The sequence below is a fragment of the Sphingobacteriaceae bacterium GW460-11-11-14-LB5 genome (genome assembly GCA_002151545.1).
Taxonomy (GTDB): Bacteria; Bacteroidota; Bacteroidia; order Sphingobacteriales; family Sphingobacteriaceae; genus Pedobacter.
Map to the genome: position 1 here is coordinate 4,729,064 of CP021237.1, position 57,671 is coordinate 4,786,734.

The 57,671-nt window shown below is 38.5% G+C and carries 49 protein-coding genes, 3 tRNA genes and 4 rRNA genes (2 of these 56 running past the window's edge); 13 read left to right on the forward strand and 43 right to left on the reverse strand.

Annotated features, from left to right (window positions below; all coding sequences use genetic code 11):
• The 14 genes from CA265_19000 to CA265_19065 all read right to left on the reverse strand — a co-directional run.
• On the reverse strand, positions 1–219 hold the beginning of the coding sequence (locus tag CA265_19000) for an NADP-dependent malic enzyme (GenBank protein ID ARS41631.1). The gene continues 2,097 nt to the left of window position 1, outside the view; the window shows 219 of its 2,316 coding nt (coding positions 1–219); it begins with the start codon at positions 217–219; the stop codon falls past the left edge of the window.
• 188 nt (positions 220–407) lie between these two features.
• Positions 408–1,811, reverse strand: a complete 1,404-nt coding sequence (locus CA265_19005) for a lytic transglycosylase (protein ARS41632.1) — start codon at positions 1,809–1,811, stop codon at positions 408–410.
• 208 nt (positions 1,812–2,019) lie between these two features.
• A complete protein-coding gene (gatA, locus tag CA265_19010; protein ID ARS41633.1) occupies positions 2,020–3,438 on the reverse strand; it encodes an aspartyl/glutamyl-tRNA amidotransferase subunit A in 1,419 nt (472 codons plus the stop codon).
• Between the two features lie 18 nt (positions 3,439–3,456).
• Entirely contained in the window at positions 3,457–3,633 is a 177-nt protein-coding gene (locus CA265_19015; protein ARS43058.1) for a twin-arginine translocase TatA/TatE family subunit, read from the reverse strand.
• Positions 3,634–3,667: 34 nt separating this feature from the next.
• The gene (locus CA265_19020; GenBank protein ID ARS41634.1) at positions 3,668–4,027 is read right to left on the reverse strand and encodes a twin-arginine translocase TatA/TatE family subunit; all 360 of its coding nucleotides are present in this window, start codon (positions 4,025–4,027) and stop codon (positions 3,668–3,670) included.
• 47 nt (positions 4,028–4,074) lie between these two features.
• Entirely contained in the window at positions 4,075–5,370 is a 1,296-nt protein-coding gene (locus CA265_19025; protein ARS41635.1) for a peptidase M23, read from the reverse strand.
• Positions 5,371–5,555: 185 nt separating this feature from the next.
• Positions 5,556–6,347 (reverse strand): hypothetical protein, encoded by a 792-nt coding sequence (locus CA265_19030; GenBank protein ID ARS41636.1) that lies wholly within the window; start codon positions 6,345–6,347, stop codon positions 5,556–5,558.
• Complete coding sequence (locus tag CA265_19035; protein ARS41637.1) at positions 6,325–8,022, reverse strand: hypothetical protein; 1,698 nt, start codon at positions 8,020–8,022, stop codon at positions 6,325–6,327. The genes CA265_19030 and CA265_19035 overlap by 23 nt, the downstream gene beginning before the upstream one ends.
• Before the next feature lie 60 nt (positions 8,023–8,082).
• On the reverse strand, positions 8,083–8,514 hold the full coding sequence (locus tag CA265_19040; protein ID ARS41638.1) for a deoxyuridine 5'-triphosphate nucleotidohydrolase: 432 nt from the start codon (positions 8,512–8,514) through the stop codon (positions 8,083–8,085).
• Between the two features lie 69 nt (positions 8,515–8,583).
• Entirely contained in the window at positions 8,584–10,071 is a 1,488-nt protein-coding gene (locus CA265_19045; GenBank protein ARS41639.1) for a polysaccharide biosynthesis protein, read from the reverse strand.
• 78 nt (positions 10,072–10,149) lie between these two features.
• Positions 10,150–10,422, reverse strand: a complete 273-nt coding sequence (locus CA265_19050; GenBank protein ARS43059.1) for an acylphosphatase — start codon at positions 10,420–10,422, stop codon at positions 10,150–10,152.
• Positions 10,423–10,515: 93 nt separating this feature from the next.
• Positions 10,516–11,472 (reverse strand): nitronate monooxygenase, encoded by a 957-nt coding sequence (locus tag CA265_19055; GenBank protein ARS41640.1) that lies wholly within the window; start codon positions 11,470–11,472, stop codon positions 10,516–10,518.
• A gap of 5 nt (positions 11,473–11,477) precedes the next feature.
• Positions 11,478–12,644 (reverse strand): amidohydrolase, encoded by a 1,167-nt coding sequence (locus tag CA265_19060; GenBank protein ARS41641.1) that lies wholly within the window; start codon positions 12,642–12,644, stop codon positions 11,478–11,480.
• A 121-nt stretch (positions 12,645–12,765) separates the two neighbouring features.
• Positions 12,766–12,838 (reverse strand) — tRNA-Thr (locus CA265_19065).
• 431 nt (positions 12,839–13,269) lie between these two features.
• On the opposite strand from CA265_19065, the gene CA265_19070 reads away from it, so the two are divergent.
• From CA265_19070 to CA265_19085, 4 genes are all read left to right on the forward strand, one after another.
• Positions 13,270–13,584 carry a hypothetical protein gene (locus CA265_19070; protein ID ARS41642.1) on the forward strand — a complete coding sequence of 105 codons (315 nt, stop codon included), beginning with the start codon at positions 13,270–13,272 and terminating at the stop codon, positions 13,582–13,584.
• 80 nt (positions 13,585–13,664) lie between these two features.
• On the forward strand, positions 13,665–13,976 hold the full coding sequence (locus CA265_19075; protein ARS41643.1) for a hypothetical protein: 312 nt from the start codon (positions 13,665–13,667) through the stop codon (positions 13,974–13,976).
• A 79-nt stretch (positions 13,977–14,055) separates the two neighbouring features.
• Positions 14,056–14,370, forward strand: a complete 315-nt coding sequence (locus CA265_19080; protein ARS41644.1) for a hypothetical protein — start codon at positions 14,056–14,058, stop codon at positions 14,368–14,370.
• Between the two features lie 70 nt (positions 14,371–14,440).
• Entirely contained in the window at positions 14,441–15,772 is a 1,332-nt protein-coding gene (locus CA265_19085; GenBank protein ARS41645.1) for a sigma-54-dependent Fis family transcriptional regulator, read from the forward strand.
• On the opposite strand, the gene CA265_19090 is transcribed toward CA265_19085, so the two are convergent.
• Positions 15,773–18,250, reverse strand: a complete 2,478-nt coding sequence (locus CA265_19090; protein ARS41646.1) for a hybrid sensor histidine kinase/response regulator — start codon at positions 18,248–18,250, stop codon at positions 15,773–15,775.
• A gap of 140 nt (positions 18,251–18,390) precedes the next feature.
• On the opposite strand from CA265_19090, the gene CA265_19095 reads away from it, so the two are divergent.
• The 5 genes from CA265_19095 to CA265_19115 all read left to right on the forward strand — a co-directional run bounded on the left by CA265_19095 (position 18,391) and on the right by CA265_19115 (position 22,507).
• The gene (locus CA265_19095) at positions 18,391–19,080 is read left to right on the forward strand and encodes a DNA-binding transcriptional regulator (GenBank protein ARS41647.1); all 690 of its coding nucleotides are present in this window, start codon (positions 18,391–18,393) and stop codon (positions 19,078–19,080) included.
• A gap of 73 nt (positions 19,081–19,153) precedes the next feature.
• Positions 19,154–19,714: a damage-inducible protein DinB gene (locus CA265_19100; protein ARS41648.1), complete on the forward strand. Its 561-nt coding sequence runs from the start codon at positions 19,154–19,156 to the stop codon at positions 19,712–19,714.
• A gap of 121 nt (positions 19,715–19,835) precedes the next feature.
• On the forward strand, positions 19,836–20,357 hold the full coding sequence (locus CA265_19105; GenBank protein ARS41649.1) for a hypothetical protein: 522 nt from the start codon (positions 19,836–19,838) through the stop codon (positions 20,355–20,357).
• Positions 20,358–20,384: 27 nt separating this feature from the next.
• On the forward strand, positions 20,385–21,359 hold the full coding sequence (locus CA265_19110; protein ARS41650.1) for a 23S rRNA pseudouridine synthase F: 975 nt from the start codon (positions 20,385–20,387) through the stop codon (positions 21,357–21,359).
• Between the two features lie 89 nt (positions 21,360–21,448).
• The gene (locus CA265_19115; GenBank protein ID ARS41651.1) at positions 21,449–22,507 is read left to right on the forward strand and encodes a 23S rRNA (adenine(2503)-C(2))-methyltransferase; all 1,059 of its coding nucleotides are present in this window, start codon (positions 21,449–21,451) and stop codon (positions 22,505–22,507) included.
• 374 nt (positions 22,508–22,881) lie between these two features.
• Here CA265_19115 and rrf (CA265_19120) read toward each other — a convergent pair.
• The 6 genes from rrf (CA265_19120) to CA265_19145 form a co-directional block, all read right to left on the reverse strand.
• A 5S ribosomal RNA gene (gene rrf / locus CA265_19120) occupies positions 22,882–22,993 on the reverse strand.
• A gap of 109 nt (positions 22,994–23,102) precedes the next feature.
• A 5S ribosomal RNA gene (rrf, locus tag CA265_19125) occupies positions 23,103–23,214 on the reverse strand.
• Between the two features lie 131 nt (positions 23,215–23,345).
• Positions 23,346–26,225, reverse strand: a 23S ribosomal RNA gene (locus CA265_19130).
• A gap of 357 nt (positions 26,226–26,582) precedes the next feature.
• Positions 26,583–26,659, reverse strand: a tRNA-Ala gene (locus CA265_19135).
• An 83-nt stretch (positions 26,660–26,742) separates the two neighbouring features.
• Positions 26,743–26,817, reverse strand: a tRNA-Ile gene (locus CA265_19140).
• Between the two features lie 255 nt (positions 26,818–27,072).
• Positions 27,073–28,593, reverse strand: a 16S ribosomal RNA gene (locus CA265_19145).
• The 16S, 23S and 5S rRNA genes sit together here with 2 tRNA genes alongside, the layout of an rRNA operon.
• A 927-nt stretch (positions 28,594–29,520) precedes the next feature.
• Between CA265_19145 and CA265_19150 the strand changes: the two genes are divergently transcribed.
• Together CA265_19150 and CA265_19155 are read left to right on the forward strand one after the other, a co-directional pair.
• Complete coding sequence (locus CA265_19150) at positions 29,521–30,219, forward strand: amidophosphoribosyltransferase (GenBank protein ID ARS41652.1); 699 nt, start codon at positions 29,521–29,523, stop codon at positions 30,217–30,219.
• A gap of 59 nt (positions 30,220–30,278) precedes the next feature.
• Positions 30,279–31,649, forward strand: coding sequence for a hypothetical protein (locus CA265_19155; GenBank protein ID ARS41653.1), 1,371 nt, complete (start codon positions 30,279–30,281; stop codon positions 31,647–31,649).
• A 392-nt stretch (positions 31,650–32,041) separates the two neighbouring features.
• Here the strand turns inward: CA265_19155 and CA265_19160 are convergent, their stop codons facing one another.
• The 3 genes from CA265_19160 to CA265_19170 form a co-directional block, all read right to left on the reverse strand.
• Positions 32,042–33,880, reverse strand: coding sequence for a glutamine--fructose-6-phosphate transaminase (isomerizing) (locus CA265_19160; protein ARS41654.1), 1,839 nt, complete (start codon positions 33,878–33,880; stop codon positions 32,042–32,044).
• Between the two features lie 149 nt (positions 33,881–34,029).
• Positions 34,030–35,301 carry a serine hydroxymethyltransferase gene (gene glyA, locus CA265_19165; protein ARS41655.1) on the reverse strand — a complete coding sequence of 424 codons (1,272 nt, stop codon included), beginning with the start codon at positions 35,299–35,301 and terminating at the stop codon, positions 34,030–34,032.
• Positions 35,302–35,363: 62 nt separating this feature from the next.
• Complete coding sequence (locus tag CA265_19170) at positions 35,364–36,107, reverse strand: chromosome segregation protein ScpA (GenBank protein ARS41656.1); 744 nt, start codon at positions 36,105–36,107, stop codon at positions 35,364–35,366.
• A gap of 202 nt (positions 36,108–36,309) precedes the next feature.
• Here CA265_19170 and CA265_19175 point away from each other — a divergent pair, with 202 nt between their 5' ends.
• On the forward strand, positions 36,310–38,238 hold the full coding sequence (locus tag CA265_19175; GenBank protein ARS41657.1) for a 1-deoxy-D-xylulose-5-phosphate synthase: 1,929 nt from the start codon (positions 36,310–36,312) through the stop codon (positions 38,236–38,238).
• A 402-nt stretch (positions 38,239–38,640) separates the two neighbouring features.
• On the opposite strand, the gene CA265_19180 is transcribed toward CA265_19175, so the two are convergent.
• The 12 genes from CA265_19180 to CA265_19235 all read right to left on the reverse strand — a co-directional run bounded on the left by CA265_19180 (position 38,641) and on the right by CA265_19235 (position 51,777).
• Positions 38,641–40,257 carry a gliding motility protein RemB gene (locus CA265_19180; protein ID ARS41658.1) on the reverse strand — a complete coding sequence of 539 codons (1,617 nt, stop codon included), beginning with the start codon at positions 40,255–40,257 and terminating at the stop codon, positions 38,641–38,643.
• Positions 40,258–40,260: 3 nt separating this feature from the next.
• On the reverse strand, positions 40,261–42,201 hold the full coding sequence (locus tag CA265_19185; protein ID ARS41659.1) for a polysaccharide biosynthesis protein: 1,941 nt from the start codon (positions 42,199–42,201) through the stop codon (positions 40,261–40,263).
• Positions 42,202–42,246: 45 nt separating this feature from the next.
• The gene (locus CA265_19190; GenBank protein ARS41660.1) at positions 42,247–42,795 is read right to left on the reverse strand and encodes a transferase; all 549 of its coding nucleotides are present in this window, start codon (positions 42,793–42,795) and stop codon (positions 42,247–42,249) included.
• The gene (locus CA265_19195; GenBank protein ARS41661.1) at positions 42,788–43,768 is read right to left on the reverse strand and encodes a UDP-GlcNAc--UDP-phosphate GlcNAc-1-phosphate transferase; all 981 of its coding nucleotides are present in this window, start codon (positions 43,766–43,768) and stop codon (positions 42,788–42,790) included. The genes CA265_19190 and CA265_19195 overlap by 8 nt, the downstream gene beginning before the upstream one ends.
• 103 nt (positions 43,769–43,871) lie before the next feature.
• A complete protein-coding gene (locus CA265_19200; GenBank protein ID ARS43060.1) occupies positions 43,872–44,921 on the reverse strand; it encodes a mannose-1-phosphate guanylyltransferase in 1,050 nt (349 codons plus the stop codon).
• 22 nt (positions 44,922–44,943) lie between these two features.
• Positions 44,944–45,876: a GDP-fucose synthetase gene (locus CA265_19205; protein ID ARS41662.1), complete on the reverse strand. Its 933-nt coding sequence runs from the start codon at positions 45,874–45,876 to the stop codon at positions 44,944–44,946.
• 57 nt (positions 45,877–45,933) lie between these two features.
• Positions 45,934–47,046: a GDP-mannose 4,6-dehydratase gene (locus CA265_19210; protein ARS43061.1), complete on the reverse strand. Its 1,113-nt coding sequence runs from the start codon at positions 47,044–47,046 to the stop codon at positions 45,934–45,936.
• Positions 47,047–47,056: 10 nt separating this feature from the next.
• Positions 47,057–47,971 (reverse strand): nucleoside-diphosphate-sugar epimerase, encoded by a 915-nt coding sequence (locus CA265_19215; GenBank protein ID ARS41663.1) that lies wholly within the window; start codon positions 47,969–47,971, stop codon positions 47,057–47,059.
• A gap of 58 nt (positions 47,972–48,029) precedes the next feature.
• Positions 48,030–48,779: a hypothetical protein gene (locus CA265_19220; protein ID ARS41664.1), complete on the reverse strand. Its 750-nt coding sequence runs from the start codon at positions 48,777–48,779 to the stop codon at positions 48,030–48,032.
• Between the two features lie 15 nt (positions 48,780–48,794).
• Positions 48,795–49,799 (reverse strand): hypothetical protein, encoded by a 1,005-nt coding sequence (locus CA265_19225; protein ID ARS41665.1) that lies wholly within the window; start codon positions 49,797–49,799, stop codon positions 48,795–48,797.
• Positions 49,796–50,908, reverse strand: a complete 1,113-nt coding sequence (locus tag CA265_19230) for a hypothetical protein (GenBank protein ID ARS41666.1) — start codon at positions 50,906–50,908, stop codon at positions 49,796–49,798. Before CA265_19230 ends, CA265_19225 begins: the two co-directional genes overlap by 4 nt.
• Positions 50,902–51,777 carry a hypothetical protein gene (locus CA265_19235; GenBank protein ARS41667.1) on the reverse strand — a complete coding sequence of 292 codons (876 nt, stop codon included), beginning with the start codon at positions 51,775–51,777 and terminating at the stop codon, positions 50,902–50,904. The genes CA265_19230 and CA265_19235 overlap by 7 nt, the downstream gene beginning before the upstream one ends.
• Positions 51,778–51,781: 4 nt before the next feature.
• Between CA265_19235 and CA265_19240 the strand changes: the two genes are divergently transcribed.
• Positions 51,782–52,039, forward strand: coding sequence for a hypothetical protein (locus tag CA265_19240; GenBank protein ARS41668.1), 258 nt, complete (start codon positions 51,782–51,784; stop codon positions 52,037–52,039).
• A 134-nt stretch (positions 52,040–52,173) separates the two neighbouring features.
• Here CA265_19240 and CA265_19245 read toward each other — a convergent pair whose 3' ends face one another.
• The 7 genes in view from CA265_19245 to CA265_19275 are tightly spaced (at most 41 nt apart) and all read right to left on the reverse strand, a layout consistent with a single transcriptional unit that may run on beyond the window.
• Positions 52,174–52,764: a hypothetical protein gene (locus CA265_19245; GenBank protein ID ARS41669.1), complete on the reverse strand. Its 591-nt coding sequence runs from the start codon at positions 52,762–52,764 to the stop codon at positions 52,174–52,176.
• 20 nt (positions 52,765–52,784) lie between these two features.
• Positions 52,785–53,999: a hypothetical protein gene (locus tag CA265_19250; protein ARS41670.1), complete on the reverse strand. Its 1,215-nt coding sequence runs from the start codon at positions 53,997–53,999 to the stop codon at positions 52,785–52,787.
• Between the two features lie 5 nt (positions 54,000–54,004).
• Positions 54,005–55,129, reverse strand: coding sequence for an ExsB family protein (locus tag CA265_19255; protein ID ARS41671.1), 1,125 nt, complete (start codon positions 55,127–55,129; stop codon positions 54,005–54,007).
• A gap of 3 nt (positions 55,130–55,132) precedes the next feature.
• Positions 55,133–55,900: an imidazole glycerol phosphate synthase subunit HisF gene (locus tag CA265_19260; GenBank protein ID ARS41672.1), complete on the reverse strand. Its 768-nt coding sequence runs from the start codon at positions 55,898–55,900 to the stop codon at positions 55,133–55,135.
• On the reverse strand, positions 55,901–56,524 hold the full coding sequence (locus tag CA265_19265; GenBank protein ID ARS41673.1) for an imidazole glycerol phosphate synthase subunit HisH: 624 nt from the start codon (positions 56,522–56,524) through the stop codon (positions 55,901–55,903).
• Between the two features lie 24 nt (positions 56,525–56,548).
• Complete coding sequence (locus tag CA265_19270) at positions 56,549–57,613, reverse strand: UDP-N-acetylglucosamine 2-epimerase (non-hydrolyzing) (GenBank protein ARS41674.1); 1,065 nt, start codon at positions 57,611–57,613, stop codon at positions 56,549–56,551.
• Between the two features lie 41 nt (positions 57,614–57,654).
• Positions 57,655–57,671: the end of a hypothetical protein gene (locus tag CA265_19275; protein ID ARS41675.1), read on the reverse strand. The gene runs 610 nt beyond the window's last position; the window shows 17 of its 627 coding nt (coding positions 611–627); the start codon falls outside the window, past its right edge; its stop codon occupies positions 57,655–57,657.

A 57,671-nucleotide genomic window follows, 5' to 3' on the forward strand; every position in this document is an offset into this window, starting at 1 on the left:
GTTACTGATTACCGCAACCAGGTTGCCCTTTGCGGTATATTTATAAACATCTTCTTTATTTTCTGCAATCTTCAAACACGGCTCTGCAACGCCAGGGGAATACGCTAAAGTTAAATCTCTTTGCGATGTTGTAGGTTTTGTGGGTACTACTTGTATCTTTCCTGGACGGCCTTGCGAGTGGTAATCAAGCGCATCTTGCTTTCTAGTGGTCTTACTCATTACGTAACTTATTAGTGACGGGGGCAAAGGTACAATTCTTTTTATGAGGCATAAAATAAAAAGCCCTTCAAAAAAGTTAAATAAGACGCGACATTAAGCTGCCTGTTGCAGCAATGGATTAAACCAGGTTTATGATACCATTTCAAATTACCTGATCAAGAAATAAGCACAATTGTTTCGGTTCCGTATTAGCCCCTGCTAATTTTCAGAATCATACCAACTTGCAAACCGGCTTTGGATAAACGGTTATCTCTTCTGATACTCTGAACGGTTGCTCCATCAAATTTCTCGGCAATTTCAGACAAGGTATCGCCTGTTTTAACTTTGTAACTCAAAAAAGACGATGGTGCTTTTAATGGTGTACGGTTTTTAGCATAGATTTTTAATCTTTGTCCAGGCACCAGGGTTTTGCTTTTTAAACCATTCCAAACCCTTAAATCCTGCACCTCTACACCATATTTATCGGCAACAGTTGTCAAACTTTGTCCGGAGGTAACTTTATGGTAAACTACAGCGGTTGTAGCGATACTTTTTGTTTTTTTCTTTCTTAAATCTCTTACATCATCAGTACTGGCGGCCACCACTTTCATGTTCACCTCCACTTCCTGATTATTTAACACATCGTAAATACCGGCGTAATCGATGTCCCTTAACTTGGGCATCACAATACGCTTGGGCTCATCATCTGTGCCGTTTACAATCTTTTTCTTGTACGATGGATTTAAGGCCATAATGGCTGCTTCATCAACATTTAACACCTTTGCGAGTGTAGATAGCGAAACGAAGCGAGTCGTTTGAACCGTATCGGTTTTTAAAAACATGCTCGAAGCTTGCGCGGTAATCTGATGTTTGCCCGAATAATTCATTACATAAACCGCAGCAATAAATGCCGGCACATAATTTCTGGTTTCTTTAGGTAAAAACTGTCTGATTACCCAAAAATCCCTCGAGCCAGCTTTATCAATTGCCCGGTTAACATTACCCTTTCCGCAGTTATAGGCGGCAATGGCCAACAGCCAATCGCCAAGCTCTTCAAAAGCATCTCTAAAATAGGCTGCCGCTGCATAACTCGCCTGGATCGGATCTTTGCGTTCGTCGACAAAGTTATCCATCTTCAGGCCATAAGCCTTACCCGTGCCGAACATAAACTGCCAGATCCCTGTTGCCCCAACTCTCGAAATGGCATGCGGATTCATCTGTGATTCGACGATGGTTAAATATTTTATTTCCTGTGGAATGTTATAATCTTTTAAGGCTTTATCAAAAATAGGGAAGTAATAACTCGACAAGCCAATCATTTTCCCGAACATATCTTTACGCTTGGCATAAATATCGATATACTGCTGAACGTACTCGTTGTAAGGAAGCGGTACCGTTTTCGCAATAGAATCGAGCCTGAGTTTATAGATAAAATTCTGGCCCATGTTTAACGGGTTTTCTGAAACTAGCGGTACAGCTACCGTATCGGTATTGATAAAGATGTTATTGTGAATCTTCGGAAGACTATCCAGTTTGAGTGTTTGTTGCGCGGAAGAGGAAGAAATGTATCCTAAGCATGCACAAATTGAAGCAAAAAGTAATTTTTTAATCATGGGCTATTGGTTCAAATTTTCATTAACCGTGGCTGGTGTCCCCACAAACCTTTGTACAAATCCTTTCTTCTTTCCATAGGGAACTAAAATAAGAACCTGCGAACCTTCCAAACAATGCCTGGAAAACAGCTAATGAAATGCCATTGCCATACTTAACGATAATGCTTTTTTGCATTAAATTGCTTCGTACTTCGCAATGACGATAAAACTATGATAAAAATGCCTGAGAAAAAGCCAGAAGCTTATCTTCCTCAAAATGTTTGGCTGTAAATTGTATACTTAACGGTAAACCTTCTGTATTATTGCCTATTGGCAAGGCAATAGCCGGATTTCCGCTTAAAGAAGGTAATACGGTAAAAATATCGGCCATGTACATCACAATTGCGTCTTGAACATTATCGCCGATTTTAAAAGCGGCTGTTGGTGCCACAGGAGAAAGAATTAAATCATAATCCTGGAACAAAACATCCATTTTTTCTCTGATTAACCGGCGAACCTGCTGTGCTTTTTGATAATAAGCATCGTAATAGCCTGCACTTAAAACAAAAGTACCTAAAAGGATGCGGCGTTTTACTTCTTCACCAAAACCTTCGGCGCGGGATAATTTATAAAGTTCGTTCAGCGATTTCGCTTCCAGGTTACGATGTCCGTAATGAACGCCATCATAACGCGAAAGATTTGAAGAGGCTTCGGCTGTGGTTAAGATATAATAAGCCGGAACCAGATAATCCAGCAAATCAAAAGAAACATACTCAACTGTATGTCCATCTGCTTTGAGCTGCTCGATTGATCTTAAAATAGCTGATTTGATTTCGGAATCGAGGGCTTCGCTCTCAATCGTTTCCTTTAATACTGCTATTTTTTGTTTTTTATGCTCGTTTAAATGAGCAGGATAATCGGGTACTGCAACGGGAGAAACGGTAGAATCGTAATCATCTTCGCCAGCTAAAACCTGCAAAAGCAAAGCAGCATCTTCTACTGAAGAGGTGATTGGTCCAACCTGATCGAAAGAGGAAGCGTAAGCAATAACACCATACCTTGAGATACGCCCATAAGTAGGCTTAAGTCCGATTTGCCCGCAAAATGCTGCTGGCTGTCTTACCGAACCACCGGTATCAGTTCCTAGCGCAGACAAACACATATCGGCCTGAACCGCTACAGCTGATCCACCTGAAGACCCACCCGGAACAAGGTCGGGATTTGCCGCATTTTTAGCAACTCCATAGTATGAAGTTTCATTTGAGCCGCCCATAGCAAACTCATCACAGTTTAAACGACCAATAATAATGGCATCTTCCTGTAACAATCGTTGCACAACTGTAGAAGAATATGGAGATACAAAGCCTTCGAGCATTTTTGACGATGCAGTAACGATATGGTCTTTGTAACAGATATTATCTTTAATACCAATAACCATCCCTGCAAGTTTACCTTGCTTACCTTCTTCTATTTTTTGCTGTATCGCTTTTGCCTGAACTTCAGCCGACAAAAAAAACACCTCATTAAATGCATTGAGGTGTTCATTATTTTCAATTTGCTTAAAATAATAAGCTAATAAATCGGGTAAAGTTAATTGCTTTTGCGAAATGAGTGCTTGAATCTCTTTAAGAGAGCTGTATTTCTTCAAAACTAAAAATTATTGCAATTAAACGGTTTTATCACGGTTTGACGGATCTACTTGTTCTCCATCAACACCATCTTTACCATCTTTAAATTCTTTAACACCTTTACCTAAACCTCTCATCAGTTCAGGAATTTTTTTACCACCAAATAATAACAATACCACTACCGCAATAATGATAATTTCTGGCGTTCCAAGCATTGCTGCTATTGTTGTATTTAACATAACTTTTTGTTTAAACTTTTTCTTTGTCAGTTATAATTTTTTCGTCAACAGGCGTGCTGGCTTCTGTATGGGTTGCACTTGCCTCTGCCTTTTCATCAACAGAAGGTTCTTCTGTTGGATGATGGCGCTGACTATGGTTTACCGCTGTTTCTTCTGCTTCTTCTTTATCTAAATCCATGGCATTGATATTCCTATGGATTTCACGCTTCACACCATCAGAGGCATCTTTGAATTCTCTGATCCCTTTCCCTAGTCCCCTTGCAAGTTCAGGTAATTTTTTACCCCCGAACAATAATAGAACGACCACTAAAATGAGTACGATCTCTGATCCACCCATGTTTAAAAACTCTAATAACGTGCCTTGATACATCACTAATATAATTTATACAAATATAGACATTTTAACTTGTCTTAAGTTTATTTACTAATCCAGGCTTCTGGATTTAAAGCTGCCTGCCCTCTTCTGATCTGAAACTTCAGTACAGCATCATCGCCAGTGTTGGCTACAACCCCAATGGTTTGTTTGGTATCAACAGAATTACCTACGCTCACACTTACCGATTTTAGGTTTTGATATACCGTAAAGTACTCGCCATGGTTGATCAAAACTACTGTTCTACCCATCATTACCTGAACAGCCGCAACCTTACCTGCAAATACCGCTCTTACGGCCGCCCCGTCTGTTGTGGTAATATCTACACCATCATTGGTATAACTGGCCTGATCGATCTTATGCATACCAAACCTTTCGGTTATTGTTCCTGTAGCTACCGGCCAAGGTAACCTTCCCCTGTTATTTTCAAAACCTGCCGATAACCTGGCTGCCTCTGGTGTTGCAGTAAGCAATTCTCCTGTCGATTTTGCTTTAGCCGTTGGTGTAGCTGGTGCTGTAGGTACAGGTTTATTTTCAGCCTTGGCTTTTGCCGCCGCTATCCGTGCTTCTTCAGCTGCTTTCCTTCTGGCCTCTTCAGCTGCCTTCCTTCTGGCTTCTTCAATTGCCCGCTGAATGGCTGCGCTAATGGCCCTGTCTATCTGTGCCTGCTGTTTTTTACGGCTGGTAATATCTTGCTTAAACTGCCTTTCATCTTTACTCAGCTTGTTTAATTCTACTGACTGTTTATTTTTATCTTTACTTAAACGTTCACGCTCTCTTTCCTGTTCCTTCAACAGGTCACTTTTTTCCCTAAGTGTTTTATCCAGCACTTTAATTTTACCATTCAGGTCTTGCTGCGTATTTTCAATGTAACCAGCCTGTTTTTTACGGTATTGACTAAACTGCTGTAAATACTTTATTCTTTTGTAGGCCTGGTTAAAATCCTTCGCCGCAAAAATGAACATCATTTTATCGTACGAATTTCTGTTGCGCTGGGCAAAACGGATCATGCCGGCATATTCTTTTTTAAGATCGCCTAACTGACCTTGCAACGTATGTACGGTATTTGTGTTCTGAGAGATTTGGTTATCCAGATTTTTTATTTCAGAGTTGATGGTACCGATTTTATCCTGGCGCAACCTAATCTGGGCATTTATCGTATTAATCTGCTGTATAGTAAGCTTTTTACCACTGGCAGTTTTATTCAAATTCTTTTGAAGCTGTTCGATTTCGCGTTGTATAGCTTCTTTTTTCCTTCTGAGCTGACTTTCAGTTTGTGCAACCGCCGAAAGGGTTAACACGCTTAAAAAAAGGATAAATAGGAGTTTTTGTAGCTTCATTAAGCCAAAAGTATAAAAATTTTGTAGTAAAAAATATTAAAATCGAGATACTAAAGTCATAATTGCTTATTACAGAACTGTCTTCACTCAATCTTCATGCACAACAAAGATTGCCAGAGCCGCTATACCTATACAGTATCTACCCCTGGCAAATCAATTAGCTAAAATAAGTAATGAGTTCTATTTTACTTTACAACAGCAAATCTCTTTGGTACACTAAACGGAAAATCGACCGGAACATTGCCATCAATTTTTACAAATTGTAAGTCGATGTTTATTTTCTTTGCTTTAGATAGTGTTTTGATTTGCAATGCACTAGGAAATAGTGATTCGTTTAATTTTTGATAATCGGTATAGGTTACTTTTAAAGCCTGACCGTTTTTAGCGTCATTTAAATTGGTTTCTGACACTTTGAAAAGCGTGTTAAAAAGCAATTTGTAATCTAATTCTGATTTGCTTCCCGAGACTACCCAAACACCATTTTCTTGTTTAACATCAGATTCTGCCGTTAAAAACTCGCCCATGGCATTGCCCGTTAAAATGGCTTGTAGGGTATTAAAATTAACCTGTTTATTGGTGAAATTGTAAATGTAACTAAATGGTTTTTTTAGGTATTCGCTTTTCATCCGGTTCATGATCTTGATGCTATCAGGCGTAATCAAGGCCCTTGCCACCTCTGCCATTCCACCTAAGGCCGTAATGCTCACCCAAATGGTTTCCTTGTCTTTCATCTTGAAATTCATGGTTACATCATTTGCATCGCCGGCAATATCTAAAGTTGCCTTTGCTTTTAAAGAAAGGGTATTAAATTTAAGTTGTTTGCTATTTAATAAGGTTAGGGCTTCTGCTTTCGAATTATCAGTTTTGGTTTCTGTTTTAGTAGGGGGAGCCACTACAATTTCTTTTTTAGGTTTACATGCCGAAACAAAAATTACAGCTCCTAACAGGAATGCGCTATTTAAAATACTTCTTTTCATTTATCTTTTTAATTAATACTTCTGAACCGTTTCCAGCCTCTTTTGCTTTTTGCCATTGGATTAATGCTGCATCCTTTTCACCTTTCATAAAAAGTATATCGCCATATCGCTCCAAGTAAACACCATTTTTACTGCTATTGTTTTGCAAAGCCTTTTCGATCCACGTTTTCGCCAGATCGTATTTTTGCTGTTTAAACAGAATAAAGGCATAGGTATCTACAATTGAGGGATTATTAGGCATTGCATTAGCCGCTGTTTCTGCATATTTCGCTGCCTTGGTTAGGTCGTCATTTCTTAACGCCAAATAGTAAGCATAATTATTCATGATGAGATAATTATCGGGCTCGGTTGAAATGGCTTTTTCGAAAGCGGTTTTAGCCAGGGCGAAATTATTCTGGTTGATGTAGATATCACCCTGTAGTGCATAAATCTGTGCCTGAAGGCTTTTATTCTCCACATCTAACTGTAGTGAAGTTTTTAAATTGCTTTGGGCAGGCTCGTATTTGCCTGTTTTAAACAAGGCATAAGCCATATAATAGTACAAGCTGGCCTGATTGGGATAAATACTTAAAGCTTCATCGCCTACCTTTATGGCTTCCTCATAGTGCCCCAGGAGTGTTTGGATATTAATGACCTGCTCCCAAACGACATAAACCTGTTCGTTAAGTTTTAAAGCAGCCTGGTATTGAGTTAATGCCTCTTTTAAATTGTTCTGCTGATAAAGTACGTCGCCATAAAGTGCCAATGCTTTTGCTTCAGCCGGATTTTTTTCAGCCACCAGTTTACTCAGTTCGGTTACATTTTTAGCAACGATGGGCTGATTAAGTTTCGGAAAAAGTGCCGCAATAATCTTCACCTTTTCTGTAAGTGGCATTTCATTGCTTTCGAAAGCTAATTTTAAGGAAGAAAATGCAGCTTCATCATTTTTTTGCCTGCGGTAAATATCGGCCAAAGCCAGGTTCACCTCAAAATTATGGGGTTCAAGCTGTTGTGCTTTGGTTAATACCTTTAACGCTTCCGGATCATTTCCTTTCTGCAAAAGTAAACCTGCAGCATACAGGTAGTTCTTTACATCAGCCTGATTGCCTTCCAGTAATTTAACAATATCACTTTCAGAGGCATTCCCATTCGATTGCAGACGTTTTTTGGCATTCACCAGATCTCTCGATTCGCCAAATTTAGCCTGGATCTCCTCATAGGTTTTTTTTGCGGCATCGAGCTGATTGGCTAAAAACTGCGCATTGGCTTTATCAAAATAATAAGCATCATTTTCGGGATCTAGGCGAATCAACTGATTAAACACCTCAATGAGCTCGGGCATTTTATTGGTGCGTTTATATACCTCACCAAGTAAGCGCCAGTACCATAAGTTACCTGCATTTAATTTAATTGCCTGTTTTATATTTTGTTCCGCTTCTGAAAGTTTATCTAAACGCAGGTTTGCATTGGCGAGCTCGAAATAGGCCGCATGGTTATTTGGATCCAGGCCGACAATTTTATTGAAATTGGTGGAGGCCACAACATAATTTTCAGACATTTTCTCCCGCAGGCCCGCGAAAAACAATTGTTTTACCATATTGCTATCGCGATTGTTGCTTGGCGTAACCACTCCCTGCCCAAAAGCCTGGAAGCCCATTAACGTCGCTCCTACAAGAAAATGTACTTTGTATTTCATGTTATTTTATCCATCCAAAAATTAACTCCTGACTAAAGACTTCTGACTCAGGACTGCGAACTATTTCCCCGTATGTCCGTAACCACCTTCTCCACGTGCAGTTTCCCCTAATTGTTCAACAGTTTGCCAGCTAATGGTTTCGTGTTTTGCCACAACCATTTGTGCAATTCTATCGCCATTAACGATTTTAAAATCTGTATCTGATAAATTTACCAATAAAACTTTTATTTCGCCACGGTAATCGGCATCAATTGTACCAGGCGCATTTACAATGCTAATGCCATGTTTATAGGCCAAGCCACTTCTGGGCCTGATCTGTGCTTCGTAGCCAACCGGTAATTCAATAAACAAACCTGTTGGCACCAGTAATCTTTGCAAAGGTTTCAGTATTATTTCTTCCGCTATTGCCGCCCTCAGGTCCATGCCAGCTGCATGTGCAGTTTCGTATTGTGGCAGTGGGTGTTCGGATGTATTGATAATTTTTATTTCCATTTTTATTAGAGTTGAGATTGGAGATATGAGATTTTAGGTAAAATCAGAAGCCTTAAACCCTTTAGCCGTCTACCTCTTCAATATTTTCATTAAATCATTCTTTTCGAAATAAGCAATGCCTGCAACAAAAACAATTAACATGGCATTACCAATATAGATGTTTCTGTTGAATACAAAAAACGAAGAGAATACCAATATGATGGAAATGATTAAGTAGGCTAAAATCTTTTTCAGGTTGTAGGGAATTGGGTAATATTTCTGTCCGAGGATATAAGAAATAATCATCATTGTTCCATAAGTAGCCATCGAAACCCAGGCCGAACCCATATAGCTAAACTTTGGAATCAATATCATATTGAATACAATGGTAATAAAGGCCCCAATTAAAGAAATGTACAATCCAAACCTCGTTTGATCAGATAATCGGTACCAGATCGACAGGTTCATATAAATGCCTAAACACACATATCCCACCAGTAAATAGGGCACTGCGGGTAAACCGACCCAATATTCGGCCAGGTGTTTTGCATCGCGACTGATAAAGTATTTCAGGATTTCGATATTGGCAGTGAGTGCCACAAAAAGAATGGAAAGTGCAATTACAAAATACTCTAGAATTTTTGCATAAGTAACCTTTGCGTTTTCATTTTTAGCATAGCTGAAGAAAAATGGCTCAGCACCCAGTCTAAAAGCCATATTGAAAATACTTAGGAATATAGCCAATTTACAAACAGCGCCATAAATACCTACTTCTGCTTCGGTCGTGTATTTATCCAAAAGTATTTTGTCCAGATTTTCATTGACAATGAAAGATAAATTTGCGATCAAAACAGGCCAGCTGTAAGAAAGCATTTTTTTAAACAGATAGCGGTCAAATTTAAACTGAACCTTTAAAAATTCTGGCACTAAAAGCAAAAAGGTAAGCGCACTGGCAACCAGATTGGCAATAAACACATATCCAACCCATTTATCGCGGAACCAGTTTTGAAAAAAGGATGCGCCAGGTAAATCGTGTTTAATAATCAGTGGTATGCCATAAATAAAAAACAGACTTAAAAGTACATAACTTAAGATATTCACAAATTTAATGATACTATACCTGAAAGGTTTTCCATCAGCCCTGATCCTGGCAAAAGGGATTACACAAATGGCATCTGAAAACAAGAGCCAAAGAAAATACTGCACATATCTTTTTTGATCCTGATAGTGTGACATGTTACTATTTAACAACCATTTGGTTATCGGTTCGGTAAAAACAAGACCCGTAATTAAAAAGAGTGTTGAGATAAAAGCAACGATCAGAAAAGAATTGTTGTAAACCTGCTGTTTTTTGTCTTCGTGTTTATTGAGGTATCTGAAAAAAGTAGTTTCCATTCCAAAGGCCAGTATGGCATTGATCATAGAGGCATAAGCATACATTTTGGTAAAAACACCTAATGCACTTGCACCGTAACTTCGGGTAAATATTGGTGTTAATATGAAATTGAGTAATCGGGAGGCAATGGTGCTGATACCATAAACCATTGTTTGCCCAAGAAACTTTTTATATACAGACATTTACGATTGAGATTTGAGTACTGCGTATTGAGATAAGCTCCTGAGCGGAACAATATAGCAATCCAACAATTCAGCAATTTATTTCCTTAAGATTTCAAAATTACGATAGTTTTTTACTTCACCATCGCTTACCGTCACATTTTCTACACGCGAACGGTCGGGTCCTTCGTGGCACCAGTTTACAAATTCTTCCAGAAAAATATCTTCCCCTTCTGCTTCGATGTAAACCGATCCATCTTTTTCGTTCCTCACAAAACCCTGTACCATCATTTGGTTGGCAATAATTTTTGTAGTTTCCCTAAAGCCAACGCCCTGCACTTTACCTGTTATCGTTATATTGAGGTGTTTCACCCCTAAATCCCCTGAAGGGGACTTTACATCTTTTTCGGTCATGTTAAACTTTTAATACTGCAAAGTTAGTAAAGCAATTGTGTATCCCTATGTTTATAAGTCCAATTCGTTTTGTAAACGGTTAAATCTTTGTATTTCGGACCTAAAACCCAACCATATTTCTTCAAGGATTTCTTTTGCAGGTTTAATTTCACTCAGCATCGCTGAAACCTGACCGATTTCGAGTTCTCCGTTTTCCATATCGCCCTCAAACATACCGGCTTTTGCCCTTGCTCTGCCCAAAAGCTCCATTAAGCGGTTTCGATCTGCGCCTTCAGCTTCTGCCACCGATACCGCATCAGCAAATTCATTTTTTAGCAAGCGCACCGGAACCAGTTTTTTCATGGCCAGCTTAGTATCGCCTTCAGCAGCCGCAATAATTTTATCTTTAAACGCCGGATGGGCAGATGATTCTTCTGCAACAGCAAAGGCCGAACCGATCTGAACGGCATCGGCACCTAATGCAAATGCAGCCAGCATAGCCTTTCCACTCCCGATACCACCAGCAGCGATAACCGGAATTTTAACGGCCTCTTTTATCATCGGGATTAAACACATGGTAGTGGTTTCTTCCCTCCCGTTGTGCCCACCCGCTTCAAAGCCTTCGGCAACAATGGCATCAACGCCAGCTTCCTGCGCTTTTATGGCAAATTTTGTATTCGCAATTACATGAGCAACAGTAATACCTTTTTCTTTTAAAAAACTGGTCCATGTGGCAGGATTACCGGCAGAAGAAAATACAATTTTTACTTTCTCTTCGATTACTACATCTATAATTCCCTGTATATTGGGGTAGAGCAATGGAATGTTAACACCAAAGGGTTTATCGGTAGCTAGCTTGCACTTCTGGATATGCGTTCTTAAAACATCAGGATACATGGAACCCGCTCCAATAATACCAAGTCCTCCTGCATTCGAAACTGCCGATGCCAATCTCCAGCCACTACACCAAACCATTCCGGCCTGAATAATAGGGTATTTAATATTGAAAAGTTTACAGATTGGATTCATATATTCTAAATTAGCCTTTCTACCTGATCATTTTCAATCTTAAAATCGGCAGACAGCTGGATTAAATTCAATCCAGGCTTTTTACCAACTTCTATTGTTCCGATTTGTTGCTCGAGCGCTAAAAATTCGGCCCCGTTTATCGTTGCCCAACGCAAAAGTTTTTCAAAAGTTACCTGCTTGTGTTGCTGCAAGGTGATCATTTCTGACAGGATATTAAGCTGGTGATTACTCGCCAAACTATCTGTACCCAAGGTAATCCTTACATTTTCTTCAATTAAAAGGTCAACATCGGGCAAAACATTTTCGATATATAAGTTAGCTTGCGGGCAAAGGCACCAGTACAGATTATTATTGTTTTCCTTTGCAAAGGCGATATCAGCTTTACTCGAAGTAGTATTGTGCACCAACAAAGTCTTCTGCTCTTTAATATAGGGCAGCCAGGTTTGTAACGATGTTTTTATTGTGGGTTCGAAGAAAGAAATATCGAGCCCTAAAAATTGGTATAGGTCTAAAAATCCACCCGATTTATTTTCGAAAAAGGCATTTTCATCTTTGGTTTCCTGATTGTGAACACTTATAAAGGTCTTATCTTTTTCGGCTTCCTCTTTTATTAACCGGAACAATTCAGGAGATACTGAATAAGGAGCATGTGGTACAATTGAGGTGGGCAAAGCACCAAATGCATGCTTAATCCCCTTTGCATAATCCATTATTGCATCGGCCCGTTCGGGATTAAAGCCCATGGCTTCGATAAAAGTATGGTAGTATATTTTGCTGTGCGCTTTTACTTCTTTTGACGAAATTTGATTGGAAATATCGCCAACGGCTACAATCCCGTTTTCGAACATTTTCTGGTCAGCAGCATACATCGCTGCTTTAATTTCTTCTGCATCGCCCTGTCTGCTTTTAATAATGCTTTGCACAAATTCTACGAGGCCCGTTTGTTCTGGAATTTGCCCCAACATATGCGAGAGTTCTAAATGGCAATGGGTATTGATAAAACCCGGAACAATTGCGCCTTTATACCTGAGGATATCCAGATTAAGATCTCCGGCCTCTTCTTCGGTTAATACTTCTTCAATTTTGCCAACTTCATTTACGGCTACCACACCGTTTTTAATCGGCGGGGATGATACAGGAAATATCCAATCGGCTGAAAAGTATTTTAACATATCGCAAATTAGCGGAATAACCGGGGCAAATAAAAATATTTTTCTACGCCTGGCCTATTTTGATGATGAAATGATTTTTGATTTACTTTCTAAAGAAATTAGAAAAAGGGGAAAGAAAAAGAGCCTCCTATCGGAATCGAACCAATGACCTACTGATTACAAGTCAGTTGCTCTACCAGCTGAGCTAAGGAGGCTTTTAATCGGGCTGCAATGATAGAAAAAAATCTTCTTTTTTAAAAATTGAAAGTTATTTTTTTGAATTTCTTTTTTGAGTATCCCGAAATCTATCTTTTAGTAGTCATCACCCTGTCCCGAAGCTTCGGGATCAGGAGCTATTTTGCTGAAAAGATGCTGAAACAAGTTCAGCATGACAATAAGTGGAGTATGGAGTTTAGTTTTAGGTATGTTTAATAAGTTTACAAATGCCTCTCGGTTTATAAACGCCAACAATATCTGCAAAATTTGTAGTCATTCACCCCAAAGTGTGGAGAAACTCCACACCGTCAAAACTTTGGCACACACATAATCACCTGTAAAACAATAAATTAAACAAAATATACGATTTGGCATCATTGTGAAACATTAGCAAGTATTGTTACACAAATTAAATTTTAAAATATATACTATGAAAAAGTTCGTTTTAGCAGCAACCGTATTAGCATTAGCAGGATTCTCAGCAGTACAGGCAAGTGAAGTAAAAGATTTTAAAACTACTGCAATTGTTGCAGTTCAAGATAGCGCAGTGAAAACTCCGGTTAAATTGGAAGAACTTCCTGCTCCGGTAACAACAGCATTAAAATCTGATGCTTATAAAGGCTGGACCGCTACTGAAGCTTTCTCAGTTAAAGAAGGTACTAAAGAATATTATTTAATCAACGTTAAAAAAGAAGCTGAAACCGGTTCGGTTAAAATCGACAAAGACGGTAAACCAGTTCAATAATAATAAAAAGAGTTACCGCTCCATAATTAACGAGTATTTAACGTAACGCAAGTTACCAACCATATTTAAAACAGAATATCATGAAAAAGATCATTTTAGCCGCTACTTTAGCATTCGCAGGATTCACAGCTGTTCAAGCAAGTGAAGTAAATACAATCAAAAACGCTGCAATTGTTGCAGTTCAAGATAGTGCCGTAAAAACTCCGGTTAAACTGGAGGAATTACCTGAACCAGTAACCACCGCATTGAAATCTGATGCTTATAAAGGATGGACTGCAACTGAAGCTTTCTCGGTTAAAGAAGGCACCAAAGAGTATTATTTAATCAACGTTAAAAAAGAAGCTGAAACCGGTTCGGTTAAAATCGACAAGGACGGTAAACCAGTTCAATAATCTCAAATAATTACGCCACATAGGCATAATCAATATAAGCGCGGCCTTCGGGCTGCGCATAAACTAAAAAATATATCCCATGAAAAAATTAATTTTATCAGCTGCGTTCTTAGCTTTTGCAGGATTCTCAGCAGTACAGGCAAGTGAAGTAAATACAATCAAAAATGCTGCAATTGTTGCAGTTCAGGACAGTGCAGTAAAAACTCCGGTTAAACTGGAAGAGCTTCCTGCCCCAGTTACAACAGCATTAAAATCTGATGCTTATAAAGGATGGACCGCTACTGAAGCCTGGTCTGTTAAAGAAGGAACAAAGGAATACTATTTAATCAATGTTAAAAAAGAAGCAGAAACTGGTTCAGTTAAAATTGATAAAGACGGTAAGCCAGTACAATAAAACCCAAAATAATTACATCTACCTATTACAAGAAAGCCGGATTATGTCCGGCTTTTCTTATTTTTGTTACATGGCGAGAATCCTGATTTTAGAAGACGATACCACATTTGCTCAATTACTTGAAGGTTTTTTAACCAAAAACGGTCATGAAATCACCCTTGTAACCCAGGTAAAGCAATCATTTAAGCAAGTAGAAAACAATGAATTCGACTTACTTTTGATTGATTACCGTCTTCCGGATGGAACAGGTCTTGAAGTGCTTAGCCACATCCGTGATCTGGGTTTGTCTATACCCGCAATCGTAATGACCAGTTTTAATGATGTTAGAACTGCGGTCAGATCTATACAATTAGGTGCTTTTGATTACATTACCAAGCCGGTTAATCCGGATGAGTTATTAATGGTGATCAAAAATTCTTTAACTAAAAAGGATTTAAAGAGTGTTGAACCAAAAGAAACAAACAGTGATTTTATAAAAGGGAAAAGTGCAATTGCGGATAAACTGTATGAACACATCAATTTGGTAGCCCCAACTGATATGTCGGTAATTATACAGGGCGAAAGCGGTACAGGAAAAGAATTTGCTGCCAGAACCCTGCACCAGCAGAGCAAACGTGCCGATAAACCTTTTGTGGCCATAGATTGCGGAGCTTTATCGAAAGATTTAGCGGCCAGCGAATTATTCGGACATGTAAAAGGTGCTTTTACCGGTGCATTAAACGACAAAAAAGGACAGTTTGAGGCTGCAAACGGCGGAACTTTGTTTTTAGATGAAGTGGGCAACCTGAGCTACGAAGTACAGATTAAATTACTCCGGGCATTACAAGAAAGGGTAATCCAGCCTTTGGGCAGTACCAAACAGATTCCGGTAAATGTGCGCATTATTACGGCTACGAATGACGACCTGGCCAATAGCATGCAACAGGGAGAATTTAGAGAAGATTTATATCACCGGCTAAATGAGTTTAAAATCCAGCTTCCACCATTGAGAGATAGAGGCGGAGATTTGGAACTATTTATCAACCATTTTATACAGCTATCAAACCGCGATTTAGAACGGAACGTGAAAAGTGTTTCGAGTGAGGCCAAAGCACTTCTGCTGAGTTACGATTGGCCAGGAAATCTGAGAGAACTCAGCAATGTGATTAAACGCATGGTTTTATTGAGTCCTGGTGATGTTGCCCAAATTAATGCATTACCTGATGAAATGATGATATCTGTCCATCATCAATCCGCCCCAGGTAATTCATCCGACCTGAAAGCAGTGAATGAACAGAATGAAAAAGCTTTGATTACTGAAACCTTGATCAAAGTGAGGCATAACAAATCAAAAGCGGCCAAGATTTTAAACATCGACCGTAAAACGCTTTATGCTAAAATGGAGCGATATGGCATAGAATAATTACTCCGCACTGGCGTAATCCATCTCTTCCATGAAGGCAATTAAACTATCTAATTTTCTGATCTGTAATAAAACTTCAGACTTAATATTTTTAGTTAAGCCTTTTTCGGCAATTTCTATTTCCAGGAGCCGGAATGCATTTGCTAACGTTTTTGAACCCATCTGTGCTGTCCGTCCGGCCAGGCGATGAACCAATAACCTCGCCTGATCCGGATCATTATCGGTTAAATGTTTTTTCAGCAATGCAGCATCATCTATAGAATCCTGTTTAAAACGGTTCAATATTTTCTCCAACATTTGCTGGTCGCCAAAGGTCATTTTCTCAATGGAAGAAAAATCGACTTCTGGTTGTTCGGTTAAAATTTCGGCCCGGTCAAATATAGAAAGGATATCTACAGCCCTAAACGGTTTCATAATCAGCCCATCAAAACCTTCGCTTAAAACCATTTCGCGTTCTTCTGGTAAAACCTGTGCGGTAATGGCGTAAAATTTAATGTGAGCTGGGAGTTTCTTTTTTAATAAATGACAAAGTTCGAAACCCGTCATTTCTGGCATGCGCATATCAACCAATATATATTTTAAGTCCAGTTCAGGTTCTGCATGCAAGATATCGGCCACCTGGGTGAAACTTCTAAATGGGATTTTGTTTTTCTGAAAAATCATTCCACACAAATCGAGAATAAGTTTATCATCATCAATTGCCCAAACTGTGCCTGGATTTACAATGGCATAATGTTCTAAATCAAGGGTATCGCTTACACGTTCGGTGGTATTTTCATATTTCATGTAAATATTAAATGTAGTACCCATGCCCGGTTTACTTTTCACATAAATTCTTCCACCTTGTGTTTCGATCAAAGATTTAACGATAGGCAACCCCAAACCTGTTCCAGCCTGATTAATAATATATTTCTCTGGAGATTCGATCTGCTCAAATTCATTAAATATTTTAGGAATATCTTTTTCTTCGAAGCCAATTCCCGTATCTGTTATGGTAAAATGAAAGTGCAGGTCATCTCCTTGCTTTTTATATGAAACGGATAAGTTAATTTCACCTTTCAGGGTAAACTTTACAGCGTTGCCCAACAAATTAAATAAAATCTGCTTTAATCTAAATGCATCGCCCTTTACAAATTCAAGCTGGGCAAGATCAAGTTTTGCGTTTAATTGCAGCGATTTCTGTTCTGCGAGTGGCCGCATGACCGAAACTACCTCATCCAGGGCTTTTCTGATATTGAATACCTGGTTATTGAAACTAAATTCACCTGAAATAATCCGGTTATAATCTAATACCTCGTTCACGATCTGAAGTAAATGAATGGAAGATTGATAAATCGCATCCACATCTTTCTTATTCGGTACCTCCTGCTGGGTAATCAGCTCAGCATAGCCTAAAATAGATTGTAGCGGTGTCCTGATCTCGTGACTCATGTTCGACAAGAACCGTTGCTTCGCTTTACCATGGTATTCTGCTTCATCTTTAGCAAGCTCTAAGGCCCTTCTGTATCGGTTACTTTTTGTAATGTCAGCCAAAATTAAATACAGGAGAATAACTGTTAACAGAAAAAAGATAATAATAATGGTGGTGATCTGCGTAATCCCGTCATTAACCACTTCTTTGGCCTGTATACCATTTAAATCTACCTGGGCCACTGCTTCACCCTCCACCTCTCTTAAAATCTGCAGCATTTGGGCAGTTAAAGCATTACTGGCATTGGATAAATCCGCTTCACGTTTTAAAAATTTCTGGCTTTTCTGACGTTGCTCCAGTTCGATGTTTTTTAACGAACCGGTCATACTCTTCATGATGCTGTCTTCCGCCTTTGCATTTAAGGTATCGCGTTTTACTTTAAACTCTTCGTTAATAATTTTATATACCTCCGATTTTTTCTTTCCAAAAAGCTTGGTGAAAAAATTCCGCGATTTCTTCTCTTCTTCAGGCGCAACTGTCGTGGTAGAGGTGGTTGTTTCTGTTGTTAAAACCGCACTATCGGTTTGTCTTGCCCTTATCGCAACCAGTTCATTTAATTTCTGAACTTCATCAGAGAACGATTTGGTATTCACCAATGTTTCTCTCACCTTTAAATAATTGATAAATTGCTTATCCCGGTCGGTTAGCAGATTCTTGATCGACTTTATCCGTGCCAGCTGGGCAGAATCGCCCCTGTACAGTTTACGTAAGGTATCTAAACTGTTTCTTAACTTACGTGATTCTTTCAGAAAACTATAGGTACCTTGTTTATTGAATGCCTCATCCCTTTGCAACTGATCTAACCGGGCAATTTTGTGCGAGAGATCATTTACAATCCTTAAGCGGTCGTTCGGGGCCGAAATTTCTTCAACAGTATCCAGCATCCGTGTAAAAGCAAACTTGCTGATGCCCCATGCCATTAACAAAGCAAAACAGGCAAACAGGAAACCTATAATTACTTTACTTTTTATTGCCCGGAAGAAACGCTTTTGGATAACAGCAGCCATTTAATTCAGATTATGTATGATAAACCCTAATGATAACGGTTTAACCTGTAGAATTGATATGTATTTATCTTTTACAAATAACGTACCACAAGAAAAATTGATTAAAAAACTTTAATTTTAATCGCCTAAAAAAACAAACTATGAACCGTATCGACCGACTTTTCGGAATCTTAACCCTGCTTCAATCCCGAAAATACATTACTGCAGAAAAAATTGCGGAAAGATTTGATATGAGTATTCGTACAGTTTATCGCGATATCAAAGCATTGGGAGAACAGGGGATACCGGTAAGTTTTGAGCAACATAAAGGTTATTATCTGGTTCAGGGTTATTTCCTGCCACCAGTTTCTTTTAATATGGACGAAGCCAATGCGCTGCTATTGGTTGAAAGTTTAGTGAATGGATTTGCCGATAACTCGATCCGTACCCATTATTCTACAGCACTGACAAAAGTAAAAGCAGTATTAAAAACGGGTCAAAAAGAAAAGCTCGAAACCTTAAATCAACATATAAAACTGCAGATTCCGGAAAGGCTAAATTTTAACTTCGAATACCTGTCACTTATTCAGCATGCCATAGCCGAAAAACACCTGATCGAACTCGATTATAAAAACAATAAAGAAGAAGTGAGCAAAAGAGAAGTAGAGCCAATTGGCCTGATTTTTTATGCCTTTAGCTGGCATTTAATTGCCTGGTGCCATTACCGTAATGAATACCGTGATTTTAACCTCACCCGAATCATCTGCCTTAAAAACCTGGGCATTCCTTTCAAAAAAACGCAGCACATGCCACTGAGCGAATACATGCATCTGCTTCCTGTAAATTATTAAAAATAATATTTTTCACGCTGCCATAGGGTTGTCAGTGGGCTGTATTTTCTTTGTGTAAACAAACATCAAAATCATGAGTATAGCCGATTTATTACTAATGGATTTAAACACCGCAGAAAAAACAAAACAGAAAAATATGGACATTATTAAATTATTATTGAAAGAGTTGGAAGCCGAATTTAATACCACAAAAAAATTCCTGGCTATTGTACCGGTTGACAAATTCGACTGGGCACCACACGAAAAAAGCATGAAAATGAAATCGCTTGCAGTTCATATTGCCGATCTGCCGAGCTGGGTTTCACTGGCTTTAACTACTGATGGGCTGGATTTCGAAACAGCACCTTATGTAGAACAACCTGTCGAAAATGCCAATGACCTGGTTAAAATTCTGGAAGAAAATTATGCAAAAGGAAAAGCGGAATTAGAAAAAGCTACAGAAGAAAGCTTGAATGGACGTTGGGTATTGAGTATGGGCAAACAGGTACTGGCCGATTATTCTAAATATGAAACCATCCGTCATTCGCTTAGCCAAACATCTCATCACCGGGCTCAACTGGGTGTTTATTTAAGATTATTGGATATTCCAATCCCTGGAAGTTATGGGCCAAGTGCCGATGACCAGAATTTTTAGTTTGTTATCATTTTTTTGAATGGGCTGTTGACACCTGGTGCGTTTCAACAGCCCGTTTTGAAATGACGGTTGGATTACCTGGCAATCTTGATATTCCATCTCCACTTTGCTACTTTTAGCAATGAAAAAAATATTGGCAATCTCCGGGAGTACGAAAACGGTATCAACCAATGGGCTCTACATTAAGGCTATCTCCCGGCTTTTGGACGTTGACTTTGAGGTAACAAACTTTTCATCCATTGCAGATATTCCACATTTCAATCCTGATTTAGACCAGGAAAATCCGCCAAAGGCGATAGAAGACCTTCGCTTAGCCATTCAAAGGGCAGAAGGCATCATTATCTCAACCCCAGAATACGCGATGGGTTTACCGGGTTCGCTAAAAAACCTGCTCGATTGGACCGTAAGTTCAGCATCATTTTCCTGGAAACCTGTTTTAGCGCTCGTTGCCTCCACACAGGGCGAAAAAGCTTATCAATCGCTCATCGATATTTTAACCGTAATTGAAGCGAGGGTATCGCCCCAGTTGATTTCATTTGCAAAATCGAAGATCGACAATGAGGCGGCAATTACAGATAAAGAAACTTTAACCGCACTCAAAAGCACTGTTGATTCATTTGTTGCCAGCCTGGAGAATGGATAACACGATTTATTTCCGTAAAATTGCAGCATGAACAATAACTCTGCAACCCGTTTAAATAAATTCATCAGTGAAAGTGGATTATGTTCACGCCGTGAAGCAGACCGTTATATCGAAAAAGGCACCGTTTTCATCAACGGGAAAAGAGCTAAAGTAGGCGATCAGGTTTTTGCGGGCGATAAAGTGATGGTAAACGGCCATAATATCGAACCTAAAGAAGAAAGTAATTTCATCCTCTTGGCTTTTAACAAGCCTGTTGGCATTACCAGTACTACAGAAGGCAGCGTACGCGATAATATTGTTGATTATGTCAATCATAGCGAAAGGATATTTCCCATTGGCCGTTTGGATAAAGATTCCTCAGGTCTGATCTTCCTGACCAATAATGGCGATATCGTTAACAAAATTTTAAGGGCAGGAAATAAACATGAAAAGGAATACGTAGTTACCGTTAATAAACCCATCACCGAAGATTTCATTTTCGAGATGAGTAACGGTGTTCCCATCCTGGGGGTAAATACGCGTAAATGTAAGGTACGTCAGATTAGTACATTCGTATTTAATATTATCTTAATTCAGGGTTTAAACAGGCAGATCCGCAGAATGTGCGAGCATTTTGGTTATGAAGTGACCAAATTAGAGCGTACACGTATCATGAATATCAATTTAAAAGGCATTCCGACAGGAGAATTTAGGGAACTTACAGAAGAGGAGATGAAGAGTATCACCAAAAGTGTCGAAAATTCATCTTCTGAAGCTAAATCAAAGCCAAAAAGTGCTGCTAAGAAAAAAGCCAATGCCTGGGAAGAAATCCCTGAACTTAGGGAAGAACAGCCTAAAAAATCTTTTAAGGCAAAATCATCAGGCCAAAAATCTTCTGGCAAAAAACAGACTGGTCATTCAGGCTCAAAACCCACTGGTAAAAGTAACACCGGAAACAGAAACTCGAAACCTGCAAAAGGTAAGCCTGCAAGCAAGTCAAATACAAGAGGCAGAGGAAGATAAGCCAAGCAATTGTAAAATTCGGTCTTATCTAAGTGCCTTATACCTTGCACCTTTTTACCTTCTGCCTTTTTTAAGTACCTTTGCAACAAATGGTAACAGCAAAAAAAACCGATATCCGTGCATTAGATTTGCCTCAATTGCAACAACACCTGGTAGCAATGCAACAGCCTGCATTTAGGGCCAAGCAAATTTACCAGTGGCTTTGGGAAAAGTCGGCTACGAGTTTCGAGCAAATGAGTAATCTTTCTAAGGATCTTCGTAAAGCATTGGATGAAACCTTTGCTATTAATGCTGTTCAGGTCAACAATTCTCAATTCAGTAACGACCATACCATAAAAAATACTTTCAGGCTAGCCGACGGCAATATTGTAGAAGGGGTTTTAATTCCTCTCGAAGACCGCATGACGGCCTGTGTAAGCTCGCAAGTAGGTTGTAGTTTAACCTGTAAATTCTGTGCAACCGGCTACATGGATCGTAAGCGTAATTTAAATGCTGATGAGATTTATGATCAGGTAGTATTAATCGATAAGCAGGCTAAACAGAACTATAATAACCCCCTTACCAATATCGTGTATATGGGCATGGGCGAGCCGCTGTTGAATTATGCCAATGTATTGAAGTCTATTGAGCGTATTACTGCTCCAGATGGCTTAAACATGAGCTATAAGCGCATTACAGTTTCTACTGCTGGTATTGCTAAAATGATCAAGAAATTGGGCGACGATGGCGCAAAATTTAATCTGGCACTTTCGCTTCATGCGGCCGATGATAAAAAGCGTAATGAGATCATGCCTATCAATGAGGCCAACTCGTTAAAAGCGCTGGCAGATGCCCTTAAATACTATTTTGCCAAAACCAAAAATCCGGTAACTTACGAATACATCGTTTTTAATCATTTTAACGATGAAATTTCTGATGCCATGGATTTAGCTAAATTCTGCAAACATATCCCTTGCAAGGTAAACCTTATTGAATATAACCCGATTTCTTTCGCCGATTTCACCAATGCAGAAGGCGATAAGATCGATGCTTTTTCTAATTACTTAAAAAGTCAGGGAATCAATACCAATATCCGCCGTAGCCGTGGGAAAGATATTGATGCCGCTTGTGGCCAGTTAGCGGTAAAAGAAGAAGCCGCCAACGCATAATTTAATCTAGCTATTTAAGTAGTCCACTTCAACAAAGTACATCTTTTCAAATAAATATATTTTTTGGAGCGCAATTTCTGCACCATGTAGGCCGGGTTCTGTCCTGCTGTGCGCTGCAATCCTTTTGGATAGTTGTATTATCAACAATATAGCTTTAACCAAAAGGGATTTCCACTGCCATCAGGGCTATTCAAGCTGGGCTGGAGCTATAACAACAGAGAAGATGGCATATACTCAGCGGGGATCAGCGTAATCTGCGGGAACTAAATCCTTAACTTTCTTAACTGCTTAATGGTAATTAAGAGTAAAAAGTTTACAAAAGCTTATAAACCAAGAAAACCCTTTAACATTGCTGTTAAAGGGTTTCTTTTAAGATTTGGCACCGACCTACTCTCCCACGTGTTACCGCAGTACCATCGGCTCTGGTGGGCTTAACTTCTCTGTTCGGAATGGGAAGAGGTGGACACCACCGATATAGGCACCTAAATATTTTTATATCGATTTCAATATTTCAAATTATGCAGCCTTAAAACACATGGCCTTGTATATAACCAAGAAAACCCTTCAACATTACTGTTAAAGGGTTTCTTTTAAGATTTGGCACCGACCTACTCTCCCACGTGTTACCGCAGTACCATCGGCTCTGGTGGGCTTAACTTCTCTGTTCGGAATGGGAAGAGGTGGACACCACCGATATAGGCACCTAAATATTTTATTGAGGTAGAAGGTGGAGGGTTGTAGGGTATAAGGTTCACCCTTATGCCTATCTGCCTTTCGCCTTAAACCTTAAACATGATTGAAAGAAGTTATTATGAAGAACAAACAACAGTCTGTTTGCTTTGAAAGCTTCGGATGATTAGTACTACTCGACTGTGCTGTCGCCAGCTTTACATCTGTAGCCTATCAACGTAGTAGTCTGCTACGGTCCTATATGGAATTCTCATCTCGTGGCTAGTTTCGCACTTAGATGCTTTCAGCGCTTATCTATTCCCAGCGTAGCTACTCTGCAATGCCCCTGGCGGAACAACAGATTCACTAGAGGCTAGTCCAACCCGGTCCTCTCGTACTAAGGTCAGCCCCACTCAAAATTCCTACGCCCACAACAGATAGGGACCGAACTGTCTCGCGACGTTCTGAACCCAGCTCGCGTGCCACTTTAATCGGCGAACAGCCGAACCCTTGGGACCTTCTCCAGCCCCAGGATGTGACGAGCCGACATCGAGGTGCCAAACCTCCCCGTCGATATGAGCTCTTGGGGGAGATCAGCCTGTTATCCCCAGCGTACCTTTTATCCTTTGAGCGATGGCCCTTCCATGCAGAACCACCGGATCACTATATCCGTCTTTCGACCCTGATCGACTTGTCTGTCTCACAGTCAAGCAAGCTTATGCTATTGCACTCCGCGTACGGTTACCAAGCGTACTGAGCTTACCTTTGAAAGCCTCCGTTACCTTTTTGGAGGCGACCACCCCAGTCAAACTACCCATCAAACAATGTCTCCCGTAAGTACGGGATTAGACACCGAATACAGAAAGGGTGGTATTTCAACGTTGGCTCCACGACGCCTAGCGACGCCGCTTCAAAGCCTCCCACCTATCCTACACATCCTGTATCCAATGTCAATGTTAAATTGTAGTGAAGGTGCATGGGGTCTTTCCGTCCCGTTGCGGGTACCCGGCGTCTTCACCGGGACCACAATTTCACCGAGCTCATGGCTGAGACAGCGCCCAGATCGTTACACCATTCGTGCAGGTCGGAACTTACCCGACAAGGAATTTCGCTACCTTAGGACCGTTATAGTTACGGCCGCCGTTTACTGGGGCTTCGATTCAATGCTTCTCCTTGCGGATGACATCCCCTCTTAACCTTCCAGCACCGGGCAGGTGTCAGGCCTTATACCTCATCTTTCGATTTTGCAAAGCCATGTGTTTTTGTTAAACAGTCGCCTGGGCCTTTTCACTGCGGCTGACATTGCTGCCAGCGCCCCTTCTCCCGAAGTTACAGGGCCATTTTGCCGAGTTCCTTAGCCATGATTCACTCGAGCACCTTAGAATCCTCTTCCCGGATACCTGTGTCGGTTTGCGGTACGGGTTTTTATAACCTGAAGCTTAGCGGTTTTTCTTGGAAGTCTGATTACCTGCACTATCCACTCACCCGAAGGCTTGCGGTACTATCGACTTTCAGCTAGATCGGCGGATTTGCCTACCGTTCTAATACCTACTGTCTTTAACGATCTATTCCGTCAGATCGCGGCAGTGTCACTACTCCGTCCCCACATCGCAGTTATAAAAAGTACTGGAATATTAACCAGTTGTCCATCGAATTTCCCCTTCGGGTTCTCCTTAGGTCCCGACTGACCCTGATCCGATTAGCGTTGATCAGGAAACCTTATCCTTTCGGTGGGCGGGTTTCTCTCCCGCCTTATCGTTACTTATGCCTACATTTGCTTTTCTAGAAGCTCCAGCACCCATTACCAGGTACCTTCGCTGCCGCTAGAATGCTCCCCTACCGATATATTTCAATCCCATAGCTTCGGTGTACAGTTTAATGCCCGTTTATTATCCATGCCCGATCGCTCGACTAGTGAGCTGTTACGCACTCTTTAAATGAATGGCTGCTTCCAAGCCAACATCCTAGCTGTCTGTGCAATCGGACCTCGTTAGTTCAACTTAACTGTAACTTGGGGACCTTAGCTGATGGTCTGGGTTCTTTCCCTCTCGGCGCGTGACCTTAGCACCCCGCGCCTCACTGCAGATCATATTTCATAGCATTCGGAGTTTGTCTGGATTTGGTAGGATTTGACTCCCCCGCACCCAATCAGTAGCTCTACCTCTATGAAACTTAATATCCACGCTGTTCCTAAAAACATTTCGGGGAGTACGAGCTATTTCCCAGTTTGATTAGCCTTTCACCCCTACCCACAGATCATCCGGAAACTTTTCAACGTTTATCGGTTCGGTCCTCCAGTACGTGTTACCGCACCTTCAACCTGTCCATGGGTAGATCACAAGGTTTCGCGTCTACCCCCTCTGACTATACGCCCTATTCAGACTCGCTTTCGCTTCGGATCCGTGCCTGAAGCACTTAACCTTGCCAGAGAGGAGTAACTCGTAGGCTCATTATGCAAAAGGCACGCCGTCACGCAACTTGTACGCTCCGACCGCTTGTAAGTACACGGTTTCAGGTTCTATTTCACTCCCCTGTTCGGGGTTCTTTTCACCTTTCCCTCACGGTACTGGTTCACTATCGGTCTCTCAGGAGTATTTAGCCTTACCGGATGGTGCCGGCAGATTCCCACAAGGCGTCTCCGACCTCGCGGTACTCAGGATACTGCTAGGCTAGCATTCTATACGTGTACCGGGCTATCACCGTGTATCGCTGGGCTTCCCATCCCATTCCACTTCTGTTTGCTAATGCCACAACGCAGTCCTACAACCCCCACTTTGCCGTAACAAAGTAGGTTTGGGCTCTTTCCCTTTCGCTCGCCACTACTTAGGAAATCATTGTTATTTTCTCTTCCTCTGCTTACTTAGATGTTTCAGTTCGGCAGGTTTGCTCATTATATGTGACTAGTCTTCAACTAGCCGGGTTGCCCCATTCGGAAATCTTCGGATCAATTCCTATTTGCAAATACCCGAAGCTTATCGCAGCTTATCACGTCCTTCATCGCCTCTGAGAGCCAAGGCATCCCCCGTGTACTCTTTATTACTTTCTTCTACTCATACGCCTTTTGCGCCGTATGGTATGCTTTTTTGCTCTTGTTATGATGTCTCATACCGTTGTCTGGATTGCTCCTTCTTCCGGTGAGCACAAACACAACAGTCGCCTATTGTTGTTTGCTCTTCTTTTTTAACTTCTTCCAATATGTCAAAGAACTTTATTAAGGTTGAAGGTGGAGGGTATAAAGGTAGGGGGTTTCATTGTCCCCTAACTAAGCCTCGTTTCAGCCTTATTAGTAAAAACTGCGGTCTCGAACCGTTTCAGATGTTTTCTTTATTACATCCGTGCCCCATGGCGTTTCTTCTTAATCTTTATGTCAATGTATATTACCGATCCCGGTAACCTTTGTATTATGTGGTGGAGAATAACGGAGTCGAACCGTTGACCTCCTGCGTGCAAGGCAGGCGCTCTAGCCAGCTGAGCTAATCCCCCAGAGTGTCGTTACCAGTTAACAGTTGTCGTTTCCAGTTATCAAAACCGTTCACTGTAAACTGCCAATTGAAAACTCAAACGTGTAGTCCCGTCCAGATTTGAACTGGAGACCCCTACATTATCAGTGTAGTGCTCTAACCAGGCTGAGCTACGGGACTGTTGATTTAAGGTCGGCTATCGTATGCAGTATATAGTATCTTACCGCTACTGCTTTCCTTTGGCTTTCCCCATCTTTAGGTTCCGTTATGCTTTGCCCTTAGGCCATGGCACACCGTTGTCTTCTGGGTGTTTCTTTTTTTCTCTTGTGTTTTTTAAAGTATCCGGTATGGCATGGTGGCCTTAAGCCTTCTACCTTATTACCCTCTACCTTATTTAGAAATATCATGTTGCGTGGCGAGTAGGCGGTGCTACTCCAGAAAGGAGGTATTCCAGCCGCACCTTCCGGTACGGCTACCTTGTTACGACTTAGCCCCAGTTATCGGTTTTACCCTAGGACGCTCCTTGCGGTTACATACTTTAGGTACCCCCAACTTCCATGGCTTGACGGGCGGTGTGTACAAGGCCCGGGAACGTATTCACCGCGTCATTGCTGATACGCGATTACTAGCGAATCCAACTTCATGGGGTCGAGTTGCAGACCCCAATCCGAACTGTGAATGGCTTTGTGAGATTCGCATACCGTTGCCGGCTAGCTGCCCTCTGTACCATCCATTGTAGCACGTGTGTAGCCCCGGACGTAAGGGCCATGATGACTTGACGTCGTCCCCTCCTTCCTCTCTGTTTGCACAGGCAGTCTGTTTAGAGTCCCCATCATTACATGCTGGCAACTAAACATAGGGGTTGCGCTCGTTGCGGGACTTAACCCAACACCTCACGGCACGAGCTGACGACAGCCATGCAGCACCTAGTTTCGTGTGATTGCTCACTGATCTATCTCTAGATCATTCACTAACTTTCAAGCCCGGGTAAGGTTCCTCGCGTATCATCGAATTAAACCACATGCTCCTCCGCTTGTGCGGGCCCCCGTCAATTCCTTTGAGTTTCACTCTTGCGAGCGTACTCCCCAGGTGGAACACTTAACGCTTTCGCTTAGCCGCTGACTGTGTATCGCCAACAGCGAGTGTTCATCGTTTAGGGCGTGGACTACCAGGGTATCTAATCCTGTTTGATCCCCACGCTTTCGTGCCTCAGCGTCAATAAGACCATAGTAAGCTGCCTTCGCAATCGGTGTTCTGAGACATATCTATGCATTTCACCGCTACTTGTCTCATTCCGCCTACCTCTAGTCCATTCAAGCCCATCAGTATCAAGGGCACTGCGATAGTTGAGCTACCGTCTTTCACCCCTGACTTAACAGGCCGCCTACGCACCCTTTAAACCCAATAAATCCGGATAACGCTTGGATCCTCCGTATTACCGCGGCTGCTGGCACGGAGTTAGCCGATCCTTATTCTTCCGGTACATTCAGCTATTTACACGTAAATAGGTTTATTCCCGGATAAAAGCAGTTTACAACCCATAGGGCAGTCTTCCTGCACGCGGCATGGCTGGTTCAGAGTTGCCTCCATTGACCAATATTCCTTACTGCTGCCTCCCGTAGGAGTCTGGTCCGTGTCTCAGTACCAGTGTGGGGGGCCATCCTCTCAGATCCCCTAGTCATCGTCGCCTTGGTGGGCCGTTACCCCGCCAACTAGCTAATGACACGCATGCCCATCTTCATCCCATAAATGTTTGATCATTGGATAATGCCATCCTGTGATTTTATGCGGTATTAATCCGGATTTCTCCGGGCTATCCCCCAGATAAAGGTAGGTTGCATACGCGTTACGCACCCGTGCGCCACTTTCATATCCAGCAAGCTGGATAATCTCGTTCGACTTGCATGTATTAGGCCTGCCGCTAGCGTTCATCCTGAGCCAGGATCAAACTCTCCATTGTAAAATGTGTTGTAAGATGCTGACCAGTTTTAACTATTGTTAAAAATAGTCTTCTTTTTGTTATGTTGTCTGTTAGACACCACCTTTAAAATAAAGCTACGTAATCATGTACTTTGATCGGTACTCCATTACCTCGCTACGCTACATTGACATCTCTTTTAAGAACTTGTTGATCTGGTAAACCTCGCGGCCGATCATTTATATATCTTCGGTTTCAGTTCCGGCCGGTCTTATTCGTCCAACCTGTGTTTCAATCCGTTTCAATCTTTTTTTGTTACCTTCCCGACATCCGCCGTTCCGATTTTTTTACCCTTCCTTTTGGTTGGGAGTGCAAAGGTAAGGATCTTTTTTAAACTTCCAAATAAAATAAATTTTATTTTTTTCGTCTTCTTTTTTTCCTCTTCCCCTTATTTCAATATGCCGGTGTTAACCAGCTTTCCGTCCTTCCGAACCGGGCTGCAAAGGTAGCAATCTTTTCTTCTCCCGCAATATTTATTTTAAAATAAATACCGACCCAATCACTCTAATACCATCCTTTCAATAAAACCCTTCCTCCGAAGCGGGATGCAAAAGTAGGAAAAATTAATGCTTCTGCAAAGCTTTTCTGCCGATTAACCAAAGGCCTGAGGTAACTCCATGGTTTTCAACAGGAAAAAATGTTGCGACGGGCAAAACTTTTTAAGGAAACAAGTGTTTATTGGCGCGCCGCCCAGACAATCCCGAAGTTTTTCCTGCACCCGGCCACTTGAAACTTAGGAAGTCAGTGCCATCTAAACCCGATAGCAGCGGGCATCCCGACCTAAAGTCGGGATAAAGCGGATAGCGGGGACATACCTATATAGTAGCACTAAACCTGCTTTGCTAAAAAAAAGACCTTCTATCTAATATACCGCAGTCTTCACAAATATTTTATAAATTAGTTAGATGTTGCTGGTTAAACAATGGACTTCTGATTTATTTGGATTATTATTTCCAAATTTATGCCATGCGTGCGGAACTCACCTGTTTCGGCATGAGCAGTTGATTTGTTTAAAATGTTTATATGATCTCCCTTTTACAGACTATCACCAAGATGCAGATAACAGGGTTGCCAGGCAATTATGGGGCCGCTTACCTCTAAACGCTGCAATGGCCATGTTATATTTTAGAAAAGGAGCCAAGGTTCAAAATTTAATTCACAGCTTAAAATACAATGGCAAAACCGATGTTGGGGTACTATTAGGTAACATGCTGGGAGAACGGTTAAAAACCGAGGTTCTTTACCAAGATATTAATATCGTGATCCCGGTTCCCTTACACCGAAAAAAATATAAGATTAGAGGATATAACCAAAGTACCTTTATTGCAGAAGGAATTGCAGCACAAATGGGAATTGAAATTAGCGAAGATCACCTTATCCGGAATACTTCTACCGAAAGTCAAACTAAAAAAAGCAGGTATAACCGTTATGAAAACATGAAAGATGTTTTTCAGGTCAATTCTCCTGAAGACATCAGTGGTAAACATATTTTACTGGTTGATGATGTAATTACTACCGGGGCAACACTTGAAGCGTGCGCCAATACACTCTTAGCTATTGGGGCAGCTAAAGTGAGTATTGCGGCACTTGCCTTTGCAGAATAATACGATTGTATGGTTTAAGTGCTATTGTAAGTAGCCAAACATTTTTCTAAGTTTGATTTATGCGTTTACATATTGGTTTAGTGCTTTTAATCTTATTCCTTACTTCAGCTTGCCGGAAGGGGGAACGCATTACCTCAGACCCAAATGCTAAACTGAACATTGCTAATCAGGAGGTATTATTTGATACCATTTTTACTTCTGTAGGCTCAATAACGAAAAGAATAAAGATTACCAACAAAAATAATGATGCGGTTAAAGTATCAGAAATCAGGTTATCGGGTGGCAGCAATTCGGCGTTTAGCCTTAACATTAACGGGGAGCCAACACAAAACAAAAATGACCTCATCATAAACGGCCAGGATTCAATCAATCTTTTTGTTAAAGTTTCGATCAACCCAAATTCAACCAACCTCCCCTTCCTGGTTCAGGATTCCATCATATTAAATACAAATGGCAACAGACAGGTAATTCAGCTTTTAGCCTATGGACAGAATGCTGTATTTGTTAATGAATCGACAATTAATACCAATACCATCTGGACAAAAGCTTTACCTTATATTATCAATGGATCTTTAACGGTTAAAAGCGGGACTTCACTAACCATCCAGCCTGGGACCAAAATTTATTTTCATAAGGATGCTAATTTAAATATAGAAGGAAACCTAACAGTTAATGGCAGCCTTACTCAGCCTGTACTATTTTGTAGCGATAGACTCGAAAGAACATATAGTGATGAGCCCGGCCAATGGAAAGGGATTTTCTTAAAACGAAGCGGATATGGGCTTATTAAAAATGCGATCATCAAAAATGCATCTGTTGGCATTACCTCCGATTCTTTATCCGTTAATAATAATCCAAAATTAATTTTAAGCAATAGCCTTATTAAAAACATGCAGGTGGCGGCTTATATCGGCTACCATTCAGAACTGCTCGCTTTTAATAATGTAATGTATAACTGTGGGAATTATTTAATTTATGCAGTAGGAGGGGGGAATTACAATTTGAAGCAGAATACTTTTGCGGGTTATAACTTAAATTTCCCACGCAAAACCGCTTCCTTGAGTTTTTCAGATTATTTATCGGCAAATGCTTATAATAAACTTCAAATAGATTTAACCAATAATATTATCTGGGGCAGTTTAACGAATGAACTGGATATCCAAAAGAAAACTGCTGCAATAGTGCAGCTGAATTTATGGAGCAATTTAATCCGATCCAGCAACAACGCCTACAGTAACAATGGCAATATTTTAAACACCGACCCTCTTTTTGTTAATAAAGAACTGGAGAATTTTGAGCTGGCTGCCAATAGCATTGCCCGAAAAAAGGGCACTGACTTAAGCACCGACCCCTATTTTAATTATCTTATTAAGGATGCGAAAGGGGATACAAGAATTTATCCCTCAACCTTAGGCAGTTACGAGAAATAATTTATTTTTTTTATTTTCTGAAAACAAAACGGCGAGAATTTCCGTTTATATATTCGAGAGCGTTAATTTAGATGGTAAGGGTCGATATTTCTTCTAAGAATATCGGCCCTTTACTTTTAAAAAAAGTTTTTTGAAAAACCTACATCCTCTTAATCGCAATCCTATATCATCAAAAATATTTTTTTTAAAGTTAGTGTTAGTGCTAATGGCAGCCTGCAGTCCCGCTTTTCCTCCTGCCGTTTTAAAAGCTCAGTAAAAAAGGTATTTATCAATTAAAACGGCATCCGTTCAATCGGGCTTAGTTAACAGAGTCAGTATTTAAATACCGCTTATAAACCAAAAAGCAGCTACAAATTAATGCAACTGCTTTATTTATTTGTTTTGTTGTAAAATTATTCAACGGTTACGGATTTGGCCAAATTTCTAGGCTGATCTACATTACAACCACGCATTACCGCAATATGATATGATAATAACTGTAGTGGAATGGTTGCTATAAGTGGTAAAAAGGCTTCATTGGCGTCAGGAATTTCGATACAATAATCGGCCATTTTCTTCACTTCGGTATCGCCCTGCGTTACAATGGCAATCACTTTTCCTTTTCTGGCTTTTACTTCCTGTATATTACTAATCACTTTCTCGTACGATGAATTTTGCGTTGCAATAAAAACTACTGGCATTTCTTCATCAATTAAAGCGATCGGACCATGTTTCATTTCTGCAGCAGGGTAACCTTCTGCATGGATATATGAAATTTCTTTCAGTTTCAAAGCACCTTCTAAGGCTACAGGGAAACCACTGCCTCTCCCCAAGAACAAACAGTTAGTAGAATCTTTGATTTTTTCTGCTACCTCTTTAATCAGATCGTTCGACTCAAGTGCCACCTGGATCTTTTCAGGGATATTATCCAGTTCAGTTAAAAGCTCTATTAATTTTGAAGTGGTAATGGTTCCTTTTTGCTGCGCCATATAAAAGGCCATCAACGTTAAAACCGTTACTTGTGCGGTAAATGCTTTTGTTGATGCTACACCAATTTCTGGTCCGGCATGTGTGTAAACACCAGCATGGGTTAAACGCGGGATGGAGGCACCGGCAACATTACAGATCCCAAAAATAGTTGCCCCCCGTTCTTTGGCCATCTCTATAGCCGCCATGGTATCGGCAGTTTCTCCAGATTGTGAAATGGCAATTACCACATCTTTTTCAGTAATGATCGGATTTCTGTACCTGAACTCTGAAGCATATTCTACCTCAACCGGGATTCGCGCATATTCTTCAATCAGATATTCGCCAACCAAACCTGCATGCCATGAGGTTCCGCAGGCCACAATAATAATCCGGTCTATATTTTTTAATTTCTCTGCAAATTCTTTGATCCCGCCAAGCTGAACCTTCCCTTCTTCAGGATAAATACGCCCCCGCATACAATCTTTAATCGAACGTGGCTGCTCATAAATCTCTTTAAGCATGAAGTGATCGAAGCCACCCTTCTCTAACATTTCGAGCTTTAACTCCAGTTCCTGAATTAGCGGGGTTTGGACTACATTATCTAACTGTTTAATCAACAGGTCCTCCCTGGTCATCAGGGCAATTTCGCCATCCTTTAGGTAAATTACATTTTTGGTATATTCAATAATCGGCGTAGCATCAGAAGCAATGAAATATTCTCCATTTCCAACACCAATTACCATTGGACTACCTTTTCTTGCCGCAATTAAACGATCCGGGTGTTCTTTATCCATGATCACGATGGCGTAGGCTCCATTTACTTCGCGTAAGGCCAAACGAACCGCTTCTAAAAGATCTATATTTTCAATTTCCTGGATTTCTTCAATCAAATGAATCAACACTTCTGTATCCGTATCACTTTTAAACTCATGCCCACGGTTAGTCAATTCTTCCTTTAAGGTGGCATAATTTTCTATAATCCCGTTGTGGATGATAGAAAGCTTTCCATTATTAGAGGTGTGTGGGTGAGAGTTCCGATCTGAGGGTACACCATGCGTAGCCCAACGGGTATGCCCCATACCACTAGTGCCCGATTTATCATGGGCCTCAGCAAATTCTTCTAAAACAGCTACTTTTCCTGCTTTTTTATAAATATGCTGACCACTGTTATTCATCAGCGCAATACCGGCGCTATCATAACCACGGTATTCTAATCTTTTAAGACCTTTCAGTACAATTGGCCAGGCTTCTCTGTAACCAATATAGCCTACTATTCCACACATAAGTTTATATCACATTAATTTGCCAAATATATAAAACAAACGTTTGTTTTAAAGAAAAAAAGCCGATAAACTTACTTCACAAAAAAAGCAGCTACAAATTAATGTAACTGCTCATGCTATTGTATTGCCAACGGGGTTGGTGTATAATCTTATTTATAAAGTGGGAAAGCGCTTACCAGTTTAATCACTTCAGCTTTTACACTATTCAGGTTAGCTTCATCCTCCGGGTTGGTTAGAACCTGATCGATTAAATCGACAATCTTTTCCATTTCAGTTTCTTTTAAACCACGGGTTGTGATTGCCGCAGTACCTACACGGATACCTGAAGTTACAAATGGAGATTTATCATCGAAAGGAACCATATTCTTGTTCACTGTAATTTCAGCTTTCTCTAAAGCATTTTCTGCTACTTTACCAGTGATATTTTTATTCCGAAGATCGATCAGCATTAAGTGGTTATCTGTACCACCAGAAATAATACCATATCCTTTCGCTACAAATGCCTTGGCCATTGCCTGTGCGTTAGCAGCTACTTGTTTAATGTATGTTCCGTACTCCTCGCTTAAAGCTTCGCCAAAAGCAATTGCTTTAGCCGCAATAATATGCTCTAACGGACCACCTTGTGTACCAGGGAAAACGGCCATATCAAGCAAGTTGCTCATTAAACGGATTTCGCCTTTAGGTGTTTTTAATCCCCATGGGTTCTCGAAATCCTGTCCCATCATAATCATACCACCACGTGGACCACGTAACGTTTTGTGAGTTGTAGTGGTTACAATATGGCAATGTGGAAGTGGGTTGGCCAACAATCCTTTTGCGATTAAACCTGCCGGGTGAGAAATATCAGCTAAAACCAAAGCGCCAATTTTATCAGCTACCGAACGGATAAAAGCATAATCCCACTCGCGAGAATAAGCAGATGCGCCACAGATGATTAATTTAGGTTTTTCGGCTAAAGCAACTTCTTCTAATTTTTTATAGTCAATTAATCCGGTTTCCTTTTCAACACCATAAAATAAAGGCTGGTATAATTTACCCGAAAAGTTAACGGGCGAACCATGAGTTAAGTGACCTCCATGAGAAAGATCAAATCCTAATATTTTATCACCTGGCTGCAAAATGGCAAGCATTACTGCTGCGTTAGCTTGTGCACCAGAGTGTGGCTGAACATTTACCCATGCTGCACCGAACAACTCTTTTGCCCTATCGATAGCAATTTGCTCTACTACATCCACTACCTGGCAACCGCCATAGTAACGTTTTCCTGGTAAGCCTTCAGCATATTTATTGGTTAGTACCGATCCGGCAGCTTCCATTACCTGCTTACTTACAAAGTTTTCTGATGCAATAAGCTCTAAACCATGTTCTTGGCGGTTTAACTCCTTATCAATAAGTTCAAAAATTTGGTTGTCGCGTGTCATCATTATATGAGGTTTGTATTTTTTTTGCAAAAGTAAGAAATTCAAATTTAATTTAGGCTCTATTAGGATAATGCTTTCACATTAAAGTTGTTAAAGCCGCTCCCAATGGTTATCTCTACGATTTGTTGCTGCAACATTTCTAAAATAGCCAGGAAATTATAAACAAAATGCACTTTATTCTCCGAATTTTTAAGGACTAGGGCGAAATCGATCTGTTTATTAATATCAAGCAAATTGGCAATAAAGTGTTTTTGCTGTTCGATAGTATAGGGATATTGAACAACAGTATGTTTAACCTCCTCACTGCGCAGTTCATACTTCTGCATCGTTCGGTGGTAAATGGTTAAAAGCTTATACAAATCCAATGATAAAAGTTCATCCTGATGCGTGGAGGATGCAGCTGCCAGGGTTAGATCATATGCAATATTACCGCGTTGATCCTGTTTAAACCGTTCCTCTTCAAAAACTTTCATTTCTTCTGCTGCAGATTTAAACTGTTTGTAGGCAATTAGCCTGGCGATCAGGTCCTGTTCCGAATTAATTTCATTTCCGGCCTCATCTACCTCAATCCTTGGCAAAAGCATTTTAGATTTAATGCGCATCAAAGTTGCGGCCACTAAAATAAATTCGCTGGCCACTTCTACATTCAAGGCCAGGAGCTGATGGATATAGGCCAAAAAATCGTTCGTAATTTTAGCAATCTCCACATCCTGGATATTAAGCTCATCCCGTTCAATAAAGAACAGTAATAAATCGAAGGGGCCTTCGAATACCGGAAGTTTTATTTCAAAATTCTCTGCCTGCATGTGAAGAGACAAACATAATGAAAATTTTCAGGTACTCTAACTTAAAACGCTACACGCAATCATCAGCCGCTCTTCGCCAAACGCTCCATGCTAAGCCCTCATCGCCAACCGCTTAACGCTTAAGAATAAACCAGTATTTTTCTTTTCTATATTAAAACAAATTTACCTTACTTTGTATCTTGTTTTTTACCATAAATTTCGAATGCAAGTAAAAGCTGGCCCCCTATTATCTAAAATCAACTATCCCGCTGATTTAAAGCAATATAGCGACTCTGACTTAGAACAAATAAGCCAGGAATTACGACAGTATATTATTGATGTTGTGAGTGTAAATGGTGGCCATTTTGGCGCCAGTTTAGGTGTTGTTGAATTAACAGTTGCCTTACATTATGCGCTAAATACCCCCTACGATAAATTAGTTTGGGACGTAGGTCATCAGGCATATGGGCACAAAATTTTAACAGGCCGTAGAGATTTATTCCATACCAACCGGGTATACGGCGGAATTAGCGGTTTCCCGAAAATTTCTGAAAGCGAATATGATACTTTTGGTGTAGGCCACTCTTCTACTTCTATTTCGGCTGCTTTGGGCATGGCGGTAGCCTCGCAATTAAAAGGTGAAACAGACAGACAGCATGTGGCTGTTATTGGCGATGGTGCCATGACTGCAGGTTTAGCTTTTGAAGGTTTAAACCATGCCGGGATTGAAAACAGTAATGTGCTGGTCATCTTAAATGATAACTGCATGTCTATCGATCCCAATGTAGGTGCGCTTAAGGAATATTTAACCAGCATTACCATCTCGAAATCGTACAACCGTTTCCGTGATGACATCTCTCATGTACTTACCGGATTATCTAAACTTGGTCCTAACGCACACAAGTACGTTAAGAAAATAGAGAAAAGTATTAAAGGCACCTTACTGAAACAAAGTAATTTATTTGAAGCCTTAAACTTTAGGTATTTCGGCCCTGTTGATGGGCACGATGTAAAACGTTTGGCACAAACCATAAAAGATTTATCAGCTATTCCTGGCCCTAAGCTTTTACACTGTATTACCGTAAAAGGAAAAGGTTTTGCATTAGCAGAGAAAGATCAGACCAAGTGGCATGCACCGGGCCTTTTTGATAAGATTACGGGAGAAATTAAAAAAAGCGTTCCTGATAAGCCGCAACCACCAAAATATCAGGATGTTTTTGGACATACCATGGTAGAACTGGCTGAGGCGAATGATAAAATTGTAGGCATTACGCCCGCTATGCCATCAGGCTCATCATTAAACATCATGATGAAAGCGATGCCAAAACGTGCATTTGATGTGGGTATTGCGGAGCAACATGCCGTGACTTTTTCAGCCGGTTTAGCTGCGCAAGGGCTGGTACCTTTTTGCAATATCTATTCGAGTTTTATGCAAAGAGCTTACGATCAGGTGATTCATGATGTGGCTATCCAAAAGCTAAACGTGGTTTTCTGTCTGGATAGAGCTGGATTAGCTGGTGCCGATGGTGCAACACACCATGGTGCTTACGACATTGCATACATGCGCTGCATCCCAAATTTGGTAGTCTCTTCTCCAATGAACGAAGAAGAGTTGCGAAACCTGATGTTTACCGCCCAGCAAGAAAATGTTGGCCCATTTGTAATCCGCTACCCACGTGGTAATGGTGTAATGCCTGATTGGAAACGACCATTTAAAGCATTAGAAATTGGCAAAGGACGTAAGATCTGTGATGGAGAGGATGTAGCGTTATTAACCATTGGTCATGTAGGTAACTTTGCTGTTGAAGCCCGCGCCGAACTGAACAGCGAAGGTTTTTATCCGGCACATTACGATTTACGTTTTGTAAAACCTTTAGATGAACAATTATTACATGAAGTTTTTGCCAAATACAAAAATGTAATTACGGTAGAAGATGGCTCATTACCCGGAGGGATAGGTTCTGCAGTATTGGAATTTATGGCCGATCATGGTTATCACGCCAATGTAATCCGCCTGGGTATTCCAGATCAATTTATCGAACATGGCGAACAGGCTGAACTTTGGGCTGAATGTGGATATGATAAAAATGCGATTGTTGAAACGGTTAGAAAAGTTGCCATCAAAAGAACAACCAATACTATGGCTGGTTAAATTAAGCCTAACATTTTTTATGTAGGAATATAGCCCTAACCTCAGCTATTATAATCAAAATATTAAGGAAATATTAAATTTTTTACTCAATTTTAATCCAATACCTAATAATAAGTATTGACAAATAGCACAACTACAAAAGAATAGCCTGAATCTATTTTATTCTTTTAAAAATCTACTTCAGTTTGCAAACAATTTCTAAGTTACTATGTTTACTGGTATTATATTTGTGCTAATACCAGCACACCTTAATAAAATAGTAATGAAAACGCTTAAAAAATCAATTTTATTGACCAAAACCGTTCTTAATTTTTTTGGATTTTTATTCAATCAATCCCTAAACAGAGATAAACTAAGTAAAAAGTCAGGATAAAATTACCCTAACTAAATAACGGAGAGATATTAAAAATCGTGATAGATATTTCTAAACGAACTTCTTAACCCTATTGTGATTAATCCTGTTTTATTCAATCCCAGTTCATTACTTTCTCTTCTATAGGTACCCGCAACTTCTAACCTTAAATTATACTTAGGGTTTAGTAAATAAGCAACCTGCCCTTTCAAATAATATAGGTCTGTACCTATACCTTGCCCGATATGGCTTCCATATTGAACAGATCTGGTATCGTAGCTTTTAAAGACATCTCCACCATAATTCATCCCATCAGGATCTAGACCATATCTGGAGTATAGTGCTTGTCCTTGCAAATCGAACCGCTTATAGCTATAATTTAAAATCCCTAAAAATTCCCTGAAATTTGCCCCACGCGGGTGAGCTAAAGATTGATTGTAATTGGCATAGTTCGAAATACGATCGAAGTGTGCATAGGTATATGGTCGTGCAGTATTAAATTCGGCAAGATAGTTTAATCCCTGTACTTTAAAAAGATCAGATCCCCGTACACCAAACTGAACAGCAAATTTATTTGCCCAATAACCGTTTCCTTTAAAAAATTCTTTTGCAGTAAACTCATCAAACATGAATTGTCCATATAATGCTGTTTTTTCTAACAGTTCATATTTTAGGTTAATTCCTAAACGCATTTTATCTGGCGAGGTCGTATTTGTGCTCTCAATCGGGCGCAAAAACATAAATGGGTGGATATAGTTAAAATCAAATCCACGTTTGCCTTCCGGTTCTGCATCAGCCCAAGTAACCGCCTGAAAGAAACCAACAGAAAAGCGTTTAGTAGCATTCCAATCCACATAATGTGCGGCCATCCATTTCCCACGATCTCCTAATCTTCTGTCGCTAGCTAACTTAGGTGCTCCTGGATCTAACATATAGGCAAAAATGGTTTGATATTGAACGCTCCCTACTGTTGCTCTTAACCTAAAGAAAGAGTAGTTAGAGGAAACGTCTGATAATAACATCGATCGATAACCATCACCAATAAAGTTTTTATCGTAACCTAAGGCAAAATTTAAATATTTACTCGGCGTGTAAGACAATAGGGCAGTAACATAAGACCAATCTTGTTTATCTGCTCCCAATTTTCCATATCCTTGCCCAGGCACTACCTGGTTGGCTACGACAAAGTTATTTACATAGTTTACAAATTTGCCCTGATTTTCAAAACCATTTAAATAGAACGAAAATTGTTTCCCAACATTGCCACCTACCTGAAAACCTCTGGTATTTAGCCATGTTGATCGATCTGAACCAAAGTCTCTACCGATTTGAAAATCCGGTAGAAAATCGGCATAAATATTATAGTCCTCATTTTTAAATTCCAGAAGATGCTCCTGGAATAATTTACGATGTACCCAGCTTCTTTTATTTAAACTGTCTGTCCCTACATTCATCAAGGAATCAAAATGCATTTGCAAGGCACTATCATCCGCATAAAAGCCCTTAATGGCAGAATGGAATTTCAATTGTTGATCGTAAACCGAAGGATTTAGCTTTTGATAAAACTGATAATCATAAGGAATGTTGCAATTAGGGGTAGGATTTTGTGCATCAGCAGTTAAAGCAAAAATGGCCATTAAGGCCATTAAAAAGATTTTTCTCATCATTTTCTATTCGTTAATTAGCTTATCCAGTTCTTCAAATATTGAATTTTTACTCTTAAATTCTGGAACCAGTTTTTTCATATTCATTACCACTTGTCTATTACTATCAGATTTTGCAGATGAAATTAGTTCATAAATCTGTTTTTCTACATCAGCAAATACATACTCCCTTACTTTACCAATCATAATTTTTTCATGATGGGTAGGCATAGTATTTTCATTGTCGTTCAGTAATTCTTCATATAATTTTTCTCCCGGACGTAAGCCAGAATATTCTATTTTAACATCAACGTTGGGTTCCAAACCTGCAAGTCTGATCATCTTTTTGGCTAACTCAACAATTTTAACCGACTTACCCATATCAAAAACAAAAATCTCGCCACCTTTGCCCATACAGCCAGCTTCCAATACCAAACGACATGCTTCTGGTATAGTCATGAAATAACGTGTAATTTCTGGATGAGTTACCGTAACTGGCCCTCCCTTTTCTATCTGTTGCCTAAACCTTGGTATAACAGAGCCATTCGAACCAAGAACATTTCCAAAGCGAGTAGTAATGAATTTAGTAATCGGTTTAACATTCAGCTCGTTTATATATTGCAGACCATTTGTAAAAATAAATCCATCCGTACTTAATGAATTGTTGAGTGACTGAACATAAATCTCCGCAATCCTTTTTGACGCACCCATAATATTGGTCGGATTAACCGCCTTGTCAGTAGAAATCATTACGAACTTCTGAACCCCGTACTTAACAGATTTATCGGCAATGGTTTTAGTCCCCAGTACATTTGCTTTTATGGCTTCTGCTGGATTATCCTCCATCAAGGGCACATGCTTGTATGCTGCTGCGTGATATACATAGTGCGGTTTATAGGTTTCAAACAATTTATCCATGCGCTGCTCATCACGAACATCACCAATAAAAGCGTGAAAGTTCTTAGTCTTATTGGTCTCTTCCAATTCCAGAAAAAGCTCATGAAGGGCAGTCTCAGATTGGTCACATAGAATGATCAGACCCACATTAAATTTAGAAAGTTGACGAACAATCTCACTCCCGATTGAACCAGCGGCTCCAGTAATCAAGATTCTTTTTTTATCTAGCATCTGGCCGATACCGTCAATATCGATTTTGATGGATTTGCGGTTTAATAAGTCTTCGATATTTAACTTTTGAATCTGGGCGGGCTTTAACTGTCCATTGGTCCAAACATCAAGAGGTGGAATATTTAGAACTTTAATGTCATTCTCTAAACACAGATCAACAATTTCGTCCTTTTTCTCATCTGGTATGGTATAGGAGGCAAAAATAATCTCATCTAATTCATGCTCACCGATGAGATATGCAAGATTAGCTGCATCCAAAATTTTCACACCATCAATTGTTTTACCTACTTTTCGTTGATCATCATCAACAAAAGCAACAATATTCTTATTTACGCTTCCATCATGGTCAAAAGTTCTTTTCGTGGCCAAGCCCGCCTCACCGGCACCATAAATGATCACCTTCTTTTTATCAAGATTAAGGTTTTTCACATAGATAAAAAAATACTTAATTAGCACACGATAGGTCATTAATAACAAAAAGCTCGTTAAACCATTTGTAATTAATATTGCAAAAGAAATTAATGGGTACTGAAAAAAAGTTATGGCGATTAGATTCAGTACAAAGAAAGTACCGTTAGAAATAATAACAGATATTAAAATACGAAACGAATCTTGCGCACTAGTATAACGGATAATACCGGTATATGTCTTAATATGTAGGAAAACCCCAATATTAATGGCGCCAATAATCAAGAGATTCCTGGCCAATTCGGGTAAATCGATCGCAGTTAAATCTAAATTATGCTTAAGGGAATAAGCAAATATTAAAGAACATGTGCAAATGATCAGATCCAATAAGAAAATGACCCAGCGAGGAACAATATTAATTTGTGTAAACAAAATACAATAGGCTAAATTTTAGTAAAGATAAGCATTACAATAAGATTAATACAATTCTAATTCAACAACATCATCCCTTTCGAATGCATCTAAAATCTTTGTAAATCTTGCCACGGTAGAGCATGCATCAATACTTACTCCTGTACCAATTACAGCGCCACCACCGATATATGAATTTGGATATATACTACAGAAATCTCCAATTATTGCATCATGATCGATGGTTACATTCGCATTAATCACAACATGTTTACCAATGAGGGCTCCAGATTGAATTACTGCACCTGCTAAAATAACACTGCCTTCACCAATAATCACATCATTGGCAACTATAGCTTTCGAATGGATAACGATTCCAAATTCATGTACAATATACCTAGAAATATTTCTTCTTACTTCATTGTTACCAATGCCAATGACCATTTTGGCCTCCTGCTCTACACTCTCATGATAAGGAAAAACAGGAATATCATTAATGGAGGCTAAATCTTTATTATCATCAAAATAAGTAATTAACCGATCACCCCTCAATTTAATAGCATCGCCAATTACTCTTGCGTGGCCTCCGCCACCGTAAATTACCCAATCACTCATTACTTAACTTTAAGTTAAACAAATGTTCTTTACCCTCAATTCTAAACCGTAGAGTAACAAAAACAACCAGACACACCATCAACAATAATAATGCCGATAACAAATTGCCCTGAATAATGAAAAGAATTAAAAGATTAATTAAAAGCTGTACCACTAGGTAAAGTGCGACCACAGCTAATTGTGGCCATTTTTTTTCATTGGCCAAAAACTGATAAAAATGTGAGCGATGTGCCTTAAAAATGTTCTCCTTTCTTACTACTCTGAAGAAAATAGTGGTCACTGTATCGAGGCCATACATAAGAAGAAATAAAATATAGGCTGGATTCTGGGTTTTAAAAATAAGTTGCCCTAAAACAAATACAATGATAAAAGCTATGCTTACACTGCCTACATCTCCGGCAAAACATTTAGCTTTCTTCCTGAAGTTGAAGAAATTAAAAACAACTAAAGATATGATAACCGTTAGAAGCAGTTCGATAGAAGTAAAATCAATTATATATTGATCAATGTAATAGAGAGTAGCTAGTAATAAAAGGCTGTATCCCCCTGTAATCCCATTGATTCCGTCCATAAAATTATAGGCGTTTATGGTCCCTATCACTACGATCACCCCAATGGCTGTAAAATACCATGGAAAATAAATTACGTCTAATTGCGTAAATAGCAACAATACTGATAAACCATGAACCACTAAACGTACTTTATTGTTTAGTGTATGCATATCATCTAAAAAGCTGATTAAAGCAATCAGAAATAATCCGATAGTGAAAAATAAATACTGAAAACCAAAAAGAAAAAAGGCAAGCAGCCCTGCAATCCCAAAAAGAATCCCACCCCCACGGATGGTAACTGCGGAGTGCGAACTTCGATGGTTGGGTTGATCAATTATATTATATCGATCGGCGATTTTGAAATAAATTATTTCAATAATAAAAAGACCGATAAGGATGATTATTGCAAGTATAGCTGTCATAAATCTTAATATTGGCGAAGATAAAGAAAATTAAGAGGGGCTGCATAAAAAAGAAAAAACAGACTTGAATTCAGTCTGTTTACATTAGTATTAACCTGTTTAACTATAAATAGTCGTTTCCAAAAATGCTTACCATGCCAGCGGCAACCTGCTTAATTTCTTGCTCATCTGATTTTGGGTAAATCAGCAACACTTTCCCATCATCCACAATAATATAATTTTCCATTCCTTTAATAACAGCGGCCTTATTATCTGGTAACTGTATTATACAATTAGAGGTTTTATCTAAATGTAAAAAAGCACAATTTACAGCATTCGCATTAACATCCTTGTTGGCTACAGTATGTAAGGATGCCCAGGTACCTAAATCAGACCAACCAATATCAGCAGGAATGGTATATACGTTATCGGCTTTCTCTAATATAGCGTAGTCAATAGAAATATTTGGCGCTGTGGGATAGTTTTCTATAATATAATTCGTTTCTTCTTTGGTATTATAGAAATTATCACCTCGTGTAAAAATCTTGTCTATATCAGTTGCATACTTATTAAATGCTTTTTTTATTGCTTTAACCGACCAAATAAAAATGCCAGCATTCCAAACGTAATCGCCATTGGCTAAGTATTCTTCTGCTTTCTCCAGAGAAGGCTTTTCCATAAAAGCTTCAACTTTTTTTACTTCCGATAATCCATCTTGATATCTAATATAGCCATAGCCTGTATCTGGTCTTGTTGGGCTAATACCGAGTGTAAGTAATGCATCGTGTTCAGCAGCAAAAGTTAAGGCTTGATCCACTTTAGTTAAAAATTCTTGCTCTTTTAAAATAAGGTGATCTGATGGTGCAACAACTATATTTGCATCTGGATTGATTTGAAAGATTTTATAACTGGCATAAGCGATACAAGGCGCAGTATTATTGCGACTAGGTTCCAACAATATATTATTAGCTAAAAGGTTTGGTAACTGATCCGCCACCAAACCAGAATAACTTTCATTCGTGAGAATATAAATTTGTTCTTTAGGACAGATGTTTAAAAACCGCTCATATGTCAGTTGTAATAAGGATTTACCTAATCCCAATATGTCTATAAATTGCTTAGGAAAGTGGTTTCGACTTTTTGGCCAAAAGCGGGAGCCAACACCTCCCGCCATGATTAACACATAAGTATTATTGTTAGTTCCAATCATTATCTTTAATTTCTTGGTATACTTTGGAAACCCCTTCTTCCAATTTTATTTTTGCTTTCCAACCCAGCCCGTTAATTTTATCAACACTCATTAACTTCCTAGGAGTACCATCAGGTTTTGAAATGTCTGTCAAAATATTACCTTGAAAGCCTACCGTTTTTTTAACCAATTCGGCTAAAGCTAAAATGGAGATATCTTCTCCAACACCAATATTAATTAAACCTGGTTCATCATATTTTTCCATTAGAAAAACACAAGCTTCAGCTAAATCATCAGCATGCAAAAATTCTCTTTGAGGCGTTCCACTACCCCAAATAGTAACTGACTTTTCTGCATTTTTCTTAGCAATAATAAACTTGCGAAGCATGGCGGGCAATACATGCGAGTTATTTAAATCATAATTATCATTTGGTCCATATAGATTTGTTGGCATAACTGAAATAAAGTTACAGCCATACTGCTTACGATAAGCATCGCACATTTTAATGCCCGCAATTTTTGCTATTGCATATGGTTCATTGGTAGATTCTAATTCACCTGTTAACAAGTATTCCTCCTTTAGTGGTTGAGGTGCTAATTTAGGGTAAATACAAGACGAGCCTAAAAACATCAGTTTTCTAACTTTATTTACATAAGCTTGGTGGATTACATTATTCTGGATCATCAAATTCTCATAAATAAAATCAGCTCGATAAGTATTATTTGCAACTATTCCACCAACCTTAGCTGCTGCTAAAAAAACATAGTCAGGCTGCTCGTTTTGAAAAAAACTCGATACAGCCAAGGTATCTCTCAAATCTAAGACGGAGGATGTTGCAGTTAATATATTGTCAAAACCGTTGCGTTCTAAATTTCGAAGTATTGCTGAACCGACCATTCCTCTATGTCCAGCAATGTAAATTTTATCGTTCTTATTCATTTTATATTGATGATGGCAGCCTACAAAGCCTCTTAATACATTATTTTGTTACTAATGTTACTCAAATTGGTTTTTAACACTGTATCCTGCGGCCTTTAACATCAACTCTTTTTTGAAGTGGTCCACATCAGAAACCATCATTTCACTAACTAGAGCAGGTAAATCATATTTAGGTATCCAACCTAACTTAGTTTTCGATTTTGTTGGATCTCCAATTAATAAATCAACTTCTGTAGGCCTAAAATAGGCAGCATCAACAGAAACAACTTCTTTTCCAATTTCTAATTGGTAATCTGGATTAATACACGATACAACGTACGCTTTCTCATCAGCTCCTTTCCCCTTAAATTCAAGTTCAATTCCCACTTCTTTGAAAGACATCTTTACAAAATCTCTTACTGTTGTTGTAACCCCGGTTGCAATTACATAATCTTCTGGAGTATCTTGTTGCAGAATTAACCACATTGCTTCAACATAATCCTTTGCGTGCCCCCAGTCACGTTGCGCATCCAAATTGCCTAAATATAGCTTATCCTGTAGCCCTAATGCAATTTTAGCAGTACCTCTTGTAATCTTTCTGGTAACAAAAGTTTCTCCCCGTAAAGGGCTTTCGTGGTTAAATAAAATTCCATTACAGGCAAACATACCATATGCTTCGCGATAGTTAACGGTAATCCAATAAGCATACATTTTTGCAACTGCATATGGAGATCTTGGATAAAATGGTGTGGTTTCGCTTTGAGGTACAGCTTGAACCAGACCATATAATTCTGAGGTAGATGCTTGGTAGATTTTAGTTTTTTTCTCTAAACCAAGTATGCGTAATGCTTCTAACAACCTTAAAGTTCCTATCCCATCTGCATTAGCTGTATATTCTGGTGTATCGAAACTTACTTTCACGTGGCTCATTGCACCTAAATTATAGATCTCGTCTGGTTGAACTTCTTGTACAATACGGATAAGGTTGGTAGAGTCGCTAAGATCTCCATAATGTAACTTAAACCTTACATTACTTTCATGTGGATCCTGATATAAATGATCTATACGATCTGTATTAAATAAAGAACTTCTTCTTTTTATACCATGTACTTCATATCCTTTTTTCAAAAGTAAATCGGCAAGATATGCTCCATCTTGACCTGTAATACCTGTTATTAGAGCTTTTTTCATTTTATAAATATTATTCATTAACATCAAATGAGGTTGCTGTTTTTACCAATCCTTCATCACTTTTAAGTGGTAAGTTATCTTTAATTACCTCTTTTATTTTTTTATTATTTACTATATAATTTTCTGTTAGTTTATTTAAACGTTCACTATTTAGGGGCATTTTAGTATAATCTCCAATTTTAGCCAAGAATTTAACCAAATTTATATTAACTCTCCATAAAACGGCCTTTTTATCTAAAGCGCCTGCAAGTATTTCAACAACTTGATTGGTTGATAAAGCTTCATCATCAGCTACATTATATATACCTGAAGGCACATTTTTTTCTAGCAGGTTGCTAATTACAAAACAAAGATTATCAACTGAAAGGAATGATCGTTTATTTTTAAAAGCGGCTAAAGGATATGGGATTCCTCTTTTAACGAATTGAAACAATAGATTCAAATTACCTTTATTTCCTGGACCATGTATCATACAAGGCCTTAGGATATAATAAGATTTTCCTGCTGGCAATTGTTGGTTCATTATATATTGTTCAGCCAGAAGTTTGGATTTGCCATAGTGTGTTTTTGGCGAAGGAATAGCATTTTCAGTTAGTTCTCCATCTACTATATCAGCAACAGCCTTTACTGAACTTATAAAAATAAATTTCTGAGCGTCAGACTTTATAAATGCATCATACAGTTTTTTTGTAAGCTCAAAATTTACTTCATAATATTCATTTGCGCCGCTCACATTCTTTAAATCATGTGCTTTACCAGCTAAATGAACAATTGCTTCTGTTCCATCTGGAAACTCGATATTAACGTTTTTCAAATATACACGATCCAATGATGTAATTTTGTAATTAACATGTTTTGTTAAGTAATTAGTCAAATTTTGACCTACAAAACCAGATGATCCAGTCAATATTAAATTATGTATCATGTTAAAAATTACTTAGATCTCATTTGGTGAGCTTGTGTTATTAAAGAAGTTATCCGATTTATTTGTTTCTATTCCTAATTTTTCTTTTCTCTTGCCAGTAAAGCCTTGGTATTATTTTCAGATATGGCATTATTCTGGAAAGCTGTTTTTTCGGTTCACTAAAAATCCGACTGATCCATATAAATTTAAGGGCTCCAACATTTGCATCAGGCAAAGCAATTTTTCCTATATAAAAATTAAATGCTGCTCCGATTGCAAACAATATTCCACTATTTAAATAAGGAATTAAATTTGCTATAAATAACTCCTGTTTAGGTGCACCTAGTGATACCCAAATAATTTCAGGCTTTAATATGTTAATTTTTTCTGCAATTTCGGCATAGTTGAAATCTTCAACTTTTTCAAATGGTAATGGCATTACATCTAAATGCGAATTGTCTACACCGTTTTTCTGGAGCGTAGCTTTTATTTGATTGGAAGTTTCTTCATCACTACCTAATAAAAGTTGTTTGTATTTTTTCTCTATATAATAAGCAAAAATTTCGGGGCCATTTAATGCTCTTAATCTCTGTTTATGCACCATGCCCGCCAGCATAGCAATTGAACTTCCGTCACAGGTATTAATTAATGCTCCATTTAACACATTCCTAAATTGCTCATCTTTTTGAGCAATTGTAAGCACATTTGCATCTACCACACACACATACCCTTTTTGCGAATTTGTTATTGCTTCTTCAATGGTACTTTTCAGTAAATGATGATCAAACTCAAGGAAAACATTGAAATATTTTTGCATTTTATATGCCATTCTAAATCCAATTAACTATTTATTGCTCCAATAAGGAAAGAAAGGTTTACCCTCGGTTTTGATCCAGCTAATAGTTTCTTTAACATTTTCATCCAAATTAGGATTAGATAAACCAAAGTTATCGATTGTTTTCTGCATTGGAGTTGGATAGTTATCAATCATATTGTTAAATCTCTCAGAATGTAAAGGGAACGGAATTCCTATTTTTTTAAGAATATCTCCACCATAAGAAACTAATTGCAGTAAAAATTTTGGGAAAGTCCTTAATTTTTTATTGGTCAGTTCCTGACTAAATGCACTTATCCACTGGACCGAGTTCATTGGATTATCTCCTACATAATATACCTGTTTATCAACAAGTTCTATTGGAGAAATTATAATCCCATAAATCTGATGTACAACATTTTTCACATACGCATACGATTTAACAGGATCCACGCCTTTTGGATGAAAATATAAACCTTTATCTATAATTTTAAAAAATTCGTTTGGATAGCGCATATTCCAAGGCCCCCATACATTGGTAGGTCTTATTATGGTCCAAGCACACTGCATAGATGAGTTAGCGGTTGCCTCTTCACTGATTTTTTTACTAACACCGTATGCAGTATGGGGCTTAAAATCTTTATCGTTTGAAGGCAATGGTAACTCGTTCGACTTGTAAACATACTGGGTTGAAGTAATCACGACGTGCTTAATTGACTCGCAGCTCTCAATTACTTTAATCAAATTTGCCGTTCCCTCTGTATTTTCATAATAATCTTCCAATTTATCACTTGCAGTATCAGTTCTGGCTGCAAGGTGCACCACATGAGTCGGTTTAAATTCATTAAAAATTTTAGCCAGTTTATCTTCATCCATGATATTGCCCTCTACCCAAAATTTATTATGTATTGAGTTTAGGGGTTTTTGTTTATCAAGGTTTATAAAATTATCTATTTCATTACTCAACAACAAGTCAATAAAATTTGATCCAATAAATCCTGAGCCACCGGTTATTAATAATTTTATATTCTTCATATTTCACCAAAAACGTTATCCATATTTTTTAAAAATGTATTTATCGAGTAATTATCGACATATTTTGCCCTGCCATTATCGCCTAATGTTTTACGCAACTCTTTGTCATTAATGAGTAGTTCCAATTTAGCGGCAAGATCACTTGCATTATTTGGTTCAACCAGGATTCCATTAACTTTATCATCTACTACATATGGAATTCCATTCCATCTGGTAGCAATAATTGGCACCTTAAATTGCATTGATTCTACCAGCACAATTCCAAATGTTTCAGAAGGAACTCTCGTTGGAAAGCAAAAAATATCCGCTTCTCCAAAAACCTTCCATTTTTCTGCCTCTATTTTTGTACCTAAAAAAAATACATCGCTTGTTAAATTATACTTTTCAATAAGCTGTTCTATCTGAACCTTAAATTCTGCTGAGATAAAAATCCCCACAAGTTGAAGACAAAATGGAATGCTTTTTTCCTTCAGTATCCTAACTGCCTCTATAAGCTCAAGCATTCCTCTTTCTTCATACATTGCCCCAACATAGAGTAAGTTTGGTATTTCGTTTTTTACCGATCCAAACTTGGCGTGATATGATGGGTACTCATCTTCAATACCATTAGGTACTACAAACAACTTTTTAGCTTTTAAAACCACTTCATCTCCATGACTGTAGTTCGTAAGTGTGATTAAAATATCAGGTTTGAAAAATGCAATTCTATAAAAGAATTTTGCCACTGGATTCAAGTTGGCATAAAGCCTAGAAGAGCCACCTGCATGAGTATGAAGTATTGTTTTTTTAAAGATAAACCGGATAGGCGCAAGCAATAACATATCTCTATACATCCCGAGCTTATTTGGCCCAGCCGGACCATAATACAGGATATTTGCATTATAATAGAAACGGTAAACCCAAGTTAATATAATTGCTTTGAATAAGCCCCAAAACTTATATAACTTGAAACTTCCCATATCATCAAAATCTCTTGAAAATTCAAGCCTTACATGAAATAGTTCTGCATTTTTATATTCTCCATCCAAAAGTGTTTGAAGCATTAAAGCTTGTCCACCATAAGGAGGAGGGGTCTGTCCTAAAACCAAGATCCTTTTCTTTCTTAACATATATTATTACTTAAATGATTGTTGGCTGGCGTGAGGCTTGTCTGTAATTGCGATTTTGTACTTATAAGCGAATCACTATAGGAATAAATGGCAAAGAAAAACAGAAACATTAAGTAATAACTAAAAACCATATCTGCATAAAATCCGTAGCCTAGAAAAATTGCGAAAAAATAATAGTTCTTCTTATTAACTTTTGGTCTTAAAAAAAAGAACAAAAAATATAGCCCCCCGAAAACTCCAAAGTGGGCGGTAAGCATAAAGTAGAAATTATCAAAAGTAGGCTCAAGCCCCATACTCTTTATATCTACCCCGGTAAATAAGTAAGAAGCCGAGCTCGTTTCGAGTACTCTATTAAGAAGTTCTACCCTACCATTAAACGTACCGTATGCCAACATCCTGGTTGTCTCTTCCTGAGAATTAAATATTATAGGGAAGACAAACACCAAACACAGAAAAATTGTGAGAGAAGCTAAAAAGGCAAGAAATAAATACCAAGAACTGTACCTTTTAACAAAAAAGGTAAAGAAATAAGCAATTAAAGTTGAAATAAACACCCCCCTTGAACCCGCAATATATAACATTATAACAGCAAATATTATATACCATCGTTTCTTTTCTATGGTAAAATAATATAAAAAAATAGCAATAAAAAGCGTAAATTCAGGCATGCTGGCAAAGGTTGAAAAGGGCCTAACATCACCTCCGCCAATAAATTCTCTTTCATCAGCAAAACTTAAACCAGATTGAATCCAATTGATTTCTACAGGGGAATAGCCAAATATCTTCTGTGAAATTCCGTACAAGCAAACTACAATAAAAAAAGGGATAGATTTATTAACAAGTTCGTCAAAATTCGCTCTCTTAAACATTGGAATGGCCAGAAGCAACAAAAAATACATTATAAAATTTCCGTATGAATTAATATTTCCGGTAAAAAAAAGTATTATGGAAATAATCAGCACAAATAAAATAGAGTTTTTTGATATACGAGGTGTTAAAACTGTTAATAATGGAATAAAAACAATTGTATTGTATATGCCTGCATTGAAAGCAAAAAATCTCTTGATAAATGAAAAAACATTAACTAAAATAAATCTGAAAAACATTTTTTATTATTGGTTAAGGTTTTAAACAATTTATTGAGGCACAAAAGTAAGGTTTTCGTTTTAATAATTCCATGCGAAATGAAAACTAGTATTGATACAAAAAATTGTAAGTTTAGCGTACAAATTCTGTTACCAAAAAAAGGTTTATGTAATCAATTACTAAATACTCCTTATTAATTTCGCCGGATTACCAGCATATATGCTTTTATTTTCAACGGCTTTCACCACTACGCTACCTGCTCCAATTACACATCTTGTTCCGATATTAGCTGTTATCACAGCATTACTCCCAATCCAAACATCAGAACCAATCGTTATTGTTGATCTGCCAGCTGCCTTTTGGGCACTAATTGTTTGATTGGGATCGTCGAATGCATGTTGACTTGTTCCACTGATAAAATTTACGAAGCCACCAATTATAACATCGTCTCCCATATTCACCTCACCAATAGCATTATATAATCCGATCAATACACGGTTTCCAATTCTAGCTGTTGGATATTGACAAAAACTCCCATACTTAAAAACTACATCGGTACCTAAATGGGCTAGAGTGGCCTTATAATAGAAATATCTTAATTTTTGCCCAAATAAAAACGGAAACTTTGACACTACTATAGATACTTCTGTATAGGCTCCCGCATAGATAGCCAATTTACCAAAAATTATAAAAAGCAATGAAAAAGGTAGCGCCATCAGCGAAATAACTCCGAAATATGTGTTTTTAAGAATTTTAAAAATAACATTCATAGTCAAATATTAAATCCTAATTATTTTTCATTGATTACCTCTTCAAATACTGAGGTCAACCTGCCTGCTAGGCTAGTTCTAAGATATTTTGAGATATTTAATCTTTCTATTGGGACGTTATCCTGATGTCTTTTATAAATTTCTAAAATAACATCAGCAATCTTTTCCGGATCCTCATTCTCGGTTAGGATTATTTCTTCAATTCCATTAACAACATCCGCTATCCCTCCTTTTTTAGCAGCTAAAGCTAAAATTGGCCTTTTGCAGCCTAGGTAATCGAAAATTTTCCCAGTCTGCTCTGTCTCCTGACCACTACCAATAAGAATTAATGCATTAGAGCCCTTCATGTAAGAAACGGTATCATAATAAGAAAGATATCCTACCGAAACAAAATGATCGGAAAGTTCAAGATCGGCTACAATTTTGTTAATTTCAGGATTAATCTCGCCAACGTAATTGAATATAATATCAATACCCTTTTGCTTTAGTATTTTTATTGCCTTTAGAAAATAGGTTGGGTTGCGGAAAGATTTACCACTTAGAAATTTGCCAGCGTAGGTAATTGTAAATTTGCTAAATGGTTTTGCAGGGATCGGGTCATAATCATCAGGATCATAACCATTCGGAATAACAATAAAGTCTGTAGCTGGCCTATTTGGATAGGCTTCGCGATATTGTTGCGCCATTTTTTCTGAAACGACAATTACACGCGATGCCTTATTGAGCACTATTGGCTCCAGAAAATTATTTAGTGGTCCAAATATCTTACCCTTTAAACCTTTCAGTGGATTATCGACTACTGCCAATTTCCAGGGATCGCGTAAATCTATCACATACTTTATACCATACCGTGATTTAGCAAAAGGCGCTACAAGTAATGGAAAAAATGGATCACCAGTAGCAAAAAGCAAATCAGGCTTCTCTTTTTTTATGATCGATCCAATCGTTGTAAACAATGGTTTTAACCATCTGGTTGGTAATCCTTTCCGCAAGCCTTTTAAAAAAATAGGTTCAGTAGAAATCCCTGTTCTGTATATTATTAAGTCGTTAGGAACATCTTTTAATAAGCTCGTATCAATTAAGAAATTGCTTTCTTTATAACATTCTTCTTTTACAGTTACCACTACAGGTTTCCAATTAAAATTCGGAATGTATTTTACAAATTTAGTTATACGAAAAGTACTTATTCCACCAGCAGGAGGGAAATAAGTAGCAAGCATTATCACTTTTTTCATATCAACTATCCCCTATGTTTTACTGCCCTGTACAACTTTCTGAGCACTCTGTAAAGTAAAGTTCTGTATACTCTACCATAAGGAGCGTAATCCCAATATGATTTTCTTGGTGCATTTAAAATGCTGTCTAACTGCTCCTGAGTAAGATCGAATTTTTTCAAAACATAAGCAGTATCTTCCTTTTGCAGGTCTTCAGGATAGGTAGATTTTTTAAGCTCTTCTAATGCTGAATCTCTTGAAATTTCTCCGGCACAAATAAGACTTGAAAGATGGGATCGTCTTTTATCATAACCAAATTTTGTAGGTAACCAATATCCCTGAAACCAACGGGTATAAATAGATTCGTAGTGCTTACCTCCATAATAACGCCATCCAATCTCTTTTTCTAAAATAGGCATCGCATCTTTCTTAGAAAAATCTATATAATCCAGAATGTTAATAAATTTTTTACTATAAGGTGGAAACAGAAAATTAGCCAGATTTAAGTGTGGGAATGTTTTCAACTTCACTTTCCCAAATTTCTTATGGATATTTTTTATATATCCCCAGTCGAAATGCCCCTGAGACCATTCTGCAGGTAGATGCGTTTCTGTTTTAACATTATATCCTGTTAAAATATTATCCACATTTATCATTTTCGCTGTTCTAAGCATCGAAACCACAATAGCGTGATCACTTGGAATTTCGGAATCGGGAGTTGAGGCTTTTAAGAAAGCCAATTGCAGATCTCTAAATTCATTCCAATCTAAAACAATAGTATGTAAATCAATTTCTAATTTACGGCATATATTTTCTACATTTTTAATTGCTAATTCCGAATCCCAGCCATTATCGAGGTGTACAGCTAAAGGCCTTAAGCCAAGCTGTTTTACCTTATAGGCAACGTAAGTACTATCTACACCACCACTAACACCTATTACGCAGTCGTAATCATTATTCTTATTTTTATCTTTTATTCTATCTACAATTTCCTTAAGTTTTTTTTCACCTTCTTCACCAGAAAAAACTTTTCGCTTTATCTGCAAATCGTGGGTATGGCAATGATTACATACTCCTTGTTCATCAAATACAATATCCGGATCTGATGTATCCATTACACACTTCGTACATATTTCGTATGGTCTTGTCATAATTTACTTGGTATTAAATAAGGTTAATAATTCTTGGTATTGCGGATAGGTAATCAAAACAGCACGATGAGGACCATGAAAAACAAAAAAAGCACCCGCAGCAACTGCACTAGCACCGGCATCTACAGCATCTTTAATATCCTTTAAACTGCCAATTCCTCCTAATGCGATAAGGGGAGCAGATATTTCTCCACTGGCCTGTTTTATTAATGTTAAATCAGATCCTTGTAAGGTACCGTCTTTATCTACAGCATTTAACAAAATTTCCCCTGCACCTGCATCAACTGCCTGTTTTATATAACTTATCCAATTTTCATTAGCATTTTTTCCTTCACTTGACTTAAAAAGCTTAGGTCTTTGAAGCCAGTCTTTTTTAACATCTACTGAAACAACAATAGCAGAGCTGCCAAATCTTGCGACCAAATCCCTTACCAAATCGAGGTCTTCTAAAACTGCTGTCTGCAGGCAGATTTTTTCAACTCCTAATTTGAAAATTTTATAGGCTTGGTCAATTGTTTTAATCCCACCACCATAACACAATGGCATAAAACATTCACCTGCAAATTGCTCTATAAGACCGTAATTTGGCTCGCGTTTTAGTTTGCTTGCATCAATATCGAGCACCATCAACTCATCTACTTCTTTTGTATTGAAAATACGCATTGCATTCAATGGATCACCAATGTATTTCGGAGCAGCGAATTTGGTTGTTTTTACAAGACCACCATGTTGATTTAGTAACAGGGCAGGTATAACTCTATGTTTAAGCATTTATATTGATAAAAAATTTTTCAATAATTCCATTCCAAATCGATGACTCTTCTCCGGATGAAATTGAAAACCATAAATATTGTCTTTTTGTACCGAAGCAGTAACATCAGAACCATGATAGGCTGTTGCTACAACATGATTAGCATCTTCACAGACAGCATGATACGAATGAACAAAATAATAACGTAGTTCTTCATCCTGAATAGGAAATAACCCATTAGATTTATACACCTTTATAGCATTCCAACCCATATGAGGAACCTTGATTGGGTTTTCGGGTTGTGATACAAACTTTATTAGCTTTCCAGGAATCCATCCGAGTCCTGGCAGTACTCCTTCTTCACTTTCATCAAAAAAGAACTGCATACCCAGGCAAATTCCCAAAACCGGTATTTTTTTTTCGAGTGCTACAATATTTAAAGCCTCAACCCAACCGTGTTCGTTCAACTCCTTCATGCCCACATCAAAAGACCCCACACCTGGCAATATTACTTTTTTTGCCTGAAGTAAATCCTCAGGTGAATTAGCAATAATTACTTCACCACCCAAACGATTAATCATATTTACCACCGATTTAGTATTCCCTAACGATAAGTTCGGTATGTATATCTTGTTATTATCCATTGCACTGAATCTAATATTTCTTTTCTATCTAGATGAAATTACCTCAAGAATGCGTTGACCTGTTCTACCATCACCGTAAAGACTTAAACCAGAATCTATTGTTTTTCCATGCATTGCTTTAAAAGCACTTACAATATCAGCATCTACTGGAGAGGCTAACATATTTACGCCAGCTTCAATGAGTTCAACCCACTCCGTTTCATCGCGAAGCGTTAAACATGGCTTTAAATGGAAAAATGCTTCTTTTTGTACGCCGCCACTATCCGTCATTACCAGCGAACAATTTTGCAACAACCAGTTCATCTCTAAAAATCCAACAGGTTCAATTATTTTAATGTTTTGATGTAATTTTATACCATCTATTTTTTTAATCACACCTGCAGTCCGCGGATGAATTGGAAGTATAATTTGATGATTTGCAGCAATTATATTTAAAGCATCGATTATATTTCCAAGTCTTGATAAATCGTTTGTATTATCTGCTCTATGAATGGTACATAGTACAAACTCTGATTCAATATTATCAACTTGAGGTCGTTTCGCTCTTTCCTTGTAAAATAGGGTTGCATCGTACATTACATCTCCAACCTGATAAACTTTATTATCAGTAACCCCTTCATTTTTGAGATTATGAATAGCTGTGATTGTTGGAGCAAATAAAAGATCAGACGCATGATCCGTCAGAATTCTATTAATCTCTTCGGGCATCTTACGGTTAAACGACCTTAGGCCAGCCTCAACATGGGCAACAGGAATATGTATTTTTACGGCCGCCAGCGCACCAGCTAAAGTCGAATCAGTATCTCCATAAACCAATACCCAATCTGGTTTTTCGGCTAAAAGCACTTCTTCAATTGCCTCTAACATTCTACCCGTATTCTGTCCATGGCTGCCACCACCAATTTTCAATTGAAAATCAGGCTTACGAATATCTAGTTCTTCAAAAAACACATCAGACATATTAGCATCAAAATGTTGCCCGGTATGGATCATAATCTCTTCTACACCTTCTATGTCTCTTATTACCCTTGATATTACCGCAGCTTTTATAAATTGTGGCCTAGCGCCAATGATTGTACAAATTTTCATATTTTTCAAATTAAACTAACAAAAAGTTAAATTAACCTCTATTAATCATTAATTTTTA

Excerpts from the sequence above, each read along its gene's own strand:
- CA265_19005 (ARS41632.1), bottom strand. The coding sequence starts at position 1,811 with ATGATTAAAAAATTACTTTTTGCTTCAATTTGTGCATGCTTAGGATAC.
- CA265_19015 (ARS43058.1), bottom strand. The coding sequence starts at position 3,633 with ATGCTTGGAACGCCAGAAATTATCATTATTGCGGTAGTGGTATTGTTA.
- CA265_19020 (ARS41634.1), bottom strand. The coding sequence starts at position 4,027 with ATGTATCAAGGCACGTTATTAGAGTTTTTAAACATGGGTGGATCAGAG.
- CA265_19025 (ARS41635.1), bottom strand. The coding sequence starts at position 5,370 with ATGAAGCTACAAAAACTCCTATTTATCCTTTTTTTAAGCGTGTTAACC.
- CA265_19030 (ARS41636.1), bottom strand. The coding sequence starts at position 6,347 with ATGAAAAGAAGTATTTTAAATAGCGCATTCCTGTTAGGAGCTGTAATT.
- CA265_19035 (ARS41637.1), bottom strand. The coding sequence starts at position 8,022 with ATGAAATACAAAGTACATTTTCTTGTAGGAGCGACGTTAATGGGCTTC.
- CA265_19040 (ARS41638.1), bottom strand. The coding sequence starts at position 8,514 with ATGGAAATAAAAATTATCAATACATCCGAACACCCACTGCCACAATAC.
- CA265_19045 (ARS41639.1), bottom strand. The coding sequence starts at position 10,071 with ATGTCTGTATATAAAAAGTTTCTTGGGCAAACAATGGTTTATGGTATC.
- CA265_19055 (ARS41640.1), bottom strand. The coding sequence starts at position 11,472 with ATGAATCCAATCTGTAAACTTTTCAATATTAAATACCCTATTATTCAG.
- CA265_19060 (ARS41641.1), bottom strand. The coding sequence starts at position 12,644 with ATGTTAAAATACTTTTCAGCCGATTGGATATTTCCTGTATCATCCCCG.
- CA265_19070 (ARS41642.1), top strand. The coding sequence starts at position 13,270 with ATGAAAAAGTTCGTTTTAGCAGCAACCGTATTAGCATTAGCAGGATTC.
- CA265_19075 (ARS41643.1), top strand. The coding sequence starts at position 13,665 with ATGAAAAAGATCATTTTAGCCGCTACTTTAGCATTCGCAGGATTCACA.
- CA265_19080 (ARS41644.1), top strand. The coding sequence starts at position 14,056 with ATGAAAAAATTAATTTTATCAGCTGCGTTCTTAGCTTTTGCAGGATTC.
- CA265_19085 (ARS41645.1), top strand. The coding sequence starts at position 14,441 with ATGGCGAGAATCCTGATTTTAGAAGACGATACCACATTTGCTCAATTA.
- CA265_19090 (ARS41646.1), bottom strand. The coding sequence starts at position 18,250 with ATGGCTGCTGTTATCCAAAAGCGTTTCTTCCGGGCAATAAAAAGTAAA.
- CA265_19095 (ARS41647.1), top strand. The coding sequence starts at position 18,391 with ATGAACCGTATCGACCGACTTTTCGGAATCTTAACCCTGCTTCAATCC.
- CA265_19100 (ARS41648.1), top strand. The coding sequence starts at position 19,154 with ATGAGTATAGCCGATTTATTACTAATGGATTTAAACACCGCAGAAAAA.
- CA265_19105 (ARS41649.1), top strand. The coding sequence starts at position 19,836 with ATGAAAAAAATATTGGCAATCTCCGGGAGTACGAAAACGGTATCAACC.
- CA265_19110 (ARS41650.1), top strand. The coding sequence starts at position 20,385 with ATGAACAATAACTCTGCAACCCGTTTAAATAAATTCATCAGTGAAAGT.
- CA265_19115 (ARS41651.1), top strand. The coding sequence starts at position 21,449 with ATGGTAACAGCAAAAAAAACCGATATCCGTGCATTAGATTTGCCTCAA.
- CA265_19150 (ARS41652.1), top strand. The coding sequence starts at position 29,521 with ATGTTGCTGGTTAAACAATGGACTTCTGATTTATTTGGATTATTATTT.
- CA265_19155 (ARS41653.1), top strand. The coding sequence starts at position 30,279 with ATGCGTTTACATATTGGTTTAGTGCTTTTAATCTTATTCCTTACTTCA.
- CA265_19160 (ARS41654.1), bottom strand. The coding sequence starts at position 33,880 with ATGTGTGGAATAGTAGGCTATATTGGTTACAGAGAAGCCTGGCCAATT.
- glyA (ARS41655.1), bottom strand. The coding sequence starts at position 35,301 with ATGACACGCGACAACCAAATTTTTGAACTTATTGATAAGGAGTTAAAC.
- CA265_19170 (ARS41656.1), bottom strand. The coding sequence starts at position 36,107 with ATGCAGGCAGAGAATTTTGAAATAAAACTTCCGGTATTCGAAGGCCCC.
- CA265_19175 (ARS41657.1), top strand. The coding sequence starts at position 36,310 with ATGCAAGTAAAAGCTGGCCCCCTATTATCTAAAATCAACTATCCCGCT.
- CA265_19180 (ARS41658.1), bottom strand. The coding sequence starts at position 40,257 with ATGATGAGAAAAATCTTTTTAATGGCCTTAATGGCCATTTTTGCTTTA.
- CA265_19190 (ARS41660.1), bottom strand. The coding sequence starts at position 42,795 with ATGAGTGATTGGGTAATTTACGGTGGCGGAGGCCACGCAAGAGTAATT.
- CA265_19195 (ARS41661.1), bottom strand. The coding sequence starts at position 43,768 with ATGACAGCTATACTTGCAATAATCATCCTTATCGGTCTTTTTATTATT.
- CA265_19200 (ARS43060.1), bottom strand. The coding sequence starts at position 44,921 with ATGGCGGGAGGTGTTGGCTCCCGCTTTTGGCCAAAAAGTCGAAACCAC.
- CA265_19205 (ARS41662.1), bottom strand. The coding sequence starts at position 45,876 with ATGAATAAGAACGATAAAATTTACATTGCTGGACATAGAGGAATGGTC.
- CA265_19210 (ARS43061.1), bottom strand. The coding sequence starts at position 47,046 with ATGAAAAAAGCTCTAATAACAGGTATTACAGGTCAAGATGGAGCATAT.
- CA265_19215 (ARS41663.1), bottom strand. The coding sequence starts at position 47,971 with ATGATACATAATTTAATATTGACTGGATCATCTGGTTTTGTAGGTCAA.
- CA265_19220 (ARS41664.1), bottom strand. The coding sequence starts at position 48,779 with ATGGCATATAAAATGCAAAAATATTTCAATGTTTTCCTTGAGTTTGAT.
- CA265_19225 (ARS41665.1), bottom strand. The coding sequence starts at position 49,799 with ATGAAGAATATAAAATTATTAATAACCGGTGGCTCAGGATTTATTGGA.
- CA265_19230 (ARS41666.1), bottom strand. The coding sequence starts at position 50,908 with ATGTTAAGAAAGAAAAGGATCTTGGTTTTAGGACAGACCCCTCCTCCT.
- CA265_19235 (ARS41667.1), bottom strand. The coding sequence starts at position 51,777 with ATGTTTAAGAGAGCGAATTTTGACGAACTTGTTAATAAATCTATCCCT.
- CA265_19240 (ARS41668.1), top strand. The coding sequence starts at position 51,782 with ATGGCCAGAAGCAACAAAAAATACATTATAAAATTTCCGTATGAATTA.
- CA265_19245 (ARS41669.1), bottom strand. The coding sequence starts at position 52,764 with ATGAATGTTATTTTTAAAATTCTTAAAAACACATATTTCGGAGTTATT.
- CA265_19250 (ARS41670.1), bottom strand. The coding sequence starts at position 53,999 with ATGAAAAAAGTGATAATGCTTGCTACTTATTTCCCTCCTGCTGGTGGA.
- CA265_19255 (ARS41671.1), bottom strand. The coding sequence starts at position 55,129 with ATGACAAGACCATACGAAATATGTACGAAGTGTGTAATGGATACATCA.
- CA265_19260 (ARS41672.1), bottom strand. The coding sequence starts at position 55,900 with ATGCTTAAACATAGAGTTATACCTGCCCTGTTACTAAATCAACATGGT.
- CA265_19265 (ARS41673.1), bottom strand. The coding sequence starts at position 56,524 with ATGGATAATAACAAGATATACATACCGAACTTATCGTTAGGGAATACT.
- CA265_19270 (ARS41674.1), bottom strand. The coding sequence starts at position 57,613 with ATGAAAATTTGTACAATCATTGGCGCTAGGCCACAATTTATAAAAGCT.